27 protein-coding genes, 1 tRNA gene and 1 pseudogene are annotated in these 40,713 nt (G+C 50.2%); 10 read left to right on the top strand and 19 right to left on the bottom strand.

The genetic code is table 11. The annotated features are described in order from the left end of the window. Window positions 1-86: 86 nt before the first annotated feature. The gene (locus ACE418_RS11175; RefSeq protein ID WP_416450677.1) at window positions 87-1,211 is read right to left on the bottom strand and encodes a DUF362 domain-containing protein; all 1,125 of its coding nucleotides are present in this window, start codon (window positions 1,209-1,211) and stop codon (window positions 87-89) included. A 150-nt stretch (window positions 1,212-1,361) separates the two neighbouring features. Here ACE418_RS11175 and ACE418_RS11170 point away from each other — a divergent pair. Next, window positions 1,362-1,450: transfer RNA gene (locus tag ACE418_RS11170), tRNA-Ser, on the top strand. A 602-nt stretch (window positions 1,451-2,052) separates the two neighbouring features. Further along, window positions 2,053-3,258: a Fic family protein gene (locus ACE418_RS11165; RefSeq protein ID WP_416450676.1), complete on the top strand. Its 1,206-nt coding sequence runs from the start codon at window positions 2,053-2,055 to the stop codon at window positions 3,256-3,258. A 193-nt stretch (window positions 3,259-3,451) separates the two neighbouring features. On the opposite strand, the gene ACE418_RS11160 is transcribed toward ACE418_RS11165, so the two are convergent. The 8 genes from ACE418_RS11160 to trmL all read right to left on the bottom strand — a co-directional run bounded on the left by ACE418_RS11160 (window position 3,452) and on the right by trmL (window position 10,227). Next, window positions 3,452-3,856, bottom strand: a complete 405-nt coding sequence (locus tag ACE418_RS11160; protein WP_416450675.1) for a type II toxin-antitoxin system death-on-curing family toxin — start codon at window positions 3,854-3,856, stop codon at window positions 3,452-3,454. Beyond that, window positions 3,853-4,011, bottom strand: a complete 159-nt coding sequence (locus ACE418_RS11155; protein ID WP_416450674.1) for a hypothetical protein — start codon at window positions 4,009-4,011, stop codon at window positions 3,853-3,855. The genes ACE418_RS11160 and ACE418_RS11155 overlap by 4 nt, the downstream gene beginning before the upstream one ends. Window positions 4,012-4,320: 309 nt before the next feature. Further along, on the bottom strand, window positions 4,321-6,135 hold the full coding sequence (gene typA, locus ACE418_RS11150; protein WP_287056604.1) for a translational GTPase TypA: 1,815 nt from the start codon (window positions 6,133-6,135) through the stop codon (window positions 4,321-4,323). Window positions 6,136-6,253: 118 nt separating this feature from the next. Then, a complete protein-coding gene (locus tag ACE418_RS11145) occupies window positions 6,254-6,796 on the bottom strand; it encodes a flavodoxin family protein (RefSeq protein WP_416450673.1) in 543 nt (180 codons plus the stop codon). A gap of 23 nt (window positions 6,797-6,819) precedes the next feature. After that, on the bottom strand, window positions 6,820-8,127 hold the full coding sequence (locus ACE418_RS11140) for an L-cysteine desulfidase family protein (protein ID WP_416450672.1): 1,308 nt from the start codon (window positions 8,125-8,127) through the stop codon (window positions 6,820-6,822). Between the two features lie 324 nt (window positions 8,128-8,451). Then, window positions 8,452-9,321 (bottom strand): UDP-N-acetylmuramate dehydrogenase, encoded by an 870-nt coding sequence (gene murB, locus ACE418_RS11135; protein ID WP_292262419.1) that lies wholly within the window; start codon window positions 9,319-9,321, stop codon window positions 8,452-8,454. Window positions 9,322-9,367: 46 nt separating this feature from the next. Beyond that, window positions 9,368-9,715, bottom strand: coding sequence for a YlbF family regulator (locus ACE418_RS11130; RefSeq protein WP_292262418.1), 348 nt, complete (start codon window positions 9,713-9,715; stop codon window positions 9,368-9,370). A gap of 26 nt (window positions 9,716-9,741) precedes the next feature. Further along, a complete protein-coding gene (trmL, locus tag ACE418_RS11125) occupies window positions 9,742-10,227 on the bottom strand; it encodes a tRNA (uridine(34)/cytosine(34)/5-carboxymethylaminomethyluridine(34)-2'-O)-methyltransferase TrmL (RefSeq protein ID WP_014016444.1) in 486 nt (161 codons plus the stop codon). A gap of 159 nt (window positions 10,228-10,386) precedes the next feature. Here trmL and ACE418_RS11120 point away from each other — a divergent pair, with 159 nt between their 5' ends. The 4 genes from ACE418_RS11120 (at window position 10,387) to ACE418_RS11105 (ending at window position 12,873) form a co-directional block, all read left to right on the top strand. Continuing rightward, the gene (locus tag ACE418_RS11120; protein WP_416450671.1) at window positions 10,387-10,815 is read left to right on the top strand and encodes a hypothetical protein; all 429 of its coding nucleotides are present in this window, start codon (window positions 10,387-10,389) and stop codon (window positions 10,813-10,815) included. Between the two features lie 26 nt (window positions 10,816-10,841). Beyond that, complete coding sequence (locus tag ACE418_RS11115) at window positions 10,842-11,507, top strand: metal-dependent hydrolase (protein WP_416450670.1); 666 nt, start codon at window positions 10,842-10,844, stop codon at window positions 11,505-11,507. A gap of 2 nt (window positions 11,508-11,509) precedes the next feature. Next, complete coding sequence (fliB, locus tag ACE418_RS11110; protein ID WP_416450669.1) at window positions 11,510-12,400, top strand: flagellin lysine-N-methylase; 891 nt, start codon at window positions 11,510-11,512, stop codon at window positions 12,398-12,400. A 113-nt stretch (window positions 12,401-12,513) separates the two neighbouring features. Beyond that, window positions 12,514-12,873 carry a DUF805 domain-containing protein gene (locus ACE418_RS11105; RefSeq protein WP_416450668.1) on the top strand — a complete coding sequence of 120 codons (360 nt, stop codon included), beginning with the start codon at window positions 12,514-12,516 and terminating at the stop codon, window positions 12,871-12,873. A 436-nt stretch (window positions 12,874-13,309) separates the two neighbouring features. On the opposite strand, the gene ACE418_RS11100 is transcribed toward ACE418_RS11105, so the two are convergent. The 8 genes and pseudogenes from ACE418_RS11100 to ACE418_RS11065 form a co-directional block, all read right to left on the bottom strand. Further along, window positions 13,310-13,486, bottom strand: coding sequence for a type II toxin-antitoxin system RelB/DinJ family antitoxin (locus tag ACE418_RS11100; protein WP_416450667.1), 177 nt, complete (start codon window positions 13,484-13,486; stop codon window positions 13,310-13,312). A gap of 9 nt (window positions 13,487-13,495) precedes the next feature. Further along, window positions 13,496-16,132 carry an ESPR-type extended signal peptide-containing protein gene (locus tag ACE418_RS11095; protein WP_416450666.1) on the bottom strand — a complete coding sequence of 879 codons (2,637 nt, stop codon included), beginning with the start codon at window positions 16,130-16,132 and terminating at the stop codon, window positions 13,496-13,498. Between the two features lie 954 nt (window positions 16,133-17,086). Continuing rightward, a complete protein-coding gene (locus ACE418_RS11090; RefSeq protein ID WP_416450665.1) occupies window positions 17,087-18,094 on the bottom strand; it encodes a hypothetical protein in 1,008 nt (335 codons plus the stop codon). Between the two features lie 1,206 nt (window positions 18,095-19,300). After that, window positions 19,301-27,151 (bottom strand): YadA-like family protein, encoded by a 7,851-nt coding sequence (locus ACE418_RS11085; RefSeq protein WP_416450679.1) that lies wholly within the window; start codon window positions 27,149-27,151, stop codon window positions 19,301-19,303. A gap of 588 nt (window positions 27,152-27,739) precedes the next feature. Continuing rightward, window positions 27,740-27,871: pseudogene (locus tag ACE418_RS11080) on the bottom strand (ESPR domain-containing protein); the annotation flags it as partial. Between the two features lie 375 nt (window positions 27,872-28,246). After that, entirely contained in the window at window positions 28,247-28,420 is a 174-nt protein-coding gene (locus tag ACE418_RS11075; protein ID WP_416450678.1) for a transposase domain-containing protein, read from the bottom strand. Beyond that, window positions 28,417-29,538, bottom strand: a complete 1,122-nt coding sequence (locus tag ACE418_RS11070; RefSeq protein ID WP_416450664.1) for a YibE/F family protein — start codon at window positions 29,536-29,538, stop codon at window positions 28,417-28,419. The genes ACE418_RS11075 and ACE418_RS11070 overlap by 4 nt, the downstream gene beginning before the upstream one ends. A gap of 2 nt (window positions 29,539-29,540) precedes the next feature. Next, window positions 29,541-31,106, bottom strand: a complete 1,566-nt coding sequence (locus tag ACE418_RS11065) for a purple acid phosphatase family protein (protein WP_416450663.1) — start codon at window positions 31,104-31,106, stop codon at window positions 29,541-29,543. Window positions 31,107-31,310: 204 nt separating this feature from the next. On the opposite strand from ACE418_RS11065, the gene ACE418_RS11060 reads away from it, so the two are divergent. Further along, window positions 31,311-34,181 carry an EAL domain-containing protein gene (locus ACE418_RS11060; RefSeq protein ID WP_416450662.1) on the top strand — a complete coding sequence of 957 codons (2,871 nt, stop codon included), beginning with the start codon at window positions 31,311-31,313 and terminating at the stop codon, window positions 34,179-34,181. A gap of 9 nt (window positions 34,182-34,190) precedes the next feature. On the opposite strand, the gene ACE418_RS11055 is transcribed toward ACE418_RS11060, so the two are convergent. Further along, window positions 34,191-35,003 carry a tetratricopeptide repeat protein gene (locus ACE418_RS11055; protein ID WP_416450661.1) on the bottom strand — a complete coding sequence of 271 codons (813 nt, stop codon included), beginning with the start codon at window positions 35,001-35,003 and terminating at the stop codon, window positions 34,191-34,193. A 184-nt stretch (window positions 35,004-35,187) separates the two neighbouring features. On the opposite strand from ACE418_RS11055, the gene clpB reads away from it, so the two are divergent. The 3 genes from clpB to ACE418_RS11040 all read left to right on the top strand — a co-directional run bounded on the left by clpB (window position 35,188) and on the right by ACE418_RS11040 (window position 39,218). Continuing rightward, window positions 35,188-37,776 (top strand): ATP-dependent chaperone ClpB, encoded by a 2,589-nt coding sequence (gene clpB / locus ACE418_RS11050; RefSeq protein ID WP_416450660.1) that lies wholly within the window; start codon window positions 35,188-35,190, stop codon window positions 37,774-37,776. A 305-nt stretch (window positions 37,777-38,081) separates the two neighbouring features. Beyond that, the gene (locus ACE418_RS11045) at window positions 38,082-38,585 is read left to right on the top strand and encodes an S-adenosylmethionine decarboxylase family protein (protein WP_416450659.1); all 504 of its coding nucleotides are present in this window, start codon (window positions 38,082-38,084) and stop codon (window positions 38,583-38,585) included. Between the two features lie 30 nt (window positions 38,586-38,615). After that, a complete protein-coding gene (locus tag ACE418_RS11040) occupies window positions 38,616-39,218 on the top strand; it encodes an HD-GYP domain-containing protein (RefSeq protein WP_020310851.1) in 603 nt (200 codons plus the stop codon). Window positions 39,219-40,128: 910 nt separating this feature from the next. Here the strand turns inward: ACE418_RS11040 and ACE418_RS11035 are convergent. After that, on the bottom strand, window positions 40,129-40,713 hold a 585-nt coding region (locus ACE418_RS11035; RefSeq protein WP_416450658.1), incomplete at its 5' end, for an IS3 family transposase.

The raw sequence follows: 40,713 nt of genomic DNA, 5'->3' as shown, positions 1-40,713 counted from the left end.
AGTCAAACTGGTGTCTTTGTACCCGGATTTAAGCAAATGACCGATTGTTGTATATATGGAAGAGACTATACACTAGCAGTTAGTTGTTAGCGGACGGTGATGAGTTCGTATTCCCGTGTCCCTAAGCCAATCTTTTCAGCGTGTTCCAACGTCGTTTTCCAATCGACATTAGGGTTGCTATCGAGGAAATGATCGTGATGGTGATGCCAATCAGGTTGTGCCAAATGATCCGACAACTGGCTGTTCGGCATAGGAGCCGCTTTCAGACAGGCATCGGCACAAGCCTGGTCGAGCGCAACCGGGTCAAAGGAAGCGAACATACCGATATCCGGCAGGATTGGTGCATCATTTTCAGCATGGCAGTCGCAGTTCGGCGAAACATCCATGACCAGATTGATATGGAAACACGGACGATCCTGACAAACGGCCTGTGCATATTCGGCCATCTTGCGGTCCAGTTTTTCACTGGCATCCCATTCTACCGTCTGAATAGCATCAAAAGCACAGGCACCGATGCAGCGGCCACAGCCTTTGCACAGGTCCTGATTGATATGGGCTACGTTATCTTCATAGGTAATGGCATCAGAACCGCATTCTGCAGCACAGCGATGACAGTTCTTACACTTGCTTTCATCGACTTTCGGTTTGCCCGACGAATGTTGTTCCATCTTGCCGGCACGGCTGCCACAGCCCATGCCGATGTTCTTGATAGCACCACCGAAACCGGTCATTTCATGGCCCTTGAAGTGAGCCAGGCTGATGAAAACGTCGGCATCCATGATGGCCCGGCCAATTTTTGCCTTTTCGACGTATTCCCCATTCTTGACCGGTACTTCGACTTCATCGGTTCCGCGCAGGCCGTCACCAATGATGATCTGACAGCCCGTCGTAACGGTATTGTACCCGTTGAGGTTGGCACAGTCCATGTGTTCCAAAGCATGTTTGCGGCTGCCCGGATAGAGCGTATTGCAATCCGTCAAGAAAGGACGGCCGCCCAATTCTTTGACCAAATCGGCAACGGCTTTGACATACTGCGGGCGCAGCGAAGCCAGACAGCCTAATTCACCGAAATGCATCTTGATGGCGACGAATTTCCCTTCAAAATCAATATTTTCGATGCCTGCTTTTTTGCAGAGCTTCTGCAGCTTCTGTAAATTGTTTTTTCCCGGACGGCAGCGGAAGTCCGTAAAGTATACTTTTGCTTTTTCCATAAACCTTACCTCCTAAAACAAGTTACTTTTATTGTATCACTTAAAGTACGCTCCAAGTCAATAATTTCTTTGTAAACCAATTGTCGAAAATCATTATGCAAAAAGCTTGACGGATACGGCATACCATGATATACTAGCAAAGTACCTTATGGAGCGGTATCGAAGTGGTCATAACGGGGCTGACTCGAAATCAGTTAGGCCGAAAGGTCTCGTGGGTTCGAATCCCACCCGCTCCGCCAGATAAAAACCGCATGGTTATGCTATTTATAGCATCCCATGCGGTTTTATTTTTTTGCCCAAAAATAGAAAAAAGCAGTGTTGTCCACCCTGTTGTCCACCCTTGAACTTAGATATTTGAATTTACCAGGGCATCCATAACATCCGCGATCTTAGACGCAGCCTTTCTGGTGACATGCTGATAAAGGTTTTGTGTGATAATAATACCTCAAGTATCCACCATCCAGAAAAACAATAATGATATTTTTTATAATCAAAATTGATGGCATGAAAATGTTCGTTTTCGTTCTAAGCCCCATCCCCTTAACCCGCTTACATCCTGTCCTGTTTCCAATGGTATTTCCGTCATATTTATATTATAATAATCTAAAAAGACGGAAAACCCACACAGTAAGAGCAAGGAGGGATATTTTATGAAAAGCATAGGTCAACGAATTAAAGAAGCAAGAAAATCAGGAACGAGCTGCATTGTATCGAGTCATGCAAAATCGTCTTTTTGCTATAGTTATCAATACTACTATAACAAAATCGCTTTTTTGTTATAGTTAATATATGCACTATGGCAAAACTTAGCATTTGCTACAGTTAAATTAAGGAGGCTATAATGGAAAGTCCAAAACTATCCATTTTATTCCATACCAACGAAGATAAATGGAATTCAATATATCATGCTCTTTTTGATGCCCCTACATCTCGTCATATCGACATTGAGATTAAACAATATCAATCTTCTCATGGTTTCCCCGCATTCTTTTACTATACAGAAGAAATCGTAATGCTATTAACAAAAATGATGGAAGAACAGGCAAAACTTATCGCTATTACGGATACTCTTCCCAATATTGCGTTACAACATTTTACTAAATCTTGCTTAATCGAGGAAATACAATCAACAAATGATATTGAAGGCGTTCATAGTACTAGAAAAGAAATAAACACAGCTATCGATGAACAATTAAATATAGAAAATAAAAATAATACTCGCCTCTGGGGAATTGTTAATAAGTATTTAAAACTTCAAAACAAAGAAAATATTCCATTTAATACAAGTCAGGATTTAAGAATATTTTACGACGATTTTGTATTGGATGAAGTATATCGTGAAGATGCTGGCGATAAGCCAGATGGATCTATTTTTAGAAAAGGAAGTGTAGATGTCACCTCCAATTCAAAAATAATTCATCGGGGGGTATTTCCAGAAGAAAAAATCATCGATTATATGAATAAGGCCCTAGCTGTTTTACAAGATGATTCAATTCCTAGTATAATCAGAATTTCTGTATATCACTATCTCTTTGGGTATATCCATCCTTTTTATAACGGTAATGGAAGGACATCTCGGTTTATTACATCTTATTATTTATCAAAAGTTATAAACCCCTTAGTATCTTATCGCTTATCTATAACTATAAAAAAATCTTTAAGAACTTACTATAAATTATTTGATATTACAAATTCCTATGGAAATCGCGGAGATATTACGCCATTCATTACTGGATTCATGTGGCTTATATTAAAAAGCATAACCAGAACAACTGAAATACTCAATGATAAAATGAGCGACTTAATAAGCTTTAATAACAGGTTAAAACAACTAAATATGAATTCTAAAGACCTGGCGATATATTATGTACTTCTACAAGCGGCTTTATTTTCAGATGAAGGTGCTTCTCTGGATGAAATTGCTCAAACAGTAAAACAACATCCTGCTACCATTAAGCGTCATCTCCAAAAATATCCAGCTAATCATATTTTAATCAATACGGCTCATCGTGCGCATTTATACCGTTTAAATCTTGATGTTTTCTAGTTTAGAAATAAAAAAATCGACCGCATAAGAATCAGGATTTCGAGGAAATAGCTATTTATTGTGCATTGAGATATACTGCGATGGTCCGTGAAATCAGTTAGGCCGAAAGGTCTCGTGGGTTCGAATCCCACCCGCTCCGCCAAAGCAGAAGCGCACTAATAAGTCCTTTATGGAACTTGTCGGTGCGCTTTTTCTATACCTCCATTTTCTTATGTTTCAGTAACCATTGTTTGATTCCATCACAATCTAAATGATCAGCAGCAACATCAACTACCATATCTTCCAATTCTTGTTGTGTATAATCTAAATCAATCCCATTGACGTAAAGAAATACCAACATGCTATGGATAGCAGATCGTTTATTGCCATCACAAAATGGGTGATTTTTTGTAAGACCATAACACAATCTAGCGGCTTTATCTAAAATAGTAGGATAAAGTTCTTCCCCAGCAAATGACTGAAATGGAGTATTTACGGCAGATTCCAGCAAATTCATATCATGAATTCCTTTATCCATAACATATCTCTGCTCCATTTCTTCATGAAAAGCAAGTACATCTTCTAGGATAATTTCTATCAATATTTGCTCGTGTTTCATCGATTTTCTAAGTCCCTGTAGGCTTTTTCATTACGCTTAAACATAAGCTGGGAGGCCTCACGGATTTTTTCTTTTATTTCTTGATTTCCTTTGCTGGTAAGAATTTTTCTTGCACCAGATACTTTGATTCCTTTAGCAGAATTAGATAAATTCATTACATTCATCTCCTTACATACATTTTTACTCACTATAGGTGATATGGACTCATTATAAATAAGTATATCACAACTGGCGAAGTATTTACTATCCAAGCATCAAAAAAGGGTTTGTCGTTATGCGACAAACCCTTTTAAGTTGTTAGTGGCTAGCAGTTAGTTGTTAGCAGATGGCTTTAAATTTAAAGTTTTCTCTGCAAACTATAAACTCTATGTTACAAACTATAAAGTAAAAGGGACTGCGCATGATGAAAATCTTCGTACGACAGCCCCTTTTGAGTATTAAGTTTGTAGTTTTTAGTGAAAAGCTTACTGCTGCGCACGGCGCATGGCTTTTTTACGATCGTGTTTGTCGAGGATAGCTTTGCGGATACGGATGCTCTTCGGTGTAACTTCTACGAGTTCATCGTCGTTAATCCATTCCAGGGATTTTTCCAGACCCATTTCCTGCGGCGGCGTGAGGCGGAGTGCTTCATCCGATGCGGAGGAACGGGTGTTGGTCAAGTGTTTCTTCTTGCACGGATTGACATCGATGTCGACGTCGCGGTTGCTTTCACCGACGACCTGGCCGAGGTAGATTTCTTCGCCCGGTTTGATGAACATCGTGCCGCGGTCCTGCAAGTTGAAGATGCCGTAGCCTGTCGTCGTGCCCGATTCAAAGGCAACTAAGCTGCCGCGTGTACGGCCCGGAATTTCGCCTTTCCAAGGAGCATAGCCGTGGAAGACGTGGTACATGATACCATTGCCCTTGGTAGCTGTAAGGAATTCGCTGCGGAAGCCGATAAGGCCGCGGGCTGGAATGATGAATTCCAGACGGGTGTAGCCGGAAATATCGGTCATGTTGACCATTTCAGCTTTACGGGTACCGAGTTTTTCCATGACAGCGCCCATGAATTCAGGCGGAACGTCGATGGTGAGGGCTTCCAGCGGTTCACATTTCTGACCGTTGATTTCCTTGGTGATGACGCTCGGTTTGCCGATCTGAAGTTCATAGCCCTGACGGCGCATTTCTTCGATGAGGACAGCGATGTGGAGTTCGCCACGGCCCGATACTTTGAAGGCATCGGCGCTGTCTGTTTCTTCAACGCGCAGGGAGACGTTGGTCTGGACTTCGCGGAACAGGCGGTCGCGGAGGTGACGGCTGGTAACGTATTCCCCTTCCTGGCCGGCAAAGGGGCTGTCGTTGACGTAGAAAATCATGGACAGCGTCGGTTCGTCGATGTTGATTTTCGGCAAAGCTTCCGGATTCTGCGGGTCCGTAACGGTTTCGCCGATTTTGAGGTCCGGGATGCCGACGATGCAGGCGATTTCGCCCATAGCAGCTTCATCCTGTTCGACACGTTTCAGGCCTTCATAGGTATAGACGCGGCCAATCTTGGCTTTGCGCTGGCCTTCGCCATCGGTGACGACGACGTTCTGGTTCGGATGCATCTTGCCACGGACGATACGGCCGATAGCAATCTTGCCGACATAATCATCATAGTCCAGGGTCGTGACCATGAACTGCAGCGGGCCATCAGCATCGCCTTTCGGGCACGGGCAGTATTTGATGATCGTCTTGAACAACGGTTCGAGGTTATCGCTGTCATCATCCATGGAGTATTTAGCAATACCATCACGGCCGTTAGCATAGACGACCGGGAAATCGAGCTGTTCATCCGTAGCATCGAGTTCCATGAACAATTCGAGAACTTCGTCTTCAACTTCGGCAACGCGGGCACCGGGTTTGTCGATTTTGTTGATGACGACGATTGGTTTCAATTTCTGTTCCAAAGCCTTGCGCAGAACGTATTTGGTCTGCGGCATCGGGCCTTCAAAAGCATCGACGAGGAGCAGTACGCCGTCTACCATGTTCAGTACACGTTCTACTTCGCCGCCGAAGTCAGCATGCCCCGGGGTGTCGACGATGTTGATCTTGACGCCTTCGTGCATGACAGATGTATTTTTGGACAAGATTGTAATGCCGCGTTCACGTTCAATATCCCCAGAGTCCATGACACGTTCTTCGACTTTTTCGTTAGAACGGAAAACATGGCTCTGTTTGAGCATGGCATCGACCAATGTCGTTTTGCCATGGTCGACGTGGGCAATAATTGCAATATTACGAATATCTTTGCGTTCCATCTAATGTCCTCTCTCTCATAAACAAATATTGGGTTGTATATAACTAGATAAGTATAGCATGGATTACACAGAAATGCAAAGCCGCCTGCTGAATTTATTGTCAACAGGCGGTAAAATATCAGATCGATTTTCCTAATTCATAGGCTTTCTGCATCCATTCCGGATGGGTACCGGCCAGGTTGGCCTCGCTCATGCCGCCGGCGTTGAAGCCGCCGGCATAATGGGCTTTGTCGAAGCAGCAGATCCAGCCGTCGAGCGTCGATACGGCCCGTTTTGCCGTGTCCGGTGCGTCATCGGCCGATACGGTGATGAGGTAGATGTCACGGAAGCGGTAAGGCTGGCCGTAGAGCGGATTGGTCCTGTCGAGGAAGGTCTTCAGCTGGCCGCAGATATCATAATAATAGATGGGAGAGGCAAAGACGACGACGTCCGCTTCCTGGACCTTCTTGATGAGGTCGTTGGCATCGTCCTGAATGGGACAGTAGAGCAGGCGGTGGCAGGCCATGCAGCCTTCACAATAGCGGATGTCCCGCCCTGCCAGGCTGAGGACTTCCACGTCATGACCGGCTTCGACGGCGCCGCGGCCGGCTTCGCGGGCCAGTTGTTCCGAATTGCTGTTAGGACGCAGGCTGGAAGAGAGGATAAGGACTTTTTTAGCCATAAGACAACACCCTTTCACAAAAACTAGGCTCTATTTTTCTGGAGCATGATCTTTAAGATTTCATCGTCGGTCTGCTGCATCCCGCGGGAAGCCAGGAGACCGACGTTCTTGAGACATTCTTCGGCCGCGTTGGCTACCAGGCCGTCTGTACCCTGGACGCGCACGTCATTGAGGGCCAGGAGGACCGCTTCATAGGCCGCATGGACCGACGCCGACACCTTCATGGAGCAACTGTTGGCCGCGCCGTCGCAGACCATGCCGACGATGGACCCGGACATGGTAGCCAGGGCCTTCTCGATGACCTGCAGCGGGTCCTTTTCGGCCAGCAGCCAAGCCATACCGGCAGCCGCCCCCATGGAAGCCGTAACGGTAGCACAGAAAGCCGATAATTTCGGCAGATAGCCATGGGCATAAATGGCGACCATGCTGGACAAGGCCAGGGCCCGCAGCCGCCGTTCCGGGGTAATGCCGAGGGCATCGGCAACGACCGTCACCGGTTCCGTCGCCGCAATGCCCTGATTGCCAGAACCGGAATTAGTCATGGCCGGGAAAGCCGCCCCACCCATGCGGGCATCGGAAGCCGCGACCGTGCGGATCTGGATGCGATGGGACAAGTCATCGGCCAATACGCCTTTATCGACCATCTGCTGTAAGGTATAGCCAATCTTCAAGCCGTATTTCCCGGTCAATCCTTCTTTCGACAACTGGTCGTTGAGCCGCTCTGCTTCCTTTAGGAAATCGATGGCCTCAAGCGGCACGTGTTCGGCAAAGTCGACGATATCCGCTAAGGTCAGCGTATGGAGGAAGGCAATCTTGGGGTCTTCCCCGCTCCCCGCTTCGATGCGCTGGTCCAAGAGGACTTTGCCGTCCTTTTCTACAAAGACGATGTTCGTGTGGTCGTCGGTGATGACCACGCGGACGCGATGATTTTCACCATAGACGACGGCTTCGGCATAGAGGACATGGGGCGTATCTTCCTGGACGGATACGGTAACCTTGCCGTCGTTGACGTACTGCTTGCCCAGGGCGACGATATCCGGCGTCAAGGCCTTCAAGACCTGCAAGCCCGCGTCAGCATCTCCCCCAAGGGCACCGACAGCGGCGGCAATATAGAGGCCCGGCGTCCCTGTCCCCGGCACGGTGACACCCATGCCGTTCTTCATCAGGTTCGCCGACACGCGGGCGTCGATAAAGCGCACGGCTTCGCCCAGTTCACGGGCTGCCGTCGCCGCCGCATAGGCCAGGGCAATCGGTTCCGTACAACCCGTCGCCGGCGTCACATCCTGTTTGATGATGCTAATCATGTTGTTCCACATAGCCATTTTATCCATAACTATCCCTGCTTTCTCCGGTAGATTCGGTAAATCGTATCACGTACTTTTCAATACCATCATATCATGATTCCTATGAGAAAACAATATGGTTATGCCGCCGTCCGCAGACCGCAGTTGGCAGTTCGCCGCTCTTTTAGGTCCTTCGCATATTGCAAGAGAGAAAAAAAGGAGCTGTCGCACGAAGCCAAAATGGCTTAATGCGACAGCCCCTACAGAATATGTACGATTTCCCAGCCAGTTTGCTAGAAGAATCACCCAAATCCCTAACGGGCCGCCCACGGGCGGCCCCTACAAACTCCATACTAGCGGATGGATTAAATTTTAATCTTCGCCGATGATGCGGACTTCCGGTTCCAAGTGGACACCGTGGGCCTTTTCGACACGTTTCTGGACTTCGTGGATGACGTTGAGGACATCCCGGGCCGATGCGTGACCCGTGTTGACGACGAAGCCGGCGTGTTTCATCGAGACCTGGGCATCGCCGCACGAGAGGCCTTTGAGGCCCGTCTGGTCGATGAGGGTCCCGGCATAGTATCCCGGCGGCCGCTTGAAGGTACTGCCGGCACTGTGCATTTCCAAAGGCTGCTTGCTGCGGCGGCGGTTCATGAGGTCATCCATGCGGGCCTGGATTTCCTTGGGGTCGCCACTGCGCAGGGTCAATTCGACTTCGACGACGAATTCCTGGGATTTCTGGAACCGGCTCTGGCGATAAGAAAAGCCGAGGTTCGGTGCATCATAGGTATGGACACCGCCCGTACTGTTGACCGTGCGGACCCGCGATACGACGTGGCTCATTTCCCCGTCATAGGCACCGGCGTTCATGAAAACGGCACCACCTAAGGTACCGGGGATACCGCAGGCAAATTCGATACCCGTCAGGCTGTTTTCCTGAGCAAACTGACAGACATCCTTCAGCATGAAGCCGGCGCTGGCCATGATTTTCCGATCGTGGCAGGCCAATACCTTCTTCATCGTATTCAGCTGGATGACGACGCCGCGGATACCCCCATCGCGGACGAGGACGTTCGAGCCGCCGCCGAGGACGGTAACGGGCAGGTCCAGCCGACGGGCTGCCCGGATAGCCAAGGACATTTCCTTGACCGATTCCGGCAGGATCAGGACATCAGCCGGACCGCCGACAGCAAACGTCGTGTGTTCGCTCATCGGTTCGTCCAGCAGGATCCGTTCCATGGGAACGGAGATACTTAATTCGGAGACGAAAGTCGTCAGTGCATATTTATTGATCAAGGATGCTCATTCCTTCTGCCATTGCATTTTGAATAATCTGGAACACTTCGCCGGCCATGGACTGCCATTTATTATAATGGTTTAAATATTCCACAGCGGTCTGATTGTTTTTAATGAATTCTGCCATCTGGTTCAAGTGGTCGATCTTCTTGCGGATCGGTTTGTCCCCCATGGACTGGGCATAGGCCAGCTGGGCCTGGAGCATGAGGAAATCGCGGACCAGATGCTTGGTCTTTTCGTCTTTGGCCAGTTCCTGACCGGCGGCGACGAGGTCCTTATATTCCTGGCATTCCTTGATGGCTGCCTCTAACTCATGGGCTTTATCATAAATTTCCACGTTCTACACCTCATCATTTCTGTAACTTAAAGATTCTTTATACCGATGCCGCTCTTGGCCATGCCCGGGAATCCGAGCTGGCGCATCGCTTCATACGATACGATAGCGACGGTATTCGACAAGTTCAGGCTGCGCGCCTGTTCGACCATCGGTACACGGAAGCAGCGTTCCGGATTGGCTTTCAGGAGGTCCTCCGGAAGGCCTTTCGTTTCCTTCCCGAATACGAGCATATCATCGTATTGGAACTGGATATCGGCATAACACTGTTCCGATTTCGTCGTCAAATAAAAAAAGCGATGATCTTTGTATTTGTCCAGGACTTCCTGAAAATTCTCATGGATCTGGACATCGACGAGCGACCAGTAATCGAGACCGGCCCGTTTTAAATGCTTGTCATCGATGGAAAAGCCCAGGGGCTTGACCAAATGCAGCGTAATATGATTCGCTGCGCATAAACGGGCGACATTGCCCGTATTGCCGGGGATTTCCGGCTCTACCATTACGATATGCATACTTATATCACTCTCCAATGGATATTGTACAGGATTTATGCAGGAAGTACAAGAGGAACATTGCGTTTCCAGCCTTTTTATGATATACTTATAAATAATAGTTATTATTTAATAGAAATGTAAAGTTTCTGTTGATTTTAGAAAGAGGTGTCAATTATTATGGATAACTTTGATAACATTGCCCAGTACCCCATGTATTTCGCTCCCGGCTGTAAATTGCTGCAGCTGCAGCCCCAGATGGTTTCCGACGTCTACGATTACCTGCGCCAGCTCTTCGGCAGCAAAATCAAACTGTATACACGCTGCTGCGCTCTCGACGACGCCAACCAGCACAACGACGAAGCCGTCTTCATCACGCTCTGCGACACGTGCTACAAGATTTACGGCGAAACCTACGCCAACCTGCACATGCGCGACTTCTGGAACGTCTACGACGAATACAAGGACGTCTATCCTTTAGGTGAAAAAGAAGGCGAACTCCGCCAGACCTTGAAGAATACCTTCTGTGGCTCCCTTCCGCAGGAACACGTCAAGAGCTGGTTCGAAGAATGGAAGAAATGGAGTTTGAATAGTACAGAAAAAGACTAATTCGTCTTTAAGGAGCAGAGGCTATCATGAAATTCACTTACTACGGTCATTCCGCATTCACACTTTCCGATGACGTGACGACGATTCTTTTTGACCCGTTCATTACGGACAATCCCTGGACTCAGGTCTGTCCGACAGACATTGCCTGCCAGTATGTTATCGTCACCCACTGCCACGGCGACCACTACGGCGACACCGAAGCCATTGCCAAAGCCAATGACGCGACGGTCATCAGCACCGCCGAAGTAGCCGGCAAAGCTGGAGAAGCTGGCTGTAAGGCCCATGCCATGCATGTCGGCGGCAGTGCGGATTTCCCCTTTGGCAAAGTACGGCTGACCCCGGCCTTCCACGGGTCTGGCATTGCCGGAGGGCTAGCCTGCGGTGTTATCGTCGAATTCGGCGGCAAACGCATCTACTATGCCGGCGATACAGGCCTCTTCTCAGACATGAAAATCCTCGACCGTTTCGGACAAATCGACTGCGCTATCCTGCCTATCGGCGACAACTTCACCATGGGCATGGATGACGCCGCCCTGGCCGCCCTCTGGGTCCAGCCGCGCTTCGTCATCCCCGTCCATTACAAGACCTGGCCGATCATCGAAGCAGACCCGCAGGAATATAAGAAGCTCACAGAAACGAAATACAACATCCCCGTCCAGGTCGTCGACCCGGGGACGACGTATGAATTCTAATCATGATCCTTCCTGATTTCTACGAGCGCTTTGGCTGTAAAGCCGGTACCTGTCAGCACACGTGCTGCCGGGGCTGGGACATCGACATCGACGACGTGACGGCGGACTATTACCAGCAGCTCGAAGGCCCCTTAGGCGAAGCCATCCGCCAGCATATCACCCAAGGGCCGGACGGCTGGCATTTCTGCCTCACGGCGGAAGGGAACTGCCCCTTTCTCCGCCCAGACGGCCTGTGTCAGCTCATCCGCCAGGCCGGGGACGATATCCTCTGCGATATCTGTGCTCTCCATCCGCGCTTCTTCCAGGTCGTCCGCGATGGCAGCGGGCAGGACATCGAGCTCGGCGGCGTCGGGCTATGCTGTGAAGCAGCCTGTGAACTGCTCCTCAGCGAAACGGAGCCCCTCACTTTCTACGACAGCGAAACAGGCCGATCCATCGGCAGCCTGACTCAGCTGCTAGAATGGCTGGGCTATCCCCTGCCAGACCGGGAACTCATCTATCAGCCCGCGATAGCCCAAAAGGACACTGAGCGGCTCCTGGGCGTCTTATCCCGCACGGAACCGATTGACGATGCCTGGACGGATCAGCTGAAAGCCTTACCGGCTCAAATAGCGAAATCGGCCGATGCCATGGCCCTGACCGGGAACCCCGGAATGGCCGGACGCTATCAGCGCATATACGATTACATCTTTTACCGCCAGCTGGAAACCTTTGCCGACGTCCCGTCAGACTTCCTGGCCACCTATGCCGGACGCAGCACGGACTTCATCGCCCTCACAGCCGCCGCCACGGGCGACCTGCCCGAAGCGGTACGCCGCTGGTCGGAACAAATCGAATACGATACGGACAACGTGGCGCTCCTCAAGAAAGCGGCAGCGGCCGGAGAATTTTGACTTTTCCGGCATTTCGTGACAGCCATGGCCACTTTGCCCGTCCCTATCGAAATAGGCGCGTCTTTCGTGCTATAGTAGAGAAAAATCCCTTATCCTAAAAGGAGGTCCTTCTCTTGATCATAGCCGAAGACGCGCCTATTCGCGTACTCATCCGCAACCACTTAGACTTCAAAGGCAAAGTCAGCCGCAAACGCTACCTGCACTTCCGACTGTTCAGCATCCTGCCCATCTGCCTCATCATCTGGCTCCAGCACCTGGCCTCGCAGGGCGGACCGCAGGCCCTGGAATACACCATCGCCTCGTGCATCATCGCCCTTCTCCTCATCCCCGTCGACTTCTCTTATATGATACGGCGCTACCATGACCTGGGGAAATCCGGCTGGTACTGCATCATCAACGTTCTGGCCCGCAACATCTGGTTCGCCGCCCTGGCCGTCGAAATCTTCCTCTGCTGGAAAGAGAAAATAGAATAGGGGCCTGACGGCCCGCCGGTCGCCGGTCGCAGTTCGCAGGCCGCCTCGGATTCAAATGCCGCTGCGCGACGATAAATTCAGAAAAACTACATCGGCTCGTGGTTCGTGGCTCGTGGCTCGTGGCTCGTGGTTCGTGGCTCGTGGCTCGTGGTTCGTGGCTTGTGGCTCGTAAAAGCCTGCCATTATACTCGAACAGGATGTGGCCAAAGCTCACAGCGGGCCGCACAAGGCTCCCTTTATAGGGGAGCTGGCCGCCAAAGGCGGTCTGAGAGGTTAAAGGTCGTTCCCTACGCACAAAGTCGCTGGCCGTGTATTTTTGCGGTCCGCAGGACCGCGGCGACCTGCGGACTGCCCGTTTAACGATGAACGACCTACAATTAACGTAAAAAGAGGCTGTCTTAATGCGACAGCCTCTTTTTGAGTTTCAAGTTTGCAGTTACTTATTCACGTTATTCTTCGCCGTAATCTCGAAGGGGATCCGTTGTTCCCCTACGGATTTCTTGATGAAGATGTTGACGGCCGTCGACATGCTCATGCCGATGGAGTCGCAAAAGGTTTCAAAATCTTTTTTCAAATCCGCATCGATGCGGATACAAATCGTTGTCTGTGCCATAATACCCCTCTATTTCTTACCAACGTACTGACGGATCATTTCTCCCTGTTCTTTGGCCAGGGCTTCCAGTTCGGCAATCTTCTTATCCTGTTTATCGACAGTGTCTTCCAGGCTTTCAATCTTCTTGGCCATGGCCGTCTTCGACGTCGTGATGCCGCTGCCCTGTCCAATCTTGAAGCTCAGGCCGGCGTTGAACATGTTTTCACCGTTGCCGAAGTTCGTGCCCAGGCTGAACATGGTATCTTCATTGGGACGATAGAAGGCGCCGAAAGCGACGCTGTTGGCATTGCGGTAATTGCCATAGCCGACGGCGAAGTCCCACTTGTCATCCGGGTCGAAGTCCAGCGGATGAAGGGCTGCCAAAGCAGCGGCGCCGGCACCGACCTTGTTGACGCGGTTATCGAGATTGGAAACGCGGTTATTGATGTGGTAAATGGATTCTGCGTTGGCAGCGACCTGATGGTCCAAAGCCGTCAGGTTTTCACCAGCCGTGTTGGCCTGTCTGATGAAAGTCCCGTCTTTGGCGACTCTCGTTTCGTTGTAGACCGTACCGGCATTGACAGCGTTCTTGGACCCTTCTTCAATCGTCGTATTGGCGACATTCTTGATGGTCGTGTCTTCCCGCAGCGTGACGGTCTTGCTGTCATCACCGTCGTAGTTGACGGCATTCTTGGTCGCAGCCTTGAGCTGGTCTTCCGTAGCAGCCTGGCCGGAGGTAATGTTAGCAGCATCCCAGGTCTTGTTATTCAAGCCGCCAATTGTGCCTTTATTATCCTTGTTGATTGTTACCTTACCAATCGAAGCGGAGTTAGATGTAATGCTGTTGACATTGAGGTCTTTGGCAATATCCACCGTATACGTCATCGGGCCATCTTTTTCATCGTTTGTCTTTACATTCACATTGCTGGAACCGGCTTCAACCTTGACCGATTTTTTCGCAATATTATTAATGACTGTTTCTCCAGCTTTTGTAATATTGGACAAGTTTGTATTTGCCTTTGTCTCCTGTAAGATCTCGATATTTTTACTGTTTGTATCGATACGGGCCGAATTCTGCTCGATAGCTCTGCCATTTTTTTCGATATTCTGGGCATTAGTCTGAACAAGGGCCGATGTCTGTTCGATGGCCTTGCTGTTCTTTTCGATGTTCTTGCTATTCGTGTCAATGCGGGCCGAGTTCTGTTCGATGGCCTTGCCGTTCTTTTCGATGTTCTTGGCATTCGTATCGATGCGGGCCGAGTTCTGTTCGATGGCCTTGCCGTTCTTTTCGATATTGTCCGCATTTGTCTTTACATTGGAATCAAGGGCCTCCAAATTTTCTGCAACGGTATTATCAGCCTGGATATAGTTCCCATCTTTATCAACGTGAACTTCTTTATAAACCGTATCACCGGAAAGAATTCCTGTATTTCCTTTTTGAATCTGGCCGTCCACCTTAACAGCAATCGTCTTGACTGTCTGCCCCTTTTCGTTCGGTGTTGCACTGTCTGTAATGCTGATATGTTCGCCTTCCTTAAGCTCCGTTAGCTGGCTAACATTAGCTGCATCCGTTGCTTTGACACCATCTTTGACATTGATGATGCGGCGCGTCATCCCCTTTTCACTGGACTGGCCAATCGATTTGCCGACGGAAACGACACCATCGTTGCCATCCGATTTCAGGATATCCCGCGTTGTTACCTGACTGCCATAGCCGAGGGCTACGCCACCTTCAACAGATGTTTCAGCGTTTAGCCCTATGGCCACACTGTAGGAACCGGAAGCAGAAGAAGCGCTGCCGATGGCAATGGACTGACTGCTCGTTGCACGTGCCTTTTCACCAATGGCTACAGAATCATTACTGCTTGACACTGTTTTATCCCCGATAGCAATGGCATTCACTCCTGATGCTTCTGATGAAAGCCCTGCGGATATGGAACGATCGCCTGTCGCCTGGGCAGTGGTTCCCAGGCCAATAGAATCTGTTCCTGAAGCAACGGTGTAATCACCAAAAGCCGCTGCTCTATAGTTGACTGCCTGCGCTCCGGTGCCAACTGCCGTTGCACCGTTCGCATTATTCGGATCTAGTGGATTTTCCTGATTACCTGCCTTGCTTTGGTATCCAATAGCGACATTCGCTCCGCCAAGAGAACTGATATGATTACCAAGTGTAATGGAATTCGAACTGTGAACGGTATTATTATCGCCGTCAATAACGATGCCAAAGCTGCCAGTCGTGTCGTTTGTCGTGTTATTTGTCGTGTTATTTGCGGCAAAAACCATGGTCGGTCCACATGCCAAAGTAACCGTATTGTTATCACCGACGATTTCAGCATTGCTACTGTCAGTAACCTTATTTTTCTTATCAGTAATATTTGCGTTGATATCTTTATTCTTCGGACCTGTATTCGTGACTTCGTTTCCATTGCTATCCGTCACAGTGGTATTATCCGCAGCCATAACCGGCGAATAAGCTAATCCCCCAACAGTCAGCAGACTGGCAACGACAGCAACCAGGGCGGCTTTACCTAAATACCCCCCCCGGTGAACATTCTCAGTTGTATGTTCGCTCTTACAGGACGATTTGTGTTGGCCTTTAGCTAATTCTGATACAACGACATAGCATCGTCTAGCTTTGTTCCAAATGACTTTATACGTTCGATTCATAAGAAACAGCTCTTTTCTTTTTATTATATGAATTTATACAACTAATAAATAGCATGCTTGTAATAAAACTGTTATCTTATTATAGCATACAAAGCCACAAAACAAAGCTATATATAGTCATCTATAAGCCATCACTAAGCTGTTGACTTGCATTTTGTAATTACTATTTTAATATATTATAAATATAATCAATTATAAAAATATGTAGATAGTAAGACAAAAATTTTCTGCGATTTTTTTGTAAAATGATAAAGCCTGACAGCCGGGCGTGGATTCGTTCGTCGTAGGTCGTAGTTCGTTCATCGAATTTGGGGACGGCCCCGCAGTTCGCAGACCGCAGTTCGCAGGCCGCCTCGGAGTCAAATGCCGCTATGCGGCAACAGATTCAAACTGACGACATCGCCTCGAGTGACCCTCGGCTCGTGGAAAAGACCGTGGTTCGTGGCTCGTGGTTCGTGGCTCGTAAAAGCCTGCCATGATACTCGAATGGGATGTGATGAAATCTCGCAACGGGACGCACAAGGCTCCCTTTATAGGGGAGCTGGCCGCCAAAGGCGGTCTGAGAGGTTAAAGGTCGGCCCCTACGCACAAGGCCGTTGGCCGTGCAGTTTTTGCGGTCTGCAGGACCGCGGCGACCTGCGACCTGTGACCAGCGAACTGCGTTTATTCCATGAGTCTGTCGCGGCGGAACGCCGCATCCGTAGGGGTGCCACGTGCCTTTTCAGCCCGTCAGGTCATGACTGCAAGGAATGTCAAGACGGTTGCTGAAACGGACCGCCGTAGAGGGGGCGCCCGCTACGCGCTGAGGGCTTCCCAAAGCGTCGTTGTCAGTTTGAGTCTGTCGCGGCGAAGCCGCATCTGAATCCGAAAAAGGCCATGCATGATAGCTTATGCTCCATGCATGGCCTCTTCATCACCAACTAAATTCCATATTCCTTAAATTTTTTCCAAATTTTAAATCAATTTATTTTGCTTTGCAATATCAGCAATAGCTTCCAGGGATAACTTAGTATACTGAGCAATCTTTTCAAAAGGTACGCCATCTTTCAGCATTTCCAGTACATCGTCTTGCTTCCCTAAATTCCAACCACGTTTTTCGCCTACTTCTTCACCTAATTTACGGCCGCGTTTTTCTCCACGTTTTTCTCCACGTTTTTCTCCACGTCGTTCTCCACGCCGTTCAATACCTTCACTCAAGTTACACATGGCTGCCACTCCTTTCTCTAAGTGCGGTGTCATTATTACATCAAATTCTTTCGCCAATAGTTTCTGTTTTTCTTGAGAGCTGATGTTATCCAAGAGCAGCATGTTCAACAGCCGTAGGATGCCTTTTAGCTGTTTATGGCTCTTGCTTCCCAAACAGACCAAGACGATATTGATTAAATCGTAATGGCTCCGCTCGGCCTGTGTATGACCGATTAGATGGTCTTCCGTGAGCCGATACCTCGAAATATTGTACTCCCATTTTTTCGTTGGCATTGTACAGATCCAGATGGAATAGACTTTCTGGATTTTTTCGTAATGGGATTTCACGAAAACCGTCCCGTACTGACTGGAAATCATGCGACCGCAATAGTAGACAGCCCGTTTCAACAAGGGATAACCCGGATTGAAATCGTTCTGCGCTTCCAGGTTGATGATAAGCTGAATCAGCCTTCCATCAACGGGAGCTACGGCATGGAACCGGATATCATAATAAACAGTTCCTTCCGCTCCGGATTTGTCTTCTGTCTGCTCGCTCTCGATGCGCGGCGAAATAGCTTCCGGTTCCACCGCAATGCGGCTGATGCTCGGTTCGCCCTGGATATAGCATTGGGCAATATCCTGCAAATCACAATCCTTGAATTCTTCCGTGCAGGCCTTCAGAATATGGGCCATGATGCCCCGCTCTGAAAGGACCCGCTTGCACGCCTCGTCATACGCTTTTTTCTGCGCTTTGGCCTGTTGTGCCGAATCGGACATGATGTTTTACACCTCCAGATTCACTTTTATTGTATAATAATCGTTCCCGCTCCGCAATAGAGCGGCTCATGATTCCATCATACACCACAAAACAGGGCCAAATAGAAATTCTAATCGTTTTTTAATCGAATTTCCGAATATTTAAGGAGCCGTTAATGTTGGAGCCTGACGGCTGGGCGTAAAGCCGTTCATCGTAGGTCGTTCGTCGTTCATCGAGTTTGGGGCCTAACGGCCCGCCGGCCGCTGGCCGCCTCCGTAGGGGACGCCCAAAGAGCGTCCCGCGTGAATCCTGTGTACATCCCCAATGACATACACGGCGACAGATTCAGAAGAGCAACATCGCCTCGAGTGGCTCTCGGCTCATGAAAAAATAGTGGCTCGTGATTCGTGGTTCGTGGCTCGTAAAAACCTACCATCATACAAGAATAGGTATGTCCAAATCTTACAACGGGCTGCCCAGCCACAGCTGTCCGTTTTGGCAACCGTCCTGCACCTCCCGACGGTCGGCACCTGACGGGCCAAAAAGGCTTGGGACATCCCCTACGCACAAGGCCGTTGGCCGTGTATTTTTTTTGCAATCTGTTACCTCTTTCTCTCCCATCGCCTGTATGCGATACCGCAGGGGACGTCCTGACCAAGGCGTCCCTCTACGCGCTGAGGGTTTCCCGAAGCGTCGTTGTCAGTTTGAGTCTGTCGCGGCGGAACGCCGCATCTGAGTCCAAGGAAAAGCCGTAGCACGTAGTTCGTAAAACTCCACCATTATACTCAAATATGCTATGATTGAATATCGTAACGGGCCGCACACGGCTCCCTTTATAGGGGAGCTGGCCGCCAAAGGCGGTCTGAGAGGTTAAAGGTCGGCCCATACGAATGCCCCGATTGGGGCTATTTTGCGGTCTGCAACCAGCGAACTGCGTTTATTTCACGAGTCTATCGCAGTGGAACGCCGCATCCGTAGGGGCGCCACGTGCCTTTTCAGCCCGTCAGGTCATGACTGCAAGGAATGTCAAGACGGTTGCTGAAACGGACCGCCGTAGAGGGGGCGCCCGCTACGCGCTGAGGGCTTCCCGAAGTGTCGTTGTCAGTTTGAGTCTGTCGCGGCGGAACGCCGCATCTGAATCCGAGACAAAAAACCAGCCACAGTGTGATTTCTCACGCTGTGGCTGGTTTTCTTTTTGCTATGTCAGTGCATCAGCACTATATTGTTTATCCGTTCAGACGGGCCAGGATTTCCTGAATCTGTTTCTTCATTTCCTGGTTTTCTTTTTCCAGGGCATCGATCCGTTTATCCTTGGCTGCATCGTTGGCTTTGATAGTCGAGATTTCTGCAGCCTGGTCATGGATGGTCTGAGCCATTTCGGCCTTGCTGACGCCGTTGTATGCGGAGCCTTTGCCAATCTTGAAGGAGACGCCGGCATTGAAGCCCGGGTCACCGTTGCCAAGGGAAATGCCCATGTTGACCATGGTGTTGGCGTTCGGCTGATAGAAGGCACCGACAGCAGCTGCGTTGGCGTTATGGTAATGGCCATAACCGACGGCGAAGCTTGCTTTATCAGCCGGGTCGAAATCAAGTGGATGGAGGGCTGCCAAGGCATTGCTGCCAGCTGCGGCTCTGTTGATGTTCGTATCCAAACGGCTGTACGCATTATTCATGTCGCGGTAAATCTGCTGCGTATTGGCAGCCGTGAGGCCGTTGACATATCCGACGTTAGCTGCACTGTTCGGGTCACTGGCATCACTTACGACACCGGTGATGACGCGGCTCGTCGTATTGCCATTGGCGTCCTTGCCGCTGACATCAATCTTCGTGGCCGTGCTGTTGCCGCCGATCTGGATGGTATCGCCCTTGTCGTTCGTGTGGATGAGGTCGCTCGTCGTCTTGAGGCCTGTGTCCAAAGCGGACAGGTTCTGACCGACTGTGTTACTACCCTTGACGTAGGAGCCGTCCTTGTCCACATGGACTTCCTTGTAGAGCGTGTCGCCGGAAATCAGGCCCGTATCGCCAGAAGCGACCTTGCCCTTGCCTTCGACATTGACCGCGTACTTCGTCGGCGTCATGTCCGTACCTTCCGTCTTCGTGACCGTCGTGTTCGTACCATCAACCACTTCGACCGCATCCTTGGCGATATTGTGGATAGCCGTCTTGCTGGCATCCGTGAAGTCGCCATTCTTGATCTTGGTGATTTCGTTGGTGTTATTCGTCACCTTATCACTGATGGCCTTATCGGCTGCTTCGCGGGCCTGCTGTTCATTGTACAGCTGCTTGCCGTTGACAGCATCTGTGCTGCTATCACTCAGAGTGCCATCTTTGACATTTGTGATGGTCGTGCCATCTTTACCTGCCAGCGTGACTTTCGACTTGTTGGAATCATCATACTTAACGGTATTCTGATCAAGAGAACTAATGGATTTATTGATGTTCGTGATATCTTCGGAATTCTTCTTGATAGCATCAGCATTGGTCTTGACCTGCGTATCGAGGGTGCTCAGGTTCTTAGAAACACTGTCATCCTTCTTGATGTAGTTGCCATTCTTGTCTAAAGAACCAATCTTCGTATCCAGTGCCGACAGATTTTCGCCCGTAGTCTTGTCTTTCTTCACATAGTTTCCATCTGTCGTCGGACGGACTTCATTATAGACAGTCTTGCCGGTAACCATCCGACCATCATCAGCTTTGATTTCACCGGTGCCAATAGCACTGCCCCACTTTTCAGCATTGGCTTTCTGGTCTTCTGCCGAAGCAGCAGAGCCGTCAGCGTTCTTCAGGTTGATACCGATGTTGGACGCATCGACGTTGGCTTTGCCTGCCAATGCCTGGTTGGTAGTATCGGCTGCACTATCGACAGCATTTTTGACAATGTTCTGGACGTCACCGATGTTAGCAGCGTTTGTTGTATTTGTGTAGCTGCCGGATGCATCTGCGCCACTGCCCACATTCGTGATGGTCTTATTACCAGCGTTAACGCCATTATTGGTGATACTCGGGCCATTGGTGATGGTCAAGCCGTTGCCATTAACCACGGTCGTAGAAGTCGTTGCCGATTCTCCTTCGCCAGTTGTAGTTGTATAGGTGGTGCTGTTCATACCTGTCAGGTCTTTTGCCAGCTGGACTTTCAGCTTGCCTTCCTTAGTGCTGTTGACACCGATGTTGCCTTCCGTCAGGTCACCTTTCGCACCGCCGATGATGTCGAGGGTGTTGTTCAGCTTCTTGGAAATGACGGTTGTATCATCACCTTTGAACTTCATACCGTCTTCCATGGTCGCAACCTGATGTTCACCGTTTGCATCTTCATAGACGATACGGGTCAGGCTCGTTCCATCTACGCCATTCTTACCATTGATGCCATTTGCTCCATCATAGCCATTTTTGACGGTAATATCGACAGCATTGGTGCCATCCTTGCCATTAGTGCCAGCAGGACCTGTCAGGCCGATATGGCCGACGCCGTCTTTACCGGAAATGGAAACAGCGTCTTTGCCGTCCGTGCCGGAGATGCCGACTTTACCGTCCGTGCCGTCTGCCCCCTTCGGGCCGGTGATGGTGACGCCATCTTTGCCCGGCGCACCATCTTTTCCGTCAAGACCGCGGACCGTGATGCCATCAGAGCCATTCAGGCCGATATGGCCGTCCCTGCCGTCGATGCCAATCTTGCCGTCTTCACCGTCTTTGCCCGGCTTGCCGATGTTGATATCCTTGGCAAGCTTCAGATCATACGTGACCTTGCCGGTCTTTTCATCCGTGGATTCATGGAGCAGGATGTTCTTGCCGGCATAGACGTCTTTATTCTGGTCATCTTTTGTGCCGGCTGCCGTGCCGCCTTCTACAGTCAGTGCCGTATGAGATGCGCTGGCTTTATCAGCTTTTGCGCTGATGTCATTGTAGACCTTCTGCAAGTCGCCGAGGTTAGCTGCATTCTTCAGAGCATCGCCGGTTGCTGTAGCAATCGTAACAGCATTGCCTTTTTCATCTTTAACACCATCGAGGGCACTATTCACATTGGTAATCTTGCCATTGTTGACGTCGACGTTGCCATCGCTGCCAAGAGTGATCTTAGCTCCCGTAGTAGTCTGCGATTCTCCTTCACCGGTAGTCGTCTGGTTGCTGATAGACGTGATGCCCTGCAGGTCTTTTGCCAGCTGAACTTTCAGCTGACCTTTATCCGTACTATTGACACCGATATTCTTGTCTGTCAGTTTCGTGCTATCCGCACCGCCGATGATGTCGAGGGTGTTGTTCAGCTTCTTGGAAATGACGGTTGTATCATCACCTTTGAACTTCATACCGTCTTCCATGGTAGCAACCTGATGTTCACCATTTGCATCTTCATAGACGATACGGGTCAGGCTTGTTCCATCTACACCTTTTTCGCCATTGATGCCATCCTTGCCATCTTTACCCTCAGTGTTGTAGCCATTTTTGACCGAAATATCAATAGAAGTCCCCGGCTTTCCATCTGCACCCTTCATGCCATTGGTTCCGGCAGGGCCCGTCAGGCCGATATGGCCGACGCCGTCTTTACCGGAAATGGAAACAGCATCTTTGCCGTCCTTGCCGTTCACAGCAATCTTATCTGCCGAGATATTCTTGTCCATCATGATCGTGATGGTGCCATCTTTGCCAATCTCCGTGGTCAGGTTATCGACGGTGTATTCATGGCCGGCTTTCTTGGCCGTGCCCTGAATCTTCACCGTAGTACCTAACTTAGCCGTATAGGCATCTCCCGAGTTGGCTGCGAACTTCAGGCCCTTATCTGTCAGATTGTTCTGTGCAGATTTCAGCTGGCTGACGTTGACAGCATCAGTATCATTGACGCCAGCTCTGACATGGATGATGCGGCGTTCCTTGTTTGTGTCACCGATTGAAAGAACGCCCCGGTTATTATCACTTTTCAGGAGATCATTAACTCTTACCTGGCTATCGGAGCCTAAGGCTATTGCATTCTTAATCTTTTCATCATCCGTTTTGATGTTGCCAATATGCGCTTCCCAGCCAATAGCCAAGTTCTGGCTGGACACGGCTGTAGCCTTTGTACCAATAGCAATACTGTTATTATGTGCTGTCGAATAAGTACCCAATGCCACTGCATTGCCACGAGCCTCAGTATTAACGCCTACAGCCAGAGCATCTCTCTGTGCGCTGGCGTTATGACCAATAGCGGTTGCGTTATCACCTTTGACTAAGTTCATCTGAGTATCTGACGAACCAATAATGACTGCATTTTTGGTATTTGTCAGTGTGTGGTTATCCCCAAAGACAATGTTGGACTGGTTCTGCGCTGTAGTGTCACCAGTTACGGTATTGTGAGCACCGATGAGGTAATCGTTCTTACCATTAGTCAGAGTGGTGTAGAAACCTTCCACATAGTTCAACTGAGAACTGTCAGCGCTGTATGCATCACCGCTGCCGGTAACCGTGTTGCCAACGCCGGTGACCTGCGTCATATATGCGTTGTCTACGCTGTTGCCGCCGCCCATGACCATGACCTGACCGCCGCTGGTCGGAACAGCATCCTGCAAATCCTTAGCCACAGCCGCTGCATCGTTCTTAGCGAGATCCTGCTGAATCTTGCTCAAGTCGAACTTCGAGGTATCAATAGCACGATAAGAATTGGTAACTGTGTTGCCTGCACCATAGATGATGGCAGCATTCGAGTCAGTCGTTGCATTGGCCTGGCCGACAATGCTGTTAGCTACGCCACTATGTTCTTTGGTGGCATCCGTGTTCTGGTTGATGTTGAACGTACCATAGGACAGCGCCGTTGCACCGCGGAGGTCATATCCACCTGCTGTCCCCTGATTGATAACACCAGAATAGGAGCCGGCTACCGTCGAGGCAATGCCATCCGCATGGGTGTTTAAGCCGGCGGCGATACTGCCCATGCCCTTGGCACCGTCATTGCCTTCATTACTGTAACCATCAACCTTCGGCAGGTTTTCATTGACCGAATAGTATTTGATATTATGGGTCTTATTGTTTAATGTACTCGTATTAGCTGCAACCTGTGCATCGAGGGCACTCAGGTTTTGGCCTGTCGTGTTGTTTGCCGAGACATAGGTCAATGTCTTGCCCGTTTCTGCAACCGGTGCATCATAGTTGTACAGCGTCTTGCCCGTTACGAGCTGGTCGGAGTTTTTAGCGGCATCAGCAGTAGAAAGCGTACCAGCGCCAAGGGCCTTGCCCCAGGCGTCTTTATTGGCAGTCTTTTGTTCTGCTGTTGCATCGGCTTCCGTGATGGTTTCCCCATCATTACCAACTGTATAAGTCTTCAGATTGGCACCAATATTGGTGGCATCAGACTTGGTATAAGGAGTCAGTTGTTCCCTGACAACGACATCATGGGCATCTTGGCCGTCAGCCGCTTTGACAAGGCGATTGTAATAAGCAGTATCATAAGTACCTCTTTCTACATTTGGAGAAATTGTATAATCATTCCAGGTACCATCGCTATTCTGTAATTTCTGATACTCCTCTTCAGAAATTTCTTTAACGCCTCCAGTATTAATATTACGTGTATAATAAGAATTTCCATCTTTCCATGCTTTTTGTTTCCATTTATAAGTAAGAAATGTATCTCCCTTATCGTGCCCTAAAGCAATCGTCCCAGATTCATCAGCCGTAGCCTGGTATCCCAAAGCTGTTGAGATATCTTTATAATGTAAAACTCTATACTTTCCATCGGAATAACCAGCGTATTGATAATATCCTGACATTTTACCAGACTGCATTTCAGTCATTAATTCTTTATATTTTTCTTCTGTTACCGAAAGATATTCCCATCCAATGGCGTCTTCTGTTACAGTAGACTGATACCCGGCTGCCAAAGAGAGATTAGCGTTCTCTTCCGTAGAACCACCTGCTATCCCAGTTGAGTTACTGCCATTAACAATAGATTGGTATCCACCGAAAGCTGTTGAATTGTATCCCAATACAACATTTCCCTGGCCACCTCCAACAGTCGTATAACTTCCTGATGCAAAATTACTGGCACCACCTACTATAGAAGCAGTACTAGCATTTATACTTATAAGATTAGAAATTCCTCCAAAGATAGAAGAACTCCTTCCACTGTTTTTATTCTGCTGGCCGCCTACAACAATGGCACCTTCGGTAAAAGGCTGTTTACCACGACTCTGATTTCCATAGTAGCTCAAAGCTTCATTATTAAACCCGCCGATTACTACAGTCTCCCATCCATCAGCTTTATTTTGTTCACCACCTACTGTAACAGAAAGTTTTCCAGATGCCTCATTACCCTTGCCGCCTACAGTAGTAGAATATGAGCCAGACGCTTTATTTTTAATTGGAGATTCACTATTAACATCATCACCACCGCCTACAGCTGTCGCACCTGTTCCGGAAGCAATATTATAGGCACCACCAACAATTGTACTATATCCGGCCCAATCAGATTTCTGAACTTCATTTTTATATCCGCCTAATATAGCAGAGTAGTCACCATTTGTTATATTATGGCTACCACCATTAATCAATGTATAGTATCCAGATGCAGTGTTATATCTACCACCTACGACTACACTTCCTTTTTCCCTACTAGAATTTTTTTCATCTTTAGTTCCAGTAGCATTATTTTCACCACCAACAAGTACAGAGTCAGCTTGGAAAGTGCCATAAGCATGATCTAAATATCTTGTTGGAGGATACGGATACGAATACCAGCCATCCTCTATGGCGCTACCACCTAAAATCAAAGAATTGTTACCTGTCGCTTCAAATTCTACTTTGCCTTTACTATTACTGTCCTTAGTAACGCCATAGTTCTTTCCCAAATTGCGTTCCAGTTCGATGGTCTTGCCATCACTTCCATTATCAGTAATCTTAATGCCCCAACCTTTCTTGACAGTCAAGGCATTTTTAGCATCATACAGCTGTTTGCCGGTAATAGCATCCGTAGAACCAGCAGAAATAGTACCTTCAGCCAATCCGGTGACTTTGTGGTTGCTCACATTGACATCGCCGCCGGAGATGGTGGTACCATTTGCTCCTAAGTCAATTTTAGCACCTGCTGTTGTTGTACCATCTGTCGCCGTCGTCTGGCTGGTGATGGAGGTGATGCCTTTCAGATCCTTATTCAGCTTGATTTCCAGTTTGGATTCCTGGGTTTGGGTTGTGGTGCCATCATCATTTTTCTTTTCTAATGCCGGGGTGGAAACGACGCCGATATTCCCATCCGTCAAATCTTTTTCCGTTGTGGCGCCGCCCGTGATATTGAGCGTCGTGTTGAGTTTTGTCGGAGTTTGGGTAGAGCCATTCGGAACCTCTTTTTGCACATCGCCGGTAAAGGTAATGCCATCATCCAAATTGGCAATGTATTCAGTCCCACTCATGGTGTTTGAATATACCAGACGTCCTTTCAGGTTATCCGGTGCGTCCGTAGCACTATGCAAATAGGTAGAATCTATTTTCCCTTTAGGATCAATGTTGTTAAAGGCAATATATCCTTGTGCGTTATGGTTCCGGTCTTCTCCTACACCAAGGACAACGCCGCGCTTTGTCCCTGAAGTACCTTCTTCACTTCCATAGTTGACACTGACTGTAGAGCCATCAATGCTCACACGATTACCCAAGTTACTGGCTTCAGTAGAATCGGAATACACATTCAGGCTGCCACCATTACCACTAGTTGCTTCGCCAAGGACAATGTTCCTGTTCAGACCGATCTTGACATTGGAACCTGTATTGGACACAGTCACATTGCTATGATCCGCTGTCCCGTTCTTTCCATCCACAGCAGGCGAAAAGTCAACGGTCGTGCCGGAGGTGATGGTAGCAGCTTTAGTATCATCACTGTTTGTTCTCAATTTCCAGCCAGTGGTCCCGATAGAATCAATGGCTGTTTGGAGCTGACCAACGGTAGCTGCATCAGAAGCCTCGACGCCGCCGGCCACATTAGAAATGCGACGGCGAATAGGAGAAGTCGTGGACTTTCCGGAAGTGTCTTTCGTGGTGACAGTACCACCTACGGAAACATAGGAAGAAGCTTCTTCATCTGTATAGACGGATTTCTTTTTCAGAGATTTTTTTGCTTTATCATCCATTAATGCCTGAGAATAGGCGCCAATAGCCACATTTCCATCTGCAGCGTTTGCACTATAGCCTAATGCTACCGAAGCACCTTTTAGTGTTGGGTTATTTTCCAAATATCCATAACCACTGCCATTTTCATCTGACATTTGATAAACGCTCAGCCCTTTATTGGTATCTGAGTTTGTGGCTTGTGCATTGGAACCAATAGCTATAGAACCATATCCACCAGCATCCGCATTAAAACCAACAGACGTTACATAATAGGCTGGCTTTGGTTCGTTTCCTGGTTTAAGATAATCTTTGTGTTCGCCAATATAAACACTGCCTACAGAGTGTGTTCGGTTGTTATTACCAATTGTAACAGTTTGCTGTCCTGCCCCTGCATAAACACCTACGGTAATGGCACCAGGGTTCTCAGACCATACACCTCCATAATTCGAGTTACTGCTATCCCGTTTACTTAGTAAGGGATTCTCTTTCTTCCCCTTTTCATCATATACAGTTGTGTTTATGCCAATGTAATCATTTGTAACGTTTGTAACATCTTCTGCCTGCACTGTCGGCATCCCTACAAACGAGAACGTTCCCAACGCCAGCAGCACGGCTGCAGTCAGTGCTGTTTTGCTTTTGCCGGGACATACGGTGGTTTTGCAGTGACTTTTTGCCAGTTCTGAAACGACGACGTAGCAATGTCTTGTTTTGCTGTAAATAACCTTAAATATTTTGTTCATAATTTTGCGCATCCTTTGCTTATAATGATTTCACCGTATATATCATGTAAGAATTTTCCGATGCACTTTCTTTTATTATTTTGCATTTTTATTTAAATAATATGTACATTTGGTGACATCATTATAGCACTTATTTTTCTTATTAAAAGGCTTTATTACGCTATTTAATCACTATTTACAGCTGTCATTACTTCTATTTGTAATTATATTTTTATTCGTTTTATTGTAAATAGTTAATATATTATATTAACAATATATTAATAAAATATTACGTAAAAATTTTGTAAAAAAAGTAAGTAAAAAATAAATCAGTGTATAGAAAAAGCCCCAGACTTATGCTATCCTTTCTTCATAAGTCTGAGGCTTTGATTCTATTTATTCTTTGCATTTTTCCTGGGTCTTTGTTGCCCAAGGCAGGTATTGATCCAAGGTTTCGGTATCTTTGAAGTTTGCTGTATTGGGCAGCTTTTCAAAAAGGTATTTCAGATACCGTTCGGGGGCCAAGTCATTGGCTTTGGCTCCTTTGGGGCGGTAACTGCGTCTTTCTATCTTTTTTCCACTTTATGTGTCACTGCGCTCAAGGCCGCAGCCATCGGTACGGTGAAGATGACGCCGAAGCTGGCTGAGAAGCCTTTCATGATTTCAATGCCGACGGCATTGGAGTTGATGAGCTGCAGGTACGGCAGGTCATAGGCGTAGTCCAGGAGCCACACGCCGAGGGATCCGCCGAAAAAGGCCAGGATAAGGGTCGTCGACATGGTGCCCATGACGTCGCGGCCGACGTTCATGCCTGCCGTGAACAGGGCCTTGCGGCTGATGTCTGGCTTGTGCCGTTCCAGTTCCGCACAGGCGGCGGTGACGTCCATGGCGATGTCCATGACGGCGCCGAGGCTGGCGAAGAGGATGCCGGCAAAGAGGATCTGGCCGACGTCGATGAGGGTATTCTGGGCGACGAACATCAGGTTTTCGATATTCGATACGTTATAGCCCGACAGGTTGACGGCATGGCCGAAGAGAATGGCCGCCAGGCAGGCTGTCAGGATACCGCCCAGGGTAGCCCCAAAGGCAGCCAGGCTCTTTTTCGTCCAGCCGTTGATGAGGTACATCGTCGCAGCCAGGACGATGACCGACGTGATGACGGCCGCTGCGACGGGTCCCATGCCGCGCAGGACCATGGGGAAAAAGAGGAAGAGGAAGCAGATACAGGTGAAGATCAGGGCCACGGCGGATTTGACACCTTTTTTACCGCCAATGACGCTGAGCAGGATGAGGAAGGCCGCTACGTAGAGATAAATGGGCAGGGACCGGTCGACGTTGTATACGGTGTGGACGCCCATGGCGCCGACGTTGGCCGAAATGACGATGACCGCCATCCCCGGCTGGCAGACGGTCCCAAAGAGAAGACCGTTCGGGCAATTCGCCTGAACGGTCTGTCCGGCATCAGGGCCATCTTCCAAGCGCAAGGTGACGATCTGATCGCCCACGCGGCTGCCGTCTTCCTGCAGATTATCGCGGACAATCTCGACGACGCGGGCCTTGGCAAAGACCCGGCCGTCACTGTTGACCAGCTGCGGTTTATCGACCTGGTTATACTGCCAGAGGAAGAGGCCGCCTGCTACGATCATCACGACGATGACGACCAGGCGGAACCAGCGGGAGTGGATCATGTTCAATCCTTGACGATGCTGTACGAATCGTCGATGGGCGTACCCGTTTCGGCGTCATACGTGTTGATGGTGAAGGTGTCTTTAGTGATGTGTACGACGGAATAGGTCGGACGCCATAACTGGCTGCGGGCGGCGACATAGTCCTGCTTCTGCGGGATGAGGTTGTAGAATTTGGAACCCGTTGCCGAGTTGGAAGACATGTAGAAGACGCCCTTCGGGTTATGCAGGACGCCCTGCTGCATATCGGCAATGGTATAGCACAGGTTCTGCGATTCATAGTTGCTCTTGAAATCACTGTTCTTCAAGGCCTTGTTGAGCAGGGAATGGGTCTGGCCGGTCTGGCCTTTGACTTTCATGTCGGCGAAGTCGGCATGCTGTTTGCCATCGCTGCTGAGCTGGTACGTGCGGGCATAGGTATGGTCATGGCCCTGGAGGACGACGTCGATCTTATTGGCATCGTAAATCGGCGTGAGCTGCGTCCGCAGGAGAATGCCGTCGGAATCGGAGTGGTCCAGACCGCTGCCGTAGATGTCCTGATGCATGACGACGATACGCCATTTCGTATCGGGATGGGCTTTGATGGCCTTTTCGATGAGGGCTTTATGGTCGGCGGCGTTGTAGTTGTTGGCGTTGATGACGATGAACAGGGCATTGCCATAGGTATAATAATAGCCGTGGCCGGCCTTGGTCGGATTCGTTTCTTCCGTAAAGGCATTCGGTACGTTGAAATGGTTCTGATAGCCGCTGGTCAGGCAGTCGTGGTTGCCGATGCTCGAAGCTTCCGGCAGGCTGCGCAAGGCGGCAGCCGAGAGATAGCCGGCATACTGGTATTCCTGGAGCTGGATCTTATCCGGGCTCTGGTCTTCAGCCGGTTCGTTGATCTGGTCCCCAGGCGATACGAGGAAGTTGATTTCCGGATGCTGGCTCAGGGCTTCATTCAGTGTCTTATTCCAGTTATAGGCATCGTTGCGGGCTGCAATTTCGCCGGTCTGTTTGGCATTGCCTTCTGCCGGTGTCTGGCCAGCCGAGGCGCCGATCTGCGGGTCGCCGACATACATGAAGGTGAAGTCGTCCGGATTCCCTGTCTTGACCGGCTGGGCAGCCTGCCAGGTCCCGTCAACTTTGACCTGATACCAGTAGGTCTTTTCAGCCTTCAGCCCTTTGGCCGTGACTTTATTGGAATAGTACTGGGTCCCGCTGATGACGGTACCAGCCGTATTCGTCCCCTTGAAGGTCTTGGCCCGTTTCATATCCTGGTTGTCAGCAATACGGACTTCGGCTTTATCTGCGTTATCCTTAGAGTACCAGCCGAAATTGAGCTGTGTCGCATCGGCACCAGGTGCGATAGAGACTTGTTCGTAATTGGTCTTGATGGAGTCCCAGTTGGCCTTCCACTGCTGCCAGTCCGTATCATCGGATACGGCCGTCCGGGTCGTGACCTGCGGCGTCAGGGACGCATCGTTCCAATGTTCCGTGGCGGCAAAGACGCCGAACGAAGCCATGCACAGGACAGCTGCGACGGCAGCGGCTGCTGCTTTCTTATGGTTGTGAATCTGAAATGGACACATGATTTCAACATCTCCTAAGTGTAAGTAAGAATTAATCCTGTGCCCTATCGTAACGTCTTTCTGTAATCCCTGTTTATGAATTCCGTCAAAAAACGGTAAAAAAAATATGACCGTTTGGTAGTTGCACACAGCTACAGTCATGCTATACTTGATTTAGATTAAGGTTATACAATATTCAATCACATTACCTACAGAGGATATATAATGGAAGCAAAAATCAAGGATCTAAGTGCGATTCCCGGTATCGCCGAGAATCTGCCCTGTTGTTTTTACGTGGCCCAGGCAGCCCCACCGTATCAGCTGCTCTATGCCAATGCGGAGATGCTGCGGTTATTCGACTGCCGGAATTTCGATGAGTTATGGCATCATATCCAAGGTGATGTGTGGAATGTCGTCGCCCTGGATGACCGCGAGCGCGTCAAGCAGGAAATCCTGCACGAAATGAAGAAAAAGGATGGCCGGTTCTCTCATATCCGTGGCCATCTCTTCACGCGCACGAGCCGCATCCGCTATGCCGACATCTCCGGGCGGCCCGTTGAAACTGAGTCCTATGGCAGGGTCTATTACTGCACCCTGCAGGAAATCGACATTCCCAAGACGGGCGAGACAGTGGACCGCGACGTCCGCGACTATGTCATCAATCATCTCGACGAGGCCATCGAGAATCATTGGATTCAGGTCTACTACCAGCCCGTCATCCGTACGCTGACAGGCGAAGTCTGCGGCATGGAAGCCCTGGCCCGCTGGGTTGACCCGCAGTTGGGCTTCCTCTCGCCGGCGTCCTTCATCCCCGTCCTGGAGCAGGTCCGCCTCATCCATCGCCTGGATGCCTTCGTGCTCGACGAGGTCTGCCATATGCTGAGCCAGCGCCTGCGCCACGACCTGCCCATCACGCCGGTCTCGTTCAATCTGTCGCGCTATGACTTCAACATGCTGGACGTCTTCTCGCTCATTGAAGCGACGCGCACTGCTTATGACCTTCCGCGCGATTTCCTGCATGTGGAAATCACCGAGAGCGCCCTCGCCCAGAACGCGTCGGCCGTCCATCAGGCCCTCGACCAGCTGCACCATGAGGGCTATGAAATCTGGCTCGATGACTTTGGCAGTGACTATTCGTCGCTGAATATCCTCAAAGACTACACGTTCGACCTCATCAAGCTCGACATGGAATTCCTGCGCAGCTTTACCGAGACATCGCGCTGTATCATCCGTTCCGTCGTCTCCATGGCCAAGGACCTCGGCCTCAAGACCCTCGCCGAAGGCGTAGAAACCAAGGAACACGCCGAGTTCCTGGCATCTATCGGCTGTGGCCGCCAACAGGGCTACTACTACGGCAAACCGCGCCCGCTGATAGGGACACTGGCCCACATCAAGGCCGAAGGCCGCCGCATCGAGCCGCGCAAATGGTGTCATTACTACGATGCCGCCAGCATGGTCATCCACCAGACGGACCGGACGAGTGCCCTCTTTGATGTCCAGGAAGACGGACGCTTCCAGTTTCTTTACGCCAACCAGGCCTACCGGGAAGAAAGCCAGGCGCTGGGCTATCACCTGCAGGATATCGCAGATAACCTCAGTAATCCCAGCCACCCCATCGGCCAGACCTTCCGGAATTGTCTCCATCGCTCGTGCACGACGAAGCAGACCGAGTCGTTCTGTTATATCGACGGCGGCGATTATGTCAACGCCCACGTCCGTACCATCTGCGAGATGAATCACCACTATCTCGTCCATGTCGAATTCGAGAACCTCACCCGGAGTCATGCCGGGCTGCAGCAGGAAAAACTCGATGACCGTCTGCGCTACCTCTACAATATGTTCGACGATGTCTGCCTCATAGACGTTCACAACGATACCATGGAACCGCTCTACTTCCACACGGATGGCGAACAGGCCTTCCCACAGGAACCGACGCACGGCATCCACCAGGCCCTGCAGCAGTTTGCCAATCAGACCATCTACCCTGATGACCGTAAAGACTATCTGTCCTTCTGTGAGCCCAGTACCGTCATTACCCGTATCCGTCAGAGTTCGGACGGCCGGATATCCCGGTCCTTCCGGACCCGCAACCAGCAGGGCAATTACGTCTGGCGGGAATGTACAGCCGTCCTCCTGTCCAGCGGGCAGACGCCGCTCATACTGACGGCCAGCCGACGCATCGACAGTCCCCATGCCGTACTGGCGTCCCCCGATTCCCAGCTGGCACTGCCGGCCCTGCTCTGGCAGAATTTCCAGGAATATACACCATTCTGCTATTTCTGGAAAGATAAGGACCGCCGCTTCCTCGGGGCGACGAAGGCTTTCCTGCGCCATTACGGTCTGACCTCCCAAGCGGACATCATAGGCAAGACCGACGAGGATATGAACTGGCATACCGACGGCGAATCATACCGGCAGGATGAGCTCGCCGTCCTGCACGAAGGCCGGACCGTCGAGAACGTAGCCGGAGAATGTATCGTCAAGGGCATCCCGCACCGCATCACATGCTACAAGCGTCCCCTCTATCAGGACGGTCAGATTATCGGCCTGGTCGGCTTTTTCCTCGATGCCAACGAAATCTATCGCAAGGTATACCAGAACCTGCCATCCCCCTATATCGACCCGGATACGGAACTATACAATCGGCCGGGTTTCCTCGGCGAGCTGATCCGCTATCAGGAAAGGTATCGCCAGCATCATAGTGCCTACGTCCTCATTCTGCTCGAACGGCATCGAATCATGGACCAGCAGAACACCTACGAGGTATCGGTCCAGCAGTCCCTGGTGCGCAAAGAAGCCCGGATTCTGCGCCAGATAGCCGGCCAGGATTCCACCATTGCCCGTATCCAGACAGAAACCTTCGCCGTCCTCCATCATGAAGAGGACCCCTCTGCCTCCTACCGGCTCGCTCAGGACCTCCGCCGCAACCTGGAGGCCATCCATGAAATCGACGGCAACCCGGTCACCATCACCTTCCGCTGCAGCATCGTCCACAATACCGACCCCAGTCTCCGCCAGCATCCTGACCGGAAAGGAAGCCGCGTCAGCTCCATCTACCGCCTGGCCAGAGAACGCCTGCGTCACGCCGAAAAGTAAACCAGCAGCTCATCGATTCCGTTCATGACTTTTCTGCCGCCAATATGCGGCTTCAATCGTATCTTTTTCAATGCCTTCGCCTTTTTCCAGGGCGGAGGCATAATTTTTCATGCCCTCTGGATAGCCAGATTCGGCAGACTGGGCGAACCAGTAAGCCGCCTGGCAGAGGTCGTGGCGGACACCGTGGCCGTCGCGATAGAGGACGCCCAGGTTATTCTGGGCCGGCCCGTCGCCGGCCATGGCCGCTTCGTAATACCAATGGGCTGCCAGTTCCCAGTCCTGAGGGACGCCGCGGCCCGTCTCATAGAGATAGCCCAGGTTATTCTGCGCGATGGCATTGCCCTTTTCAGCCGACTGGGCGTACCAGTACGCGGCCTTTTTATAATCCCGCTTCCCGGCATAGCCGAACTGATACATGATAGCCGTATTGCACTGGCCGTCGGCATCGTCGTGCCGCGCCGCCCGGCCGTACCAGTGCAGGGCCTGGGCATAATCCTGGGGCAGGCCGTATCCCGTTTCATAGAGATGGCCCAGATTATTTTCTGCTGCCGCATAGCCCTGATTGGCAGCCCGGCGATACCAGTAGATGGCCTGCTCCAAATCGACTTCATTCCCTAAGCCATACTCATATTGGTACCCCAGATTATACTGACTGGCTGCATGACCGGCCTGCGCCGCCCGCTGGTACCAATAGATAGCTTTCTTATATAAAACATCTTTATCTTCTATATCGGCATCGAAGGCTTCAAAAAAATACTCGTCGCCCATTGCGCATTGAGCAAAGGCGTCCCCCTCAAAAGCCTTCTGTTCTTTTTCGTCCATATACGGTCCCTCCTAACAAACTAAGTGTAGAGGAATCCCCCTTCTTTTGTCAAACATATTTTTCGACTTTTCTTCTTTTGACCTATTGACTTTTTGACTTTTAACGATATAATATTACTAGAGCTTGAGGAAAGCTCCTCAGAATGATATCTTCTCTTCCACCATAAGTAAGGAGGTCTTAATTATGGGAAACGAAAAATATACACAAAAGGTCATTGAAGCCTTCCAGTCTGCCCAGCAGATCGCCGCGCTCCACTATAACCAGGAACTGTCGTCGGTCCACATGCTCATGGGGCTGACAAAAGAACCGGAAGGCCTGCTCCAGACGATTTTCTCGGAATGTCACACCGACGTCCCCATGCTCCAGGCCCGCTTGGAACAGTTATTGAAGAAGATCCCGTCCGTCAAGGGCTCCAGCCAGTTGTCCATGTCGACGGAAATGGTCCGTGTCATCGGCAAGGCCCAGCAGCTGGCCGACTCCATGCATGATGAATACATCAGTACGGAACACATCCTCATGGGCATCGTCAGCGAAAGCGACGACGAAGTCCAGCAGTTGTGCCGCGAATTCGGCCTGACTCAGGACAAGATCATGAGCACCATCAAGGCCAACCGTAAAGCCAACGTCAACAGCGATAACCCGGAAGAAAACTACAAGGCCCTGGAAAAATACGGCCGCGACCTGACCGCCGCTGCCCGCCAGAACAAACTGGACCCGGTCATCGGCCGTGACGACGAAATCCGCCGTACCATTGAAATCCTCTCGCGCCGTCGTAAGAACAACCCGGTCCTCATCGGTGAACCTGGCGTCGGCAAGACGGCTATTGTCGAAGGTCTGGCCCGCCGTATCGTCAGCGGCGACGTACCGGAATCGTTGAAGAACAAGACCCTCTACTCCCTCGACATGGGCTCCCTTATCGCCGGGGCCAAGTACCGTGGCGAATTCGAAGAACGACTCAAATCGGTCCTCAATGAAATCGCGAAATCCGACGGCCAGATTCTCCTCTTCATCGATGAAATCCACACCGTCGTCGGCGCTGGCGCTTCCGAAGGTTCCATGGATGCCGGCAACATCCTGAAACCGATGCTGGCCCGTGGCGACCTGCGCTGCATCGGCGCTACGACGCTCAATGAATACCAGAAATACATCGAAAAAGACGCCGCTCTGGAACGCCGTTTCCAGCCGGTCATGGTCGACCAGCCGTCTGTCGAAGACACGATCACCATTCTCCGTGGCCTGAAAGAACGCTACGAAGTCCATCATGGCGTCCGCATCCGTGATAAAGCCCTAGTCGCTGCCGCCGTCCTGTCGGACCGCTACATTTCCGACCGCTTCCTGCCTGATAAGGCCATCGACCTCGTCGACGAAGCCGCCGCTAAGCTGCGTACGGAAATCGAATCCATGCCGACGCCGATCGACGAACTGCGCCATAAGATCATGCAGCTGGAAATCGAAGAACAGTCGCTGAACAAAGAAACCGATGACGCTTCGAAAGAACGCCTGGCCAAGATCACGGAAACGAAGAATGAATTAAAAGAAAAAGAAAGCAAACTCAAAGCCCAGTGGGATACGGAAAAACAGTCCATCCTGCGCACCCAGGGCCTGAAGAAAGAAATCGACGCCGTCAAGAGCCAGATGGCAGAAGCCGAACGCAACTACGACCTGGCCAAGGCTTCGGAATTGAAATATGGCAAACTGCCGGAACTGCAGAAACAGTTGAAAGACCAGGAAGCTTACCTGGCAGACCATCAGGATTCGCAGCTCCTCAAAGAAGAAGTCGGCGAAGAAGATATCGCCCAGGTCGTCAGCCGCTGGACGGGTATCCCGGTCACCAAGATGATGACGGGCGAACGGGAAAAACTCCTTCACCTCGACGAAACGCTGCATAAACGGGTCGTCGGCCAGGACGATGCCGTCCGCGTCGTCAGCGACGCTATCATCCGCGCCCGTGCCGGTATCAAGGACCCGAACCGTCCGATCGGTTCCTTCATCTTCCTCGGCCCGACCGGTGTCGGCAAGACCGAACTGGCCAAGACCCTGGCGGAAGCCCTCTTCGATGACGAACGCAACATCATCCGTATCGATATGTCGGAATACATGGAAAAACATACCGTATCCCGCCTGATTGGGGCTCCTCCGGGATATGTCGGCTATGATGAAGGGGGCCAGCTCACCGAAGCCGTCCGCCGTCGTCCGTACAGCGTCATCCTCCTCGATGAAATCGAAAAGGCCCATCCGGACATCTTCAACGTCCTCTTGCAGATTCTCGATGATGGCCGCCTGACCGATGGCAAAGGCCGTGTGGTCAACTTCAAGAACACTATCATCATCATGACCAGTAACCTCGGCTCCCACGAAATCCTCGAATCGAAGGATTATGACGAAGCCAATGCGAAAGTCCGTGAACTGCTCAAACAGTACTTCCGTCCGGAATTCCTCAACCGTGTCGACGACATCGTCGTCTTCAAGGCTCTCCAGAAAGACCAGGTACGCAATATCGCCGCTATCCTCCTGGAACGCCTCGGCAACCGTCTGGAAAAACAGGTCAAGATCCACCTCACCTGGACCGACGAAGCCCTGCAGGAATTGGCCGACAAAGGCTTCGACCCGCAGTTCGGGGCCCGTCCGCTGCGCCGCCTGATCACGCATACCGTCGAAACGGCCCTGAGTCGCGACATCATCGCCGGTACCATCCGCGAAGGCGATACGGTCACCATCGGCTTCGACGGCAATGACTTCACCTTTACCCCCATGCGCGCCCATGCCGCGTGAGTGAGTGGAGCCGTCAGCAGTCAGCAGTTAACAGTTAGCTGTATGTGGAGAACCTTATCAGACACTAACCCCTAGCTGCTAGCCCCTAACCCCTGGAAGTCAGCCGTTAGCCGTTAGTATATGGAAAACCTTATCAGACACTAACCCCTAGCTGCTAGCCCCTAATCCCTAGCCAGCAGCTGCGGCTGGCGCACAATGGACCCGTTCCTGATGCAGAAAAACATCGGGAACGGGTCTTTTTTTCTGTTTACAATAGCCCGAAAACAGTATATAATAAGCTGTAACTAAGTAACGGGTGGAGATTTATGAACAACACATTAGGAAAACATGTACTCATCGATTTTTATAACTGCAAGGCTTCCTTTGCCGAAGCCGAAGATTTGCAGCCCTTGGTAGAGCGCGCTTTCGACCTCGTCGGCGCCCCTGTCGAAGGGATTACATTCTTCCATATCGACGACGAACTGACGTGTATTGCCGTTTCCGGCAACGCGCATATTTGTATTCACGCCTATCCTCCCCTGTCCTATGTGGCAGTGGACATCTACAGTTTTAATATCGACCTCAAGACGAGCCAGATCATGAGCGCCCTGAAGGTAAACCTCCGCTCTGACCGCATCAAGGCGACAAGTATCCGCCGCGGTGATTTCGGCTCCATCCGCGACATGCGCCCGAAACGCAAATCGAAGATCACGACGGCACGGCGCATGAAAAATACCGGCGCACGCATCAAGAAGACGAGTGTGAAGATGTTCAACATCCTCCGTCATCCGCAGAAAGTACGCCGGTCGCATCGGACGACGAACAAGTGACACGTTTGCAGATGAAAGGGTTTGTTGGTCATGTATATGGTATCGTTAAAACAGGCTGCGGGCATTGCCCGGGAAGAAATGACGTCTCTCGACGCCATTACAGCGGAATTGCTCAATTTCATACAGTTGAAAAGTCAGCGCTTATATATGCATTCCCTGCAGGTCGCTAACTACAGCGTCAGCGTCGCTGCCAAACTGACACTGCCCAAGAGTGAAATCGAACAAGTGAAATATGCAGCACTCCTCCATGACGTAGGACTGCTCTTCGTGTCCAATACCCTGCTGGCCAAGATGCCCTACCTCAACCGCTCGGAAAAGGCACAGTACAAGCGCCATGCCGCAGCCGGCGGCAACATGCTGGAAAACATTCCCTGCTGCCAGGACATCGTACCCTATATCCGCTATCATCATGAACACTGGGACGGCTCGGGCTTTCCCAAACACCTGCGCGGCGCCAACATCCCCCTGGGGGCGCGCATCATCGCCGTCGCCGATTACTACGACATGATCATCAACCCATCTGCCGAATTCTGGGCCAAAACCAAAAAACAGGCCGTCCGCGAACTCTTCAGCGCATCGGGCCTGCTCTTTGATCCGGAAGTGGTCAAGGCTTTTATTGAAACGCTCGGTTAATAACATATTGTAATCAAAAAGCGCTGTCGCTTGAAGACAGCGCTTTTTTTAGGGGCTAGGGGCTCGTAAAAGCCTGCCATTATATTCAAATGGGCTGTGATGAAATCTCTCTGGCGGGCTTCCCTCGGGAAGCCCCTACAATTCGGCCATTGGCCTTTTTTTGCGGTCTGCAAGACCGCAGCGACCTGCGGCCGGCCACCTGCGAACTGCGGTTCATTTCCATCGCAGTGTGGACAAAAACCTTAATCTATCACATAATAACGGCTTGACGAAAATTAATAAATGACGTTATAATAGAAACGAAAAGAGGTTCCACCGATAGACGGTTGGTCTCAAAGTTAATAGTCACAAAAGTAACCGCTTAAGATTGGACTCGAGGGCGGTTATTTTTGTGTTTTATTTGAACTTTGACCTAAGGCATAACCGATGGCAAATGCGGCCATACCGAAAGATAGTATACTGATAAACAGATCCACCGTTAAAGTCATTGTCCTCCCCTCCTTTCCATTTGGATTGGAGGGGCACACAAAGTTCCTCCTGGAAAAGCAAGGGACCAACCGCCTACCGTTTTAGGCAGAACCTCGGATTTAGTATATCATAGGCAGACATTGCCGTCTACTTAAAAAAGTTCGATTCCATCATCAAAAGCATCGTATAATAAGGGGCTGTCGCACGAAGGTTTTTGCCATCATGCGAGGCCCCTTTAACTTAAAAGTTTTTCGTTCGTAGTTCATCGTTCATCGCGATGGATTGATATTTTTAATCTAAACTGTACCCTTTGTCAAGGACATTTTTAAAAGTTTATATCCCTTGTTTTTAGACAGGCACATGTTTCTTGTCCCATTCAGATGGACAGGGAACATGTGCTTATTTTATCTTCTAGCTTTCATCGTGCTGCTATGTATTGCTCTCATTCATTGACTGCTTCGATGGGCAACGTAGTACCTAACAAAGTAGCCGGTTTCCTGATTTCAGGAATCTTAGGAACCGAGGGGACCGCTAATGGGTAAATCCCGGTTGTGACGAACTGGTAGAATTCATTAGGTGATAACTTGGCCAGATGCCATTGGTATCGCTCGTTATTATAGTAATCGATGTAATCATCGATGATGGCTTTCACCTCCTCAAAGCTTTTGGATACTGCAATTTTTTCTTTGATGTAATCTTTCATGTGGCCAAAGAAGCTCTCCTGTGGCGCATTGTCCCAACAGTTGCCTCGCCGGGACATGGATTGCCTCAATTCTTTGTCATGAAGGATTTCGATAAAACGATGGCTGGTGTAATGGCAGCCCTGATCCGAATGTACGATGGTTTCGGCATGAAGGGAGATGCCATGGTCGTGAATCAGCTGATTCACGGTTTCCAGCACGAATTCAACCGCCAGGGAATCACTGACAACATAAGCCAAAATCTGCTTCGTAAAGGCGTCCAGGATTGTGGAAAGGTAGGCGAAGGTCCCGTTGTACGGAAGATAGGTGATGTCTGTTAACAAGAC

Origin of the sequence: Megasphaera jansseni, assembly GCF_047974155.1 — a bacterium.
Classification (GTDB): domain Bacteria; phylum Bacillota; class Negativicutes; order Veillonellales; family Megasphaeraceae; genus Megasphaera.
This window is presented reverse-complemented; position numbering and strand designations above follow the sequence as displayed.

Excerpts from the sequence above, each read along its gene's own strand:
- ACE418_RS11175 (WP_416450677.1), bottom strand. The coding sequence starts at position 1,211 with ATGGAAAAAGCAAAAGTATACTTTACGGACTTCCGCTGCCGTCCGGGA.
- ACE418_RS11165 (WP_416450676.1), top strand. The coding sequence starts at position 2,053 with ATGGAAAGTCCAAAACTATCCATTTTATTCCATACCAACGAAGATAAA.
- ACE418_RS11160 (WP_416450675.1), bottom strand. The coding sequence starts at position 3,856 with ATGAAACACGAGCAAATATTGATAGAAATTATCCTAGAAGATGTACTT.
- ACE418_RS11155 (WP_416450674.1), bottom strand. The coding sequence starts at position 4,011 with ATGAATTTATCTAATTCTGCTAAAGGAATCAAAGTATCTGGTGCAAGA.
- typA (WP_287056604.1), bottom strand. The coding sequence starts at position 6,135 with ATGGAACGCAAAGATATTCGTAATATTGCAATTATTGCCCACGTCGAC.
- ACE418_RS11145 (WP_416450673.1), bottom strand. The coding sequence starts at position 6,796 with ATGGCTAAAAAAGTCCTTATCCTCTCTTCCAGCCTGCGTCCTAACAGC.
- ACE418_RS11140 (WP_416450672.1), bottom strand. The coding sequence starts at position 8,127 with ATGGATAAAATGGCTATGTGGAACAACATGATTAGCATCATCAAACAG.
- murB (WP_292262419.1), bottom strand. The coding sequence starts at position 9,321 with ATGGAACGGATCCTGCTGGACGAACCGATGAGCGAACACACGACGTTT.
- trmL (WP_014016444.1), bottom strand. The coding sequence starts at position 10,227 with ATGCATATCGTAATGGTAGAGCCGGAAATCCCCGGCAATACGGGCAAT.
- ACE418_RS11120 (WP_416450671.1), top strand. The coding sequence starts at position 10,387 with ATGGATAACTTTGATAACATTGCCCAGTACCCCATGTATTTCGCTCCC.
- ACE418_RS11115 (WP_416450670.1), top strand. The coding sequence starts at position 10,842 with ATGAAATTCACTTACTACGGTCATTCCGCATTCACACTTTCCGATGAC.
- fliB (WP_416450669.1), top strand. The coding sequence starts at position 11,510 with ATGATCCTTCCTGATTTCTACGAGCGCTTTGGCTGTAAAGCCGGTACC.
- ACE418_RS11100 (WP_416450667.1), bottom strand. The coding sequence starts at position 13,486 with ATGGCACAGACAACGATTTGTATCCGCATCGATGCGGATTTGAAAAAA.
- ACE418_RS11095 (WP_416450666.1), bottom strand. The coding sequence starts at position 16,132 with ATGAATCGAACGTATAAAGTCATTTGGAACAAAGCTAGACGATGCTAT.
- ACE418_RS11090 (WP_416450665.1), bottom strand. The coding sequence starts at position 18,094 with ATGTCCGATTCGGCACAACAGGCCAAAGCGCAGAAAAAAGCGTATGAC.
- ACE418_RS11085 (WP_416450679.1), bottom strand. The coding sequence starts at position 27,151 with ATGGATGATAAAGCAAAAAAATCTCTGAAAAAGAAATCCGTCTATACA.
- ACE418_RS11070 (WP_416450664.1), bottom strand. The coding sequence starts at position 29,538 with ATGATCCACTCCCGCTGGTTCCGCCTGGTCGTCATCGTCGTGATGATC.
- ACE418_RS11065 (WP_416450663.1), bottom strand. The coding sequence starts at position 31,106 with ATGTGTCCATTTCAGATTCACAACCATAAGAAAGCAGCAGCCGCTGCC.
- ACE418_RS11060 (WP_416450662.1), top strand. The coding sequence starts at position 31,311 with ATGGAAGCAAAAATCAAGGATCTAAGTGCGATTCCCGGTATCGCCGAG.
- ACE418_RS11055 (WP_416450661.1), bottom strand. The coding sequence starts at position 35,003 with ATGGACGAAAAAGAACAGAAGGCTTTTGAGGGGGACGCCTTTGCTCAA.
- clpB (WP_416450660.1), top strand. The coding sequence starts at position 35,188 with ATGGGAAACGAAAAATATACACAAAAGGTCATTGAAGCCTTCCAGTCT.
- ACE418_RS11045 (WP_416450659.1), top strand. The coding sequence starts at position 38,082 with ATGAACAACACATTAGGAAAACATGTACTCATCGATTTTTATAACTGC.
- ACE418_RS11040 (WP_020310851.1), top strand. The coding sequence starts at position 38,616 with ATGTATATGGTATCGTTAAAACAGGCTGCGGGCATTGCCCGGGAAGAA.